Raw genomic sequence first — 57671 nt, forward strand, 5'->3', positions numbered from 1 at the left:
GTGCAGCATCCAGCGGGCGAGAATGCCGCCGCCGCGCGAGACAATGCCGGTGATGCGATCGCGTACCAAGGGCAAGTGCTCAATCAAAATTCCGGCGTGGATGGTTTGGTAATCGACCCCTTGCTGGGCGTGCTTCTCGATGATGTGGAGAAAGTCGTCAGCGGTGAGGTTTTCGATGTTGCCGTGAACGCTCTCTAGCGCCTGATAGACCGGCACTGTGCCGATTGGAATCGTCGAGGCATTAATAATGGCGGTGCGAATGGCGTCGAGATCGCCGCCCCCCGTCGAAAGATCCATCAGGGTGTCGGCCCCGTACTTCACTGCCAAGTGCAGCTTAGCCACTTCTTCATTGATATCCGACGAGTTGGGCGACGCGCCGATGTTGGCATTCACCTTGCACTTCGACGCAATGCCGATCGCCATTGGCTCCAAATTTGGGTGATTGATGTTGGCGGGGATAATCATGCGGCCCCGCGCCACCTCATTGCGGATCAGGTCGGCGGGTAGGTTCTCCCGCTTTGCCACGTAGGCCATCTCTTCGGTGATGATGCCTTGGCGAGCGTAGTGCATTTGGGACACGTTGGTGTGACCTTTGCGCTTGGCGATCCATTCAGTTCTCATGGTTTACCTCTGGTGTGGCGCTAGAGGGCTTGCCTGGTGGATCACGTTGGGTGAGTGAGGATAGGTAAAGCCAAAACGGTTGAGCAATCGTAAGCAAAGCTCAGCAATCTGCTGAATCTTCACCTAATACCCTGGCTTAGCGCCAGAACGTCAGTTTACCCGTCGTTTCGGTTGGTAACCTCAAGCAACGCTTTCCTCCGCTGGTATTAACCAGGTCAGGTTCTGAGGGTATGATCTCAGTCCGATGAGTCGGACACCCCTAGCTTGCTGGCATCGTACCACTGATGTTTAGGGGTAGCGCGAATTAGTTACGGTTCCTCACAGAGCACATCGACGCCCACGTTCAGGGCAATGAGAGCAGACAGAAAACGAAAAAAGCTCTTTATGACAAGATTTTGGCAATTTGAACGGCCTTTGCTATTTGTTTACTGGTTCTAGCTAGTTTTGTAGGTCGTTCAACCCAAATTATCTACGAGAATAGCCGTTAAAGGCGATCATCCCGACGTAAACGAGAATTCAGTTAGGAGCAGATTGCTTTGCCTAGAACTGTTCATTGGCCTTAAGTCTTCCTACAGACAGGTAAAGCGCTAACTAACTTAGTTCTTCAGCAAGAGGAAGGGGCATCCCGTGGTTCCTATGATGCACGTAGTGTTGCAGCAGATTTTTTCTGCAAAAGTAGCGACGCTACTAGCTGAGACCATAAAGCCTCTCTGGAGCATAGAGCACAAAACGATAGGAAAGCTAGCTGTCACAAGCAGAAGCAAATCGAGAGCCGCAGTCTAGGTAGTCAAGAGCAATCGTGACCTAGGAATGTAGCTACCGCTTTTCCTTGCTGGCAGTAGACAGTACTGCTCTTACAAAACTGTTCTCAAAAAACCCTTGTTACACGGAGTATCTTGCCATGAATGAAATTAGTATGAATAGCGAACAAAAATGTGCATTAGCGCTGGGAATTATCTTCACCTTTTTAGGAATTGCTGGTTTTATTCCCGCTCTTGTCAACCTGCCTGGCGCAGGAATGGGAGCTAGTGCACCAGTAGACACAAGCGCAATTCCAGTTAGCGGTGGGCCTACTTACATAGCTGCTTACCTAAGAGGTTTTGGCTATTTGTTTGGGCTCTTCCCGACTAACCTGCTTCACAATATGGTTCACCTAGCCATCGGTGGCTTTGGCCTATTTTCGGCTACGGGTAAAGAAGGGGCGTTTAGATACAATCGATTCTTTGCTATTAGCTATTTGCTGCTTGCCGTTATGGGGTTGATTCCGCTCTCAAATACCCTCTTTGGTATCATGCCCATCTTTGGCAACAACGTTTGGTTCAACGCTGTAACAGGGGCGATCGCGGCTTACTTTGCCTTCGTCTGGCATCCTAGCCATCCCGAATCGACAGCTCCTTCTACGCAATAGTCGTCTAATGACTATGCAATTGGCTGGCGCTACGAATTGACTCGATAAGCGTCAGATCTGCTTTCAAGCGCACGGTAATTTTTGACCGTGCGCTTATTTGATTCTCAGCTGTCGCTTGCCGCAAAGCTTAGATTTGATCCGATTTACGGTTTGTGGGTAATGTCTCGGCATTGAAGATGATTGAGCCGAAATTCGATTTGGTAAACCCCGATTCATAGTCAGGAACCCCGTAGGGCGTAGCATGCTACGCCCCTACAAATTGGGGAGTGTTCATTCGGAATTTGGTATGAGATCTATAGCAGTGGATCATTCGCCCGACGCTGTGTATCGGTCAAACTATCAGCCGGTAGCGAATCGCTCTCCCCGTAGGCGTGGATGTCGCGGCTGAGAATGCCAAAGTCGAAGGTCTCCGTCTTACCACCCTGAGCTTTAATCTGGATCCATACCAGGCAGACTAGCGTCGATACCACAACGGGGGCGGCAAAGCTAACCAGCAGATCGCCTGCAAAGGGTAGACCGTTCCAGGGGCTAAAGTCGGGCCGTGGGAAGAATAGGGCACCAGTCGCGATCGCCACCACCGCACTCCAAAACGCCATCGTCCCCGTCAAGCGCCGTGAATATAGGCCAAACAGCACTGGAAATGCTGCTCCGGCGCAAATCAAGTCGGCTAGCAGAAACAGGTACAGCACGTTGTAGCCCTGAGAGGCAATCAGAATGGCGGGGATGCCGATGAGCACGGTTAGAATGCGCGAAGCCCGCAAAATGCCCGCCGTGGGCGTGGTCGGCATCAGCCGCACCAAATCAAGGGTAAAAACACTCGCAATGCCGTTCAGTAGTGCACTCAGGGTACTCATCACTAGGGCTAGCACCAGCAGCAAAATGCCCATGCCCACCCAGGTGGGCAGCTCTAAGGCCTGAACCAGCGAGAAAAAGGCGCGATCGTCGTTGAAGCCAAAGTGCATCGCCAAAATGCCCAGCATGCCTGCAAGCAACAGCATTGGCCAAATGACCAAAGACGATCTCAAAAAAGACCGCCGCACAACGGTATTAGTTTTGCAGGCATAGACCCGTTGCCAGTTGCCCTGGTTAAACATTTCGGCTGCAATCACAGCGATCACCAGGGTGGCCCCAAATTTAATGCCGGGACCGTTAGCTAGGCTTAACAGTTCTGGCGCAGACTGGGTCACAGGGGCGATCGCATTTCCCCACCCTCCTAGGGCAACTACCGCTACACCAAAGCTGAGCAGCAGCAGCGGCACGATCACCACAAACTGAAGGGCATCGGTAAAGATAGACGCCTCTAGCCCGCCGACAACGGTGTAGATAAAGACACCTGTAATGACGAGCAGGGCAGTCAACCAGAGGGGCACCCCGGCCATCAGTTCGACCGCTTTGGCGATCGCCGTCAGCTCCGCCGCCAGGTAAATGAACATGTAAAACACCCCAATGCCCAGGGTTAGCAAATACATGGCCTGGCCATAGCGGTGAAGCACGTATTCATTCAGCGAGTGACCGTTGGGCATCAAAAACCGCATGCGGGTGCCCAAAAACGCCAGCATTGCCGCTGGGGTAGCCTGCCCAATGCAGTAGCCCACAATGCCCGCAATGCCGCTGGTGGCTCCTACCTCGGGTGGGCTAAATAAGATCCAAGCGCCTATGGCCGAGGCGACGATGGTCGCTAAGGCCATGCCGGTGCCCACCCGGTTACGGCTCACCACGTAATCTTCTAGGGTGATGGTGTGGCGGCTCGCTTGCAGCAAACCCAGCAGGGTAAAGCTAGCCACGGTTACTAAGATGACAGCGATCGCTGTGGCACCAATGGTCATAGAAACGCACCTCACAAACAACGGTGTGGCGCTAGAGGACGTTCCTGGGCGGGTCGTTGGGTAAGTGAGGACGGGTGAAATCGAACGCTACAAAGCTACAGATAGTGGGCATCAGTTTTATGCTGACACCTCACCAATTGTTCTAGAACTCTCTCTAGAACGCCTATAGGCTCGTCGTTTCGGTCTGTGACCTCAAGCAACGCTTTCCTCCGCTGGTATCAACCAGGTCAGGTTCTGAGGGTATGATCTCAGTCCAATTGCTCGGACACCCCTAGCTTGATAGCATCCTACCACTGGTGTTTGCAGCAAACGCAAATGGCTTACAGTTCCGCACCGCACCGCTTGCCCGCAGAAAAGTTCCGTTTTCGTCGCCAGAGACTGTTCAAAAACGGATTCCACTGCCCCTTTTAGGGAGCTACAGAGCGCATCGCTGACCGCAAAGACCGGGAGATTTGACTCAGACCCTAGTCCTATATCTGCTTTAAGTGGTGCAGGCTAAAGAGCTGATTCTCATCCGTCCACACCTGCACTGGCTTGAAACCCGCTTCCATCGCCAAAAGCTGAAACTCATCTACTGTGTATTTATAAGAATGCTCAGTGCGCAGGGTTTCGCCTTGGCGAAAGGAAATTTCGGCATTGCCCAGTCGCACAGTTTGGTCGCAGAGGCTGGCGATCGCCATCTCAATCCGTCCCTGGTCCTCGTTGTAGTGCGCCCGATACTCAAACTGGGTCAGGTCAAAATCGGCTCCTAGTTCTCGGTTGATCCTCTCCAGCACATTTAGGGCGAAGGCTGCCGAAACCCCTTGGGCATCGTCATAGGCGGGTTCGAGGATAGCGGCAGATTTCTTGAGATCTACCCCAACGATCAAATCACCCAGCACCGCTACGGTTTTGAGAAAGCTGATCACCTCGGCAGGCTCCAGATTGCCAATGGAAGAACCGGGAAAAAAGCCGATGGTGGGGCGGTTTTGTAGCTCAGGGATGGCGGCGATGGGTAGAGGTTGAGTGTAGTCAGCACAGACGGCGATCGCATCCAACCCACCAAAGTCCTGCATCAGCGCTGCACAGGCTTCCTGCAAATGCTGCCGCGAAATATCCACCCCCACGTAGGTCGTCACCTGAGGGGCAGCGTCTAGCAAAATGCGAATTTTTTGGCTGCTGCCACTGCCCAGTTCAACCAAGACGCGGTGATCTAGAGCCGCCGCAACATCCTCTGCATAGGTACGCAAAATAGCCATCTCGGTACGCGTCAGGTAATACTCCGGCAGCTGACAGATGGCATCAAACAGCTCCGACCCCCGTTTGTCGTAGAGAAACTTAGGAGAAAGCGTCTTTTGCGGCTGGCTCAGACCCCGTAGCACTGCGCTGCGAAAATCTTCCACTGGCGGATGAAAGTCGTAAAGCTTGACGGGAGAGGGCTTGGTTTGGGAGGTGGGGGGCATGGGGAGTGGGTGAGTAGGGGAGTGGGCGAGTGGATGAGTGGGTGAGTAGGAGGGTGGATGAGTGGGCGAGTGGATGGGTGGATGAGTGGGAGGGTGGATGCGATGCTGGCGTGAAACTTACCCGCCTACCCACCTACTCGCCTACCCGCCTAACCCATCCACCCATCTACCCATCCACTCCCTTCGCCAGCCGCAGGCCGCTAAACTGCCACCGGGCGCTGGGCGGAAAGAAATTGCGATAGCTAGGGCGAATGTGGCCGGGCGGAGTTACGCAGGAGCCGCCGCGTAGCACCATTTGGTTGCACATAAACTTGCCGTTGTATTCTCCCACGGCACCGGGGGCAGGGCGAAAGCCGGGGTAGGGCAGGTAGGCGCTCTGGGTCCATTCCCAAACATCGCCGTAGAGCTGCTGGAGTTTCTGGGATTTCGATGCGGGTTGTGGGTGCAGATGGTCGGCGGCGAGGAGATTGCCTTGGATGGAAACCTCTGAGGCCGCGACTTCCCATTCGGCTTCGGTGGGGAGGCGATCGCCCCGCCATTGGGCAAAGGCATCGGCCTCAAAGTAGCTGAGGTGGCACACGGGTGCCGCTGGGTTCACGGGCTGCATGCCGCCCAGCGTGAACAGCCACCACTCACCGTCGCGCTGCTCCCAGTACAGAGGCGCTTGCCAGCCTTCGCTCTGCACCATGCCCCAGCCCTCGGCTAGCCAGTGGGCAGCGGTCTGGTAGCCTTTGTCAGCAATAAATTCTAGATATTCGCCGTTAGTGACGAGGCGGTTGGCTAGGGCAAAATCTTGGAGATAGACCCGATGGGCCGGGCTTTCGTTGTCAAAGGCAAACCCAGAAGATTGATGGCCGAGGTCATAAAGGCCACCGGGAAAATCCACGAACGTCAGCGGTGTTGGGGATTCAGCCTGTCCCAGGGCGACGTCTGAACGGTAGACGGGACGCAGGGGATTGATCGCCAGATTGTATTTGAGGTCGGTGAGGATGAGTTCTTGGTGTTGCTGCTCGTGGTGCAGGCCGAGGGTGGTCAGTTCTGCTACGGCGGGATGGTCGGCGCAATCGCACAGCAGCCTTTCCATCGCTGCATCTACATGGGCGCGATATTCATAGACCTCTTTTACTGTGGGGCGCGACAGCAGCCCGCGCTGGGGCCGAGGATGGCGATCGCCCACCGCCTCATAGTAGGAGTTAAACAAGTAGCCGTAGCCGGGGTGAAATTCTCGGTAGCCTTCGAGGTGGGGGCGCAGCAGAAAGGTCTCAAAAAACCAGGAGGTGTGGGCCAAATGCCACTTTGGAGGGCTGACATCGGCCATGCTCTGTACGCCATAGTCTTCAATCTCAAGCGGTTCACAAAGGGTCTCGCTAAGGTGGCGCACGGCGCCATATTGAGCTACTAAATCAGCTGTGGCCGAGACCTCTAACGGTGGTGCAAAGGGTGAAGAAAGCGTCATTTTGGGGCTTTTGGGGATATTGCTGGCAATTGTGACAGATAGAACTCACATGATGACTACCTTAAATTGTCTAAAACCTTCCTGAGAGTATCCCGGCTCTATCCTCATCCCAAACCATGCGCTACCGAACAGTTGATCTCAGTAACCTGGGTTAGGATTCTCAGTCAGATGGAATACCCGTGGAAAGTCTTGCTTCAGCTTGAACCCTAGGGTTGACCCAGACATCTATCTATGGAGAAACATCCCGTGGCCGTTTCAGGGCAAAACCTCTCCACGAGTGGTACGGTTCTGCCTACCCAGCAACAAAACCTAGCCTGTTAACTTAGTTACATGGGTTTCAGGAATGACTGAGCGACTCCATGTAGATAGTCAATAGTGACGTAGACAACAAAAAGTTAGGGTTCTAATCCCAATGGGGAACAATAACCCTATCCAGCTCAATTCGATAAACCCAGGCCGCACGCACACTGCTAGCCAAGCGAGGTATCTCCTGTGAGCAATTCTTCCGGTAAAGCCCAAGACCTTTTCAACGGCTTCAAAAACTCCTCTGAGCATCCCAACTCCCTCATGCAGTACGTCCATGGCATGAGCCCTGAGACGATTGCCCAGCTCTCCAATCCTGCTTCTACTGAGGTGCAGCAGATGATGGAACACAACATTATCGGCTTGCTCGGTGGGCTGCCGTCTCAGCACTTTGATGTAGAAATCACCACCAATCGCGAAAACCTGGGCCGTCTGCTGGCCTCTGCTATGATGAGCGGGTATTTTCTGCGGGGTGCCGAACAGCGCATGGCCTTCGAGGACTCGCTGATGTCGGCCGAATCTGCCCCTGAGATTGAGTGAGCCATAGTCAACCACCCGTCCCAGCGGATCAGCTAAGTTTCGATTCCTCCTTTGGCCATCGCCGTTCTACCGCGCGCGATACTGAGGGTTCTTATACAACGAGCAAAAGGAGGGTTCTAAACCCTCTTTCCCCCAATCCGGCCCTGGCGACTCTGCCCTGGCCGGATTTTCCTGCTGGGGTGTTGCGGGCAGAGCTGCTGGCTTGGTATGGCGACTGTGGCCGCACCCTGCCCTGGCGCAATATCGATAACTCCTACGCCATTTGGATCTCGGAGATCATGCTCCAGCAGACCCAGGTGAAGACGGTGCTGCCCTACTACCAGCGCTGGCTAGAGCAGTTCCCCACCGTGGAGGCGCTGGCCGCCGCCGATCAGCAAACGGTGCTCAAAGCTTGGGAGGGGTTGGGTTACTACGCCCGTGCCCGCAACCTGCACCAGGCTGCCCAGCGCATTGTGGCCGAGCACAATGGCGAAATTCCCAAGGATTTTGACACCATCACTACGCTGCCCGGCATTGGCAAAACCACGGCGGGGGGCATTCTCAGCTCAGCCTTTAACCTGCCCCACGCCATTCTCGACGGCAATGTGAAGCGGGTGCTGGCTCGCCTGGTGGCGCTGCCGGTGCCCCCAGCCAGAGCGCTAAAGGATCTTTGGCAACTGTCAGAAATTTTGCTAGATCCGACGAACCCCCGCGACTTTAACCAGGCGTTGATGGATCTGGGCGCAACCCTTTGTACGCGGCGCAATCCCCAATGCGATCGCTGCCCCTGTCAGGCCCATTGCCAAGCCTATAATCGCAATATTCAATCGGAGCTGCCCATGTCAGAAACCAAAGGTCCCCTGCCCCACAAGCAAATCGGCGTCGCTGTGATTTGGAATGAGCAAGACCAAATTCTGATCGATCGCCGCAAGCAAGAAGGGCTTCTGGGCGGGCTGTGGGAGTTCCCTGGCGGCAAAATCGAGCCCGGTGAGACAATCGAGGACTGTATTGCGCGAGAAATTCAGGAAGAACTGGGGATTGAGATTGCGGTGGGCGATCGCCTCTGCACCGTCACCCACGCCTATTCGCACTTCAAGGTCACCCTCAACGTGCACCATTGCACCCATCTAAGCGGCGAGCCTCAGCCGATCGAGTGCGACGAGGTGCGCTGGGTCACCCTAGACACCATTGAGGAATACCCCTTTCCCAAAGCCAACATCCACATCATCAACGCGCTGCGGGCCTACGCGGCGGGGCAAACACCCGTGGATGTGGTTGAAACTGCGCCTTCAACGTAAATAAACCGCCATAGTTTACAGACATCGCTCTTTTCCTCGGTTTTGATAGAAAAGATTGTTTGGAGCGCTGTGGCTATGGGCACTGAAAATCGGGGATTGGGTTGGGACAAGTGGGCGCAATGGTCGAGGATTCTGCCTGTGGGGCGAAGGCTCACCTTGGGTTTGATCGGTTCCACACTGGCCGTTAGCACCATGCCGCCCTTGGCCACCCACGCCGCCGAACCCGAAGCCTGGCAGCACCTGCCCAACAACACTGCCTTAGTGCTGCTGATCGACACGACCACCGACACCTGGGGTCAGCTCAGCCAGTACCAGCTCTTCAAGCTGTTGGACGAAGAACAGGGATTGACCCCAGCCCTACCGGGGTTGCCCTACCTGCCCTACGGAATTGACTTTGCCAGCGAGGTGGCCCCGTGGATCGACGACACGGCTGTGGTGGCTCTGCTGCCGGCGCAGCCTGGAGAGACGACAACAATTACCGATGCCTCGATTATGGTGGCCCCGGTTGCCAACACTGAGGCTTTTGCCGCCTTTCGCGACACCCTTTTTGAGCTGCAAGGTGAGGCCCCTGAGATTACCTCCGCTTTGGGCACCGAGATCTACTTTTGGCCCACCCCTGAATTCGACGACTGGTCTGAGCCGGTCATCCCTGAAGCCTGCGCCCCTACTGAAACTGACCCCTGCGATTGGGAATCTGACGACTGGGAGTCTGAGTCGGATCCAGAAGTCCTAGACGGTCCTAGCCCTGACATGGGGGAGACCGAGGTTGTGCCCCTCAAGTCCTACCCCATATCGGGGCAAATTCTGCGCTTTAACGAAGCCGTGGGGCTACCTCTCACCGTCAAATCTTTCCACGAAGAGGAGGAATTTGAGGTCGAGGTGCCGGTGCCCCTGCCAGAGTTTGGTCCCAGTGGGTTAGCTGTGGCCTTTCTGCCCGATGCCCTGATTACGGCAGAAAACCCCGCCGCCCTTGAGCAGTATCTGCGTCTGCGCCAGAGCGAAGCCCAAAACTCCCTCGCCGATAGCCGTGAATTTCAGCGCACCTTGGCCAATCGACAGCGCACCCAAGCGCTCTTTGCCGTCTACGGCAACGCCCTTGAGTTGCTGAACTACGACCTCTCGACAACCACCCTACCCGCCGCCGAGCTGCCGTTGCCTTTCCCCACGCCCCCCACTAGCCTGGATGACGAGACGCTGCAAACTCTGCGATTGCTCAACTTTGGCGGCACCCTAGAAGCTTTGGTGTATCCCATGGCCACTGGCATGCGGTTTCGGGGCCGCTACTACTATGATGCGGTGCCCTTTACCTTTGGCCTCACCCCCACGGTGGCCAATGCCGACAGCCCCCTAGAACTGCTGCCTGCCTCGACCTTTGTGGTTATGAGCGGTCGCAACATTGCGGGCTTTTGGCGCACTGTGGCCAGCATTTTGGATCAGGCTAGCGACTTTACCCGAGACGGGCTCGCCACGGTGCGCGCTGGGTTCACCCTCTTCACCGGGCTGGATCTCGACGATGACGTATTTGGATGGATGGATAGGGAATATGCGATCGCCGCCTTCCCGGCTGAGGGTGGCCCCTTGCAATACGTGGGGCTGGGGCTGCTGCTGCAAACGAGCGATCGCCCCACCGCCGACCGCACTCTAGCAGCAGTGGATGACCTGCTGCCCAACGTTGGCCTGACCGTTAACCCCAGAACTGTCAACCAACAGCCCGCCACCAGCTGGGAACTATTTTCTAGCTTGAATAGTGACTACGTGCCCGACCTCAGCGTGGGTAGCCATGGCTGGGTCACCGACGATACTTTGGCGATCACCTCTGGCGCGGTGCCGATGGCGAGTGTTTTGGCCCCCTCGCCCCACGACCCCCTCGCTGACTTTTTCCTGTTTGACGAGGCAACAGCGACCTTCCCCACTCCCAACGACGGCTACTTTTATTTGAATGTGGGCGCGACGTTGGCCCTGGCCTACGAGGTATTTGGCTTCCATGACGACCCTAGTTTCAATGTCGCCAAACCCTATCTCGGCAGCCTGCGCAGCCTCAGCGCCACCACCGCCCTCACCCCCAACCACATGGAGTTTCAGGGCCAGCTCGGCCTCGCTCCCCGCAGGGATTAGGAGCAAAGGGGGCCAAACCCCAGGCCTCGCTAGAATAGGTGTCATGCAAGGGTCACTACCATGACGGAGCCAGTGCTTCAGGCCAGGCGCATTCTTAAAACTCGGGTGGATGCCACCAGCTACACCGATGCCTGCGATCGCATTCAAACCTGGGCCACCATCGGGCGATCGTGCTATGTGGTCGCCGCCAACGTCCACGTCGTGATGACCGCCTATTGGGATGCTCAATACCAGCGCATTCTTGAAGATGCGGCCCTAGTAACTTCCGACGGCATGCCCCTGGTAATGGGGCTGCGGCTGCTGGGGATACATGGCCAGAGCCGAGTTTATGGACCAGATTTAATGCTGGCCTGGTGCGATCGCGCTGCCCACTTAGATCTGCCTATCTACCTCTACGGCGGCACTGTCCCCATGCTGGAGAAGATGGCCATTTCCCTCCAGCAGCAATTTCCCGGCCTGCCTATTGCGGGAACCCATGCCCCACCCTTTCGCCCGCTCTCAGCCGAAGAAGCCGCTGCTGATATGACACGCATCAACCAGTCGGGGGCGCGGGTGGTGTTTATCGGCCTAGGCTGCCCCAAGCAAGAGCAGTGGATGCACCGCCATCAAGGCCAGGTCAATGCCGTAATGATTGGCGTCGGGGCCGCCTTTAGCTTCTTTAGCGGCGATGTCTCCCAAGCTCCCCGGTGGATGATGCGCCTGGGCTTGGAGTGGCTTTACCGCTTTGGCCAAGAGCCGCGCCGCCTGTGGCAGCGCTATTTAGTGAACAACCCTATGTTTGTAATCTTGTTTGGGGCGCAGGTGGCCAGGTATCGACTGTGGGGAGCGCGGGACAACGAAAAGGGTTCAGGCTTTAAGGTTTAGGGTTCACGGTTGGTGTACACCCCTAAACCGTGGACCTTGCACCTCAAACCCTTCCCCCGATGATGGATTCTCAGCACAATTGCGGAATACTAGGGCAACCTCATCCCTATGCGTCTGCCCCCTGCTATGGATTGTCATCGTGCCGTACCCGCCGTGATGCAACAGCGGCCCCGCTACCGTCAAGATCTTCGCGCCCCCCGCAGGCTCAGGCTTCAGCTGCGCGACGCCTTTACTGGGCCTGGGCGGCGGGGGCTGGTGCTTCTGGCTACGGATATTTTTTCCCTAGGGCTGTCGTGGCACATTGCGCGATCGCTCAATCAGTTTTTCTCCCCAATTCCGGCCCAGCTCGTATGGTGGACCTGGCTGGGGCTGCCCAGTCCGTTTTGGGTGCTGGTGGCCTGTGCTGTGGGGCTATTTGCCTACGGCGGCCTCTACGACACTAATTCCCAGGGGCAAAAGCACCTGCGGGCAGGTAAGCTGCTCAGCCTGGTGTACCTGAGCGCGCTGGTGTTGATGTACTTCTACGACCCTAAGCTCGATTTGCCGCGATCGCTCTTCTTCTCGGCCTGGCTCAGCGGGGTGGGACTGGTAGTGGGGCTGCGGCTAGTGGCAACGCTGCTGTTGCGCCCGCTCACCCAAGCCAAGGTGCCCTCCTCAGTCTTTTTGATTGCCCCAGCCCCCCGGCTCAAGCGCCTGGCCGACGTGCTCTCTCAGCGGGCCAAGGTGCCGGTCATTGGGGCAGCCCTAGCCACTACCGCCAATTCTGCCACCACTTATCAGGCGATTTTGGCCTCTGGGGCCACCCTGGTGCTGGCCGAGAGCATTCCCTCCGCCGACCTGGCCTCTGAGCTGTACTGGAAGCTGCGGCGGGCGGGTATCGCCATGCAGCTGCTCCCTACCAGCCGCGACATGCTTTACCGCCGGGGCACCCCCGAAACTGTGGCGGGCCTTCCCACCCTACGCCTTGATGCCCCCCTGATGGGTGGCTGGGACTACCGCTTCAAGCGCTGGATGGATTACCTGGGGGCAGGCCTAGGCGTGATCGCCCTAGGGCCGGTGCTGCTGAGTATCGCCCTGGCAATTCGCCTCGACTCAAGTGGGCCAATATTCTTTCGTCAGGAGCGGGTGGGCCTGCACGGCAACATCTTCCAAGTGTGGAAATTTCGCACCATGGTGGTCGATGCGCCTCGGCTCCAGGCAGAGCTAGAGCAGCACAACGAGTCGGCGGATGGGGTGCTGTTTAAGGTCAAGCACGACCCGCGCATTACGCGAGTAGGCCGCTTGCTGCGCCGCACCAGCCTTGATGAACTGCCCCAGTTGTTTAACGTGCTCTGTGGCCAGATGAGCTTGGTGGGGCCGCGCCCGTTGCCAGTGCGCGATGTGGCTAAGTTCGATGGTTGGCACAACATTCGTCACCAAGTGCTGCCGGGGGTGACGGGGCTATGGCAGATTTCGGGTCGTTCTGACATCGACACTTTTGACGACGTGGCCCGCCTCGACCTGCACTACATCGACAACTGGTCGCTAAATTTGGATCTAGAAATTCTCACCGCCACCCTGGGAATTGTGCTTTGGGGCAAGGGGGCCTATTGACCGCCGATTCTTCCCCACCACTAGGGGCAACCGATGCTGGCAACGCAGAGGACTCAGGGATAAGCCATCGTCGAAACTGGGCTAGCCAAAAGCCGGGACTATGGCTGGTTGGAGGGTTGGTGCTACTGACCTTTAGTTGGCTGCCCCTGAGCTACTACCGCATGGTGGGCTGGGCCTGGATTTTGCTGTGGCAGGCGGGCAGCATAGCGTTGCTGGTAGGGCTGTGGCGGCGGCTGCGCTGCCCAGAGCCTTTGAGAACTGATGCAGAGCGAGAATCTAGCTCAGAACGGGAACGGGCATTCTATGCCTTGGGCTACGGGCTAGATTGGGTGGCGCTGGGCATGGGCATTGTCCTGGCCCTGTCAGCCTTGGTGTCACCGTTTCCCCGAGTGGCGCTGTGGAATGTGAGCCTGGTAGTGACCTACGTTGCGGTGCTGTACTTCTACCGCAATGTGGTCGATCGCAGCTGGCTGAGTCGTCTGCGTCTGTGGTGGGGTCTAGTCGTGGTGGCAGCGGGGGCCGCAGTGGTAAGCTTGGCCCTATGGCGGCCCGACAACGCCATGTGGGCGGCAGATAGCTTTCTAACGGCGCTGCGCAACCATCAGCCCCTCGGGCACCACAATTTTGTGGGGGGCTATTTTGTGCTGCTGTTGCCCCTAGCGGTGGCGGCAGCGGTGGCCACAACGGGCTGGCTAAGAGGCATCTGGATAGCTTCCGCCGGACTGATCCTGGTGGCGTCATACGTCAGCGGGTCGCGGGGGGCGGCGCTGGGGTTGGTGGTATGGCTGCTGGTCACCTGGCTGAGCCGCTTTAGTTACCTCAAACCCTCCCAACGCTGGCGCTGGGGCTTGGCCGGGTTGGGGGGAGCCGTGGCCTTAGGGTTGGCCCTGGCCAGCAATCCTCGCATTCGCGTCTGGTTTAGCACGGGCGGCATCACCGACGGCCCCACCCTCGATCGCTGGTTTATGCTGCGATTGGGCGGCAACATTCTGCGCGATCGCCCCCTGTTTGGCGTTGGCCCTGGCGTTATGAGTCGGGTGTCAAACCTCTACCGCCCGATCGAAACTGGGGCGGGCTTAGAGCACATTCAGCAGCTCCACAACACTCCGGTGCAGATCGCGGGAGAGCTGGGGCTAGTTGGGTTGGGGATATTTCTAGCCGGCATTGTACTGATTCTGCGATTGTGGATCCAACTTTGGCGGCAGCCGCTCGAAGCTACAGACCGGGCGCTATTGGGAGGCATTGGCGGCAGCCTGCTGACCTACGGAGTCTCTAGCCTGACCGATTACCAGCTGGAGAATATCCCCATTGCGGGCGCGCTGCTGGGGATCGTCGTGCTGCTGCTGGCGTTAGGCGCTCGCTATCTACCCAAGGCCACACCCTTGGGAGGGGATGCCAGACGGCGATCGCGTCTAGCGGTTTCTTTATGGCTGGGGCTGCTGCTGACGATCTGGCTGCCCTTTACCCTTACCGTGGCCTACAGTGCTTTGGCCGATAGAGCATTCTACAACCAGCGGCTCAACTTAGCCGACACGCGCTGGTACAAAGCATATCGGTTGAGCCCATGGGATCCGACCGCCTCGGCGGTGGCCAGTGAGGCGCTGTGGGGCCTAGACCAAGTGTTGAATAGCTCTGACGCTGAAGATAATGTGCGATCGCTGCTGCTCGACTACGCCCATCAGGCCCAACAAGCTGCCCCCAACGATGCCTGGTTTAACCACAATCTAGCCGTTTTACACCAGACTACTGACCCGGCAACCGCTCTGCCCTACGCCGCCCGTGCCGTGCAGCTCATGCCGCGCCACCGACACTACGGCTACTGGCTATTGGGCGATCTGCTGCTGAAGACGGGGAATGAAGCGGGTGCGATCGCCGCCTTCACCCTAGAAGCCCTGGTCAACCCCGCTGCGCTGACCTATCCCCAGTGGAAAACCGCGCCATATCAGGCAGTTTATGCCTCTGTGGTGCAGGCTACTCTCGCCGAATACGATGCTCTACTTGCCGAAGTTGCTCCTGGCGAGGCTGGCTTTGCCACCCTTTACGAAACCCGCGCCCTACTCGCCTGGTGGACCGAGCAACCCCTCGTGGAGGTCGACCCCAACTTGCTGCGGCCTGTGGTTTCGGGGTTGCTGCTGGCCGACTCTGATCCTGATGCTGCCCTAGATGCGATCGCACCCCAACTGCGCCTAGAGCAGCTAACTCCTGAGCTACAGCTGCTTGCCGCCTGGCTCGACCCCAATACCTATTCCGCCACTCCGGCCCAGCCCCAGAATGCCCCACCAGACCGAGACGCTTTGCTGATCGAAGAAAGCCTTGGCATCCAGCCTCTGCACCTGTGGCTCACCGCCATCGTCACCAACCCAGAAGAGGGCTATCGAGGGTCGCTCACCTTTGCCTACCGCAACTACCAGGCCAAACAAATTACCCTCATGCTGGCGCCGCAAAACCTCCGGCGCTATACCCTAGTAGCCAAGCTCAACCTCTTTCCTTCCTGGCCGAGAGAATTTCCACCCCTCGATCGCCGCATCGAAGCCCTGCGCACCGAAGCCCTGGGGCTGCCCCACCCCACCCACAACCACTTTCGCCTCTCAAATTTAGATTAGGTTGATGAACCGTCCGCCATTCCAGCCCCTTCCTCCCCCGTCCCTTTTTCTCTAAAAAGGCCGAGTGCAAAGCACTGACTTCGTAAACGGGCTTGAAACGCCCTCTGCCCGCCCCCTACCCATCCACCCATCTACCCAAACCATGAGCGAGGATGCCCTACCCCAACCCAAACCCGCTGCCCAAGACCCCAGCGACGGCACCCTACTGGCCCTGCTGATAGGGACGTTCTTTACCATTTTCACCCTGCTACCGGGCAGTAGCACCCTGATAGTGTCGTGGCCCTGGGTATTTTTGTGGCAGGTAGGGCTGACTCTACCGATGCTCTGGCTGCTGTGGCAACTGTGGCACCGGCCCCTTAGTCGGTTGGGGAACGGGTTTGACTGGGTGGCCCTGCTGGCCATAGCCGGGCTGGTAGTCTCGACGCTAGGGGCAGAATTTCCGGCCCAGGCGCGATGGTATGGGTGGGCGGCCGTGGGGGCGATCGCCGCGTTCTACGCCCTTGGCAGCTGGCTCCGCTATCCCCAACGTTTTCACACCCTGCTGCGCTTTCAGGGCTACCTAGCTCTGGCGTTCATTCTGCTCAGTCTGTTGCTGTGGACCACACAGATCTATCAGCCTGAGCTAGCTCGGTTGTCAACGCTTCAAGGCTACGGCGTTAACCAGACGTTTAACTTTGAGCTCACTAGCCTGCGCAACTGGCAGCCCATTGGCCATCAAAACTACGTAGCGGGCTATCTGGTGCTGGTGCTGCCTTTACTAGCAGGGTTGGCTTGGAGCGATCGCGGCTGGCGGCGATGGCTATGGCTGGTGGGTATGGTTCTCGGCTTGCTCAACCTCTACACCACCAGCTCGCGCGGCGGCTGGCTGGCGCTCATGGTGACCGGATTGATTGCGGTGGGTATTTCCCTACTCTACAACCGTCTGCCTCGGCCCCTGGCGTTGGCTATCGGCGGCACCGCCTTGGGGTTAGGAGTCTTAGGCGTCATCGCCAATCCCCGGCTGCGGCAGGTGCTGAGCAGCCTGGCCCAGGGTAACTTTGTTGGAGGGGAACTGTCTTATCGAGTGGTGACTAACGCTACGGGGTGGCGCATGGGCCTGAGCCGTCCCTTTACTGGGGTGGGACCGGGCAGTGTGCCGCTGGTCTACCAAAAGTATCGTCCCCACTGGGCTGGGCGCGATGCTGAGCTACAGTTTCAGCTGCACAGTACCCCGGCGCAGTTGTGGGGCGAACTGGGCCTTTGGGGAATTGCCGTAGCACTGACGCTAGTGCTAGTGCTGGTGCTTCTAACGGTGCGGTGGATGCGGCGTGGCGCTCAGGATACCCCCGCTGGGCTGCCCCCGGTGTTGGTGTGGAGTCCGCTGGCGGGGCTGTTTGCTTTTGGGCTGATGAGCTTGACCGACTATCAGCTGGATATTCCGGCGATCGCAGGCACTCTGGCCCTCTACCTGGCCGTGCTCGCTCGCACCTTTAACCCCGTTTCCACAACCGAGGACAGCGGTGCAACCCCGCGACGCCATCGGCTTATTGCCGGGGTTGGCCTCGGCCTGACGCTGGCCATGACCCTCTGGCTCGTGCCTGCCTACCGTGCCTGGGGCGCTGCCAGCAGTGGCTTCTCGGCCCTCACTGCCGAACCTGTCGATATCGATCGCTTTGCCAACCAGCTAGAGCAGGCCCACAAGCTGGCTCCTTGGGAGCCCTACTATCCCTATCAGCTGGGCTACCACCTAGGCGAGTTTGCCCTGCAATCGGCCGCTAACCCGCCCCTGCGTCAGGTGCTGCTTGACGATGCGATCGCCTGGTTTAAGACCGGCAACCAGGCGGTGCCCTACCAGGAGTTTGGCCAATCGAACCTGGGCTGGCTTCAGGTTGAAAAGGGTCAGTTCGCTGAGGCTGAGTCCTCGTTTAGGGAGGCGATCGCCCTAGTGCCGGCTAAAATGGGCGTGTTCTTTGGCCTGGGGTTCGCTTGCCTGCAAACTGGCAACCGCGACTGCGCCACAGAGGCCTTCGCCTTGGAGGCCATCCGCCATCCTGCCCTGATCACCAGCCCTCTGTGGCGAGTGGAGGGCTTTGCTGATGTCTACCCTGCCATGCTCGGTCAGGTTGAACAACGCTATGACGAACTGATTCAGCAGGCCAAAGAACCCACCTTGAGCAGCTTTTTGCACCAGGCTCGGGGCAGTCTGCACTGGTGGCGCGGCGACTTGGCCGGGGCGACCGAAGACTGGCAAACCAACGGCGGCGACCTCCAGCAGGGCTTTCTAAGTCTGGCGGATGGCCAGGCTGTGGATGTCAACCCCTGGCCCGAAACCCCAGCTAAGTACGCGATTCTCGCCTGGCAAACCCCCGATCAGCGCCAAGCGCTGCTAGAGAGAGCCTGGGTTACCCAGCCTAAAGATATTGATGACCTGGCTCAGGCCTTGCCAGAGCCCCAAATTATTAGCCAGCTCGTGGCCAGCATGGAGACAGCTACAGACTTCACCGACTGGCTTCAGCGCACTGCACCTAGCTGGCAGCCCCGAAGCCAGCGCCTGGGCTTTGGCGTGCTCAGCCGTCACATTGATGGGCCTAATCCCTCGGACTTTTTGCCTCGGGTCGAGAACATCCCTGTGGTGCAGTTCTTCGAGCCGCTGTTTACCTCACCAGTGTTCTTGCCAGCGTTGGATAGGGCTTTGGAACCGTATCAGGTGAGGTTGCAAGGGCAATAGCAGTTTTTGTTGGCTTGGCGCTAAATCTTGAACGGGCAAACGCCGTTTGTCCCTACGTTGGGTTCTGGCTTTACCCCGAATCTTAAGCCCGCAACGCCCATTCAATCTATCCGTAGAGGCGTTGGCGCAGCCAATCCAAAGGCTTCAGGGCGAATGTCCTGAAGCCTTTGGTGGTAGCAAACGGGATTTGGCCCTAGGCATCGGCGTGGGCGTGGCGGTTGTAGAGGAAGTCGAGGGCTTCGTTGCGCAGCTCGTAGAATTTGGGGTCTTCCATCATGCGGGCGCGATACTTCTTCGGAGTGGCTTCGCCAACGCGCGGGCGGGCAAAGGCACCTGCATGATTTCACCGATTACCTCAGTCCTTTGGGCCTCTGAGTTATGCGTCGGCGTGGGCGTGACGCTTGTAGAGGAAGTCGAGGGCTTCATTGCGCAGCTCGTAGAATTTGGGGTCTTCCATCATGCGGGCGCGATCGCGGGGGCGGGCAAAGGGCACCAGCATGATTTCACCAATTTTGGCGGCGGGGCCGTTGGTCATCATCACAACGCGATCGCTCAAGAACAGGGCTTCGTCGATGTCGTGGGTGATCATCAGCACGGTGATCTGGTGGTCTCGCCAGATGGTCAGCAGCTCCTCTTGCAGTTCTTCCCGAGTAATTGGATCCAGCGCACCGAAAGGTTCGTCTAGAATCAACACCTTGGGGCGCAGGGCGAGAGCGCGGGCAATGCAGACCCGCTGCTTCATGCCGCCGGAGAGGGCGCTGGGCTTTTTATTGGCTACATCGGCCAGACCCACCATCTCTAGGTGCTCCATGACGATGTGCTTTTTCGCGGCTTCGGGCTTCTTGGGGAAGACCGAATTCACGCCCAGGTAAATGTTTTCGTAGGCGGTGAGCCAGGGCAGCAGGGAGTAGTTTTGAAACACCACCATGCGATCGGGGCCGGGAGCTTGAATCGGCAGGGTTTGCAGGCGCACTTCGCCGTTGGTGGGCTGGTGAAACCCGGCCACCATATCGAGCAGGGTCGATTTGCCGCAGCCCGAGTGGCCAATGACGCAGACAAACTCGCCTTCGTTGATGGCGAGGTCGATGCCGTCGAGCACGACGAAGTCGCCGGTGGGGGTGGGATAGACCTTGGAGAGGTTATCAAAGATCAGGAACGGTTCCTGAGTCTGGAGGTGGGTGGTGGATTGGGTAGGAGTATTTAGCACTTGCATGGTCGGGGGGTGTGAATGGGTGGGTGGTGGAGGCTGAGCACTGCTCAGCCCCTACGGCGAGTTCGTTACACAGTCAGGGGGGGAGAGGATTAGCGGATAGTCACGGCATCCATTGGCACTTCTTCGATGCGTAGGTCGCGCTTGATGGCGAACTGATCTAGGTATTTCAGCGGTTCGTCGGGGTCAAAGACCGGGCCATCGAACAGGTGAATGGGATGGCGATCGCGCCCCGTATCCACCAGCCCCAGCTCGCGGGCCGCCTGGCCAAAGATGTCGGCCCGCTTCACCCGCTCGGCCACGGCTAGCCAGTTACGGGGAAAGGGAGTAATGCCCCAGCGGGCCATTTGAGTCATCATCCACACCGCCTCAGAGACGTCGGGGTAGTTGGCCTTGCCGGTAAAGAACTGAATGTAGTTGAGCACCTGCTCGGGCTCGCTGCCGTCGCCGCGATCGTAGGGGTCTAGGAAGCCCTGGCGAATGTGGGCCTCGTCGGCCCCGATGTATTCAGGCTTGCAGAGCAGATCGGCAATTTCTTCGCGGTTGCGGCGATCGTCGCAGTATTCGCAGGCTTCGAGCAGCGCTTTGACTAAGGCCACGTGGGTTTTGGGATACTGTTCGGCCCAGGCCTCGGTGACGCCGAGCACTTTCTCGAGGTGGCCGGGCCAGATGTCGTTATCGATCGCCATCACCACGCCCAGCCCTTCGCTAACGGCGCGGGCATTCCAGGGTTCGCCGACGCAGTAGCCGTCGATGGAGCCCGACTTGAGGGTCGAGACCATCTGCGCCGGCGGAATCACCGTGACGCTGACATCGCGATCGGGGTCAATGCCGCCAGCGGCTAGCCAGTAGCGCAGCAGCAGGTTGTGCATCGATGTGGGGTGTACCGCCGCCAGGGTATGGACGCGATCGGGGCGGCGATCAATCGCCGCTTTAAAGTCGCTCAGGCTGCGCACCCCCTCATCAAACAAGCGCTTACTAAAGGTAATGGCGTTGCCATTGCGGCTCAGGGTGAGGGCGCTGACCATGGGCCGGGGACGCTGGTTGCCGTAGCCCAGGGTCATGCCTAGGGGCATGCCGGCCACCATCATGGCGGCATCGAGGCGGCCGGTGGCCACGCCGTCGGCGATTGCATTCCAGCTCGGCTCGCGGTTCAGGGTCACATTGCTCAGGCCGTGGGCCTCAAACAGGCCCTTTTCTTTAGCCACCACCAGGGGTGCGCAGTCGACCAGGGGAATAAAGCCCAGCTCTAGATTCACCTTTTCCAGACCGTTGGCGGCCACGGCCACCACGGGCTTGGCCTTGTGCAGCTTGGCCCGCTTCTGCTGGTTGAGGAAGTAGACAATCTCGTTGCGCAGGCTGTAGTAGTTGGGGTGCTTGACCACCTCCATGCGCTCGCGGGGCCGAGGGAAAGGCACATCGACAATCTGGCCGACGTGGGCCTCGGGGCCGTTGGTCATCAGCACAATGCGATCGCTCAGCAGCAGCGCCTCATCGACATCGTGGGTAACCATGACGCAGGTGACTTCGTTCTCCTGACAAATCTGCATCAGCTGCTCTTGCAGCCCACCCCGTGTCAGGGCATCCAGAGCGCCAAAAGGTTCATCCAGCAGCAGCAGCTTGGGGCGAATGGCCAGGGCGCGGGCGATCGCTACCCGCTGCTTCATGCCGCCCGAGATCTGACCGGGGCGCTTGTGGGCCGCCTTTTGCAGACCCACCATCTCGATGTGGTGGTCGATCATGCGATCGCGCACCGGCTGAGGGTGCTTCTTCATCACCCGGTCTACCGCCAGGGCAATGTTTTCGCGCACCGTCAGCCAAGGCAGCAGCGAGTAGTTTTGAAACACCACCATGCGATCGGGGCCGGGTTCTGTGACCTGCCGCCCTTCGAGCACAACGCCGCCCGCGCTGGGCTGATCGAGGCCCGAGAGAATGTTGAGCAGGGTCGATTTGCCGCAGCCCGAGTGGCCGACTAGCGAGACAAATTCCCCCTTGTGAATTTGCAGATCGATGTTTTTGAGGGCAATGTACTCGCCGCCGTGGGGCAGCTTAAAGACGCGATCGATGTGGTCAACTTCAACAAAGACAGCCATGGTGCGCAGGGAATGAAGGTGCAGCAGAATGCGAGAATTTTGGCTTGGCGATTTTGAATTTTGGAGGGTTCTAGCTCCCCTCTTCCAGGAGGAGAGGGCCGTAGGGTGGGCACCGCCCACCACAAACCCTTGGCAGAATCACAGGTTTGATGCGGCGTTTAATGAGCAGTGAACTATTGCCGCGATAGGAGGAGTTCTGTGTTCCCTCTCCCACGGGGAGCGGGGTTGGGGGAGAGGGGCCTCTACTGCTTTTCCTCTTCGGGCAGCACCAGGCCGCCAATGAACACAATCAGGCGATCGAGCAGCAGACCGACAATGCCCACGTAGAGAATGGCGATGATGATATCGCTGATACGAGAGCTATTCCAGGCATCCCAGATGAAGAAGCCGATGCCCACGCCGCCGATCAGCATCTCTGCCGCTACGATCGCCAGCCAAGAGAGGCCGATGCCAATTCTCAGGCCGGTGAAAATGTAGGGCACCGTAGCCGGAAATAAAATCTTGAAGAAGTACTGAGACTTAGACAGCTGGAGCACCCGCGCCACGTTGTTGTAGTCCTGAGGAATTTGGCGCACACCCTCGGTGGTGTTGATGATGATGGGCCAGATCGCCGTGATAAAAATCACGAAAATAGCGGAAGGATTGGCCTGCTGAAACGCTGCCAGCGAAATCGGCAGCCAAGCCAGGGGCGGCACCGTCCGCAGGATTTGAAAGAGCGGGTCGAGGGCGCTATACATCAACGAGCTAGTGCCCACCAAGATGCCCAGGGCGATGCCCACAACCGCCGCCAGTGTAAAGCCTAGGGCTACCCGTTGGAGACTAGTCCACACCTGCCAAAACAGGCCCTTGTCAGTGCCACCGTAGTTGAAGAAGGGGTTGATGATCAGTTCCCAGGTGTCTTGCACTGTGCGCACCGGGGTGGGCAGGTTGGCGTCAGGCCCCATGGTGAGCACTTGCCAGATCACCAAGAAGATCAGAATCGCCACCACCGGCGGAATCAGTGCCTTGAGCGAGTCTAGAGACGAATTGGCAAGCTTTTGTAGGTTGAAGCGCGATCGCGCCGGACGAATATCGAGGGGTGCCGTCATTGCAATATATCTCCAGACTTATGGCAAAGAACCGAGCGAGCTAGTCAAACAGGTAAAGCAGGTAAAGATAAGGGCCTCTCTGGCCCCCTCTCTCAGTAGGAGAGGGGTTGGGGGAGAGGGGTTGGTGGGGTAGCGCCCTACGGGGAATCTACACCCGCTTGATCTTGAGGCTGTCGAGGTACGCCTGAGGATCTTCGGGGTCGAAGGTAATGCCGTCGAAGAAGGTTTCAACGCCACGAGACGTGCTCTTGGGAATCATGGCCTCTTGGCCCAAGGCGGTGGCCGCTTCGCGCCAGAGGTCTTCGCGGTTGACGGCATCGACCCACGCCTTGGTATCGGTGTCAGCGGGCAGCTTACCCCAGCGGATATTCTCCGTTAAGAACCACAGGTCGTGGCTCTTGAAGGGGTAGGAGGCGTTGTCAGCCCAGTATTTCTGCATCAGGTCGGGCAGCTCTTCGACCCGGTCGGTGCCAAAGTCGAACTTCCCTTGGGAGCGATCGATAATGTCTTCAAAGGGCACGTTAAACCAGGCCCGTTCGGAGAGAATATTGCACATTTCCTCCTTGTTCTCGGGCTGGTCGCACCACATCGCGCCCTCTAGCACACCCATCAGCAGCGCCTTGGCGGCCTTAGGGTTGGCATCGACCCAGTCGGCCCGCATACCCAGAGCTTTCTCAGGGTGGTCTTTCCACATTTCGCCGGTGGTAATGGCGGTGTAGCCAATCTTTTGGTTCACCGTTTGCAGGGGCCAGGGCTCACCCACGCAGAAGGCATCCATGTTGCCCACTTTGATGTTGGCCACCATCTGGGGCGGGGGCACCACAATGGTCGAGATATCTTGGTCGGGGTCAATGCCGCCAGCCGCTAGCCAGTAGCGCATCCACATGTCGTGGGTGCCGCCAGGAAATGTCACCGCTGCCTTGAGTTCTTTGCCTTCGGCTTTGCGCTTGGCAAACGCTTCTTTGAGCGGCGTGCTGTCTTTGGTGACCTTGAGATCGAGGTAATCGTTGGAGAGCGAAATGCCCTGGCCGTTGGTGTTGAGGCGGGCCAGAATGTACATCGGCACCTTTTTGCCGTCGGTGACAATGCCCTCAGAGATCAGGTAGGGCATGGGGGTGAGAATGTGCGCCCCGTCGATGCCGCCGCCGCCAGAGCCCAGCACCAGGTTGTCGCGGGTGGTGCCCCAGGAGGCCTGCTTCTCGACCGATACGTCGGTCATGCCGTACTTGTCAAAGAAGCCTTTGACCTTGGCGATGATCAGCGGGGCAGAGTCAGTTAGCGCAATAAAGCCCAACTTGGCGGTAGTCGTTTCTGGGGCGTCAGCCGGGTTAACGGGCGCTGCGGCTGGGGTATCTGACGAAGCTGAGTCAGATTCGCCCTGACTGCAAGCGTGGAGCAGCACAGTACCGGCTGCTGCGGTGCCGGCGGTCATCAAAAATCTACGGCGATTTAGTCGAGTCATAGTTGCGCTCACTCCAACGTTAGGCAATGCAATGAATTGGAAAAATGATCGGGTAGCGGCGTCTCACCGTTATAGTCGTCCCAAGAAAACCTGAATTTCAACCCAAATTGCTGCTCACAGATACCGGTGTTTAGCTCTCTATAGAATCAGAAATTGCTTAAACAAACTGTGGCAATGTTGGCAGAACAAACAAGAAATAGATGATTGATTAGTAGGCTTTGGGCTAGGATTCGTTCCCAGGGCAGCCAAGCTCCAGGTTGGCTGCTGCAAAAAGAAGAACTTCTCTGTTTGGTTAAACCGTTTCGGCAAAGCAATGTTTAGGATTTACAAAGCCGTAGCTCCGCGATTTTTGACTATTAAAATACCGAGAGAAAAGTCGGTGTTTATGCGGTCTTACACTGCGGTATTTGAGATTAAATTATTCAAACTTTGCAACGTGTTTTGTATTTTTAGTTACGCTTTGTAGCAAGCCATCCTCTTATCGCATGAGCGACATGTAGGATTTGCATAATTCGCCGGGTAGGCCGGTCTCAGCCCAGCGCTTACCATAACGACAGCCCAAGCTATGGGTTGAGGGTTGTGTAGAGGGCTGCTTTAGGAGCGATCGCAACCATGGTGTTGCCAACGAAGTGGCGAATATTGCTGACGGTGCTACCACTGACGGGCCTGTACGGGCTGGCTAAGGTGGCCGTACACCGCTTGAACTGGGAACCGTGGGCCTTTGACCCCCTCACTGGGTCGCTATTTGGGGCGGCAACTTTTGTGATTGCCTTTGTGCTCAACGGCACCCTAAGCGACTTCAAGGCCAGTGCCGATATGCCGGTGCAGGTGGCCAATGCCATTGAGGCCATTCAAGACAGCAATTTATTGGTGGCCAAAGCCAACGGAGAGTATGACCCTATCCCTCTGACTCAAAATCTGGTGGCTATTTTGCAGGCCATCCTCGACTGGCTAGAGCAAGAAAAACCCCAAGCTGCGATCGCCCCTGCCCTCGACCAGCTCAACGTCTCCCTAGCGGGGATGCTGCCCTACACCAGTGGCCCCATCATCAGCCGCACCCAGGCCGAACAGGCCAAGATTCGCCTGCTGCTCGCCTACATCGGCATCAACCGTGATACCGACTTTATTGGCCCGGCCTACGTGTTGCTAGAGCTGTTTTTGGTGGGGGTCTTGTGCGCCCTGCTGCTAATTGGGGCTGCTAGCTTTAGCGAAACCCTGGTGGTGTCGTGCCTGCTGTTTACTGCCTTTACCTATTTGCTGCTGCTAATTCGCGATTTAGATAACCCATTTCAATACGATGGGCGATCGAGCGTTGATGCTGACCTGTCAATCTTGGCAGCCCTGCGCGATCGCCTGCAGCAAACCCTGGCATCGTAACGGCACCTTAAAAAGGACCGGGTATCTGACAGGCCGCCAACGCTGGCACCAGCTCAGATACCCGGTCCCTCAGCCGAGAACCCTCAACTCAGGCGTCTCGCTCTACAAGAATTTATTAGCCATACCGATCAGCCCGGCCATTTGCCCCAGGTCAACCTCGCCGGAGAGAACCTTTTGCAGCAGTCCGCCGCCTTGGCTGTTCGACCCTTTGACCAAAAATTGAGCGATCAGCGGGGTCAAGCTTCTGACCATGGCCGGATCGGCCCCGACTCGCTGGGCGATCGCGCTAATCTGCTCATTGGCCAGCAAGCGATCCACAGCACCGGTCGCGGCGACGGTTTTCAGCGTCCCCATCAGCCCCCCCGGATTGCCTCTGCCTTTATCTTGCAGCACGCCCTGCAGGCTGCTGGCGATGCCGCCAATTTTGTTGTTGTCCACCGGAGCGTTGTTGAGGTTCCCCAGCAGCGTGCCGATCAGGCTACCGTTAGCTTCGGTATCGGAGGAGGCGATCGCCTGGTTGACTATACCCATTAAATCCATTGTTTCACCGTTTGAATTACGTTTTGCACAAGCTAAACCCTTTGCCCAGCAACGGCAAGGCGGTTTTGACCCAGGACTGACCCCTACCGGGCACTACCGGCGGTCAAGCTAAAGCGCTTGGCGCGATCGTTCTTTTCCTCAAAGTCGATCACCGGCCCCAGGGGCACAATCTGGTGAGGGTTCACGCCAGGATGGCTCATGTAGTAATGACGCTTGATGTGGTCGAGATTGCAAGTGTTTTTGAAAGCAGGCTGCTGGTACAGATCGCGCAGGTAACCCCACAGGTTGGGGTAGTCAACAATGCGGCGCAGGTTGCACTTGAAATGCACGTAGTAGACCGCATCGAAGCGATAGAGGGTGGTGAATAGGCAGATATCGGCCTCGGTGAGGCGATCGCCGCACAGGTAGCGCTGGCGATCGAGCACGCCTTCCCAATGATCAAGAGCGTCGAACAGCTCGGTCACCGCTTCTTCGTAGGCCGACTGCTTGGTGGCAAATCCGGCCCGATACACGCCATTGTTGATGGGCTGATAGATGGCGTCGATGGCGCTGTCGATTTTGTCTTGCAGATTAGCGGGGTAGAGGTCAACGTCGTTGGTGGCCACCTCATTCCACTCCGTGTCGAGCATGCGGATGATTTCGCGCGACTCGTTGTTGACGATGGTGTTGGTCTGCTTATCCCATAGAACAGGCACCGTCACGCGGCCAGAAATGTCAGGCTTGGCCTTGACATAAATCTCCTGTAAATACTGCGCCCCGTTCACCGTGTCAGGAATTGCTCCGGGGTAGTCGCTAAAGGCCCAGCCTTCCTCACCCATATAAGGATCCACTACCGATACTGAAATTGCATCGGTCAACCCCTTCAGCTCGCGCATAATCAGTGTGCGGTGGGCCCAGGGGCAGGCCAGCGAAACGTAGAGGTGGTAGCGATCGGCCTCTGGCTTAAACTCGCTCGTACCGTCTGCCCTTGTGAAATGGTGAAAGTCGGTTTCGGGACGCACAAATCGCCCCTGGTCATCTTCTTGGCTGCGCTCTTTCTGCCACTGACCGTTCACAAGTAGGCCCAATCCCATAGGGTCTCCTCTATTTTTCTTCACAATTGGGTTTCAGCATACTGCGGCTCACCAATGCTGTCCTCTGGCTGGGGAAAGAACTCCGCCGCTGGGAAGGAACCCAGTTATCGAGTCAGTAGCCAACTTCCTAACATCGCCCTTCCTAACATCGCCAAGAAGAGACCCGATTTCTAGAATCGCCGGATACCCTTGAACAAAGCTCTCTTTGTCGCCAACGCCTATGTCATCTTCATCGCGTGGTTTTCTCGCTAGCCCAGCGGGGCTGAAGCTGCTACAGGCGGCCAAGGCGGAGCGGGGGTGGACGTTTGCGGCGATCGCCGAGCGGGCGGGGGTAAGTGCCGACACGGTGAGCCGGTCGTTTCACCCAGAGCGGGGCAAGCGGGTGAGTGGGGAGAGTATGAGGGCGATCGCTGGGGTGTTGGGTATGGAGGTGGATGCGATCGGGCTGTGTGAGGAACCGCCTAACTTAACTGATGAGGCAGAATCTCGCATTCAAAAGGCCTTGAGGACTGGCGAAACCACCCTAACACTACCATCTCTGAATCTCACTACCATACCAGTAAGCATCACAAAGCTAATACATCTAACTGTACTTAATCTTTCCTTTAACAAGATAAGGCAAGTGCCAAAAGAATTGTGCTGTCTTAGTAACCTTAAGATTCTTAACCTTGCAGGCAATAAGATTTCGGAGCTTCCAAGAGAACTGGCTCAACTCAAATCCTTAGAAACACTTAATATTTACAGCAACGAGTTAACTTCTTTGCCCGATGAACTAAACTGGCTAATCAATTTAAAGAAGCTAAATGTTTCTCGCAATAAGCTTTTGTCAATCCCAAAAACAGGCTATCCAAGCAACCTAGATACCCTAATAGCTTCTGAAAATCAGTTATCATACTTGCCAAAATCTTTAGAAAAATGTAAAAAAATCTTATACATAGACCTTTCTCAGAATCAATTAACATCCCTTCCAAAAGAAATAGGAGAGCTAGGGAACCTAGTTCAACTAGACCTTTCTCAGAATCAATTAACATCCCTTCCAAAAGAAATAGGAGAGCTAGGGAACCTAGTTCAACTAGACCTTTCTCAGAATCAATTAACATCCCTTCCAAAAGAAATAGGAGAGCTAGGGAACCTAGTTCAACTAGACCTTTCTCAGAATCAATTAACATCCCTTCCAAAAGAAATAGGAGAGCTAGGGAACCTAGTTCAACTAGACCTTTCTCAGAATCAATTAACATCTCTTCCAAAAGAGGTTTTACATGAATTAGTGAAGCTAGGTGGGCTTGATCTTTCCAAAAATAGATTGTCATCCCTTCCGAAAGAGATTGATAGACTGAAATCTCTAAATCGATTCAATCTTTTTCAGAATCGACTATCATTTCTTCCGCAAGAGATAGGAAACCTAAAAAAACTAGAGCATCTTAACCTTGCCGAAAACCAATTATCATCACTTCCAGGAAAGATAGGTGACCTGAAAAACCTTGTATACCTAGATGCTTCTAACAATAAATTAAATTACTTGCCAAGGGAGGTGAGCGGCTTGGAACAGCTAATTCACCTCAACATTTCACAGAACAATATTAATTCCTTGACTCAAAACTTGGGTTGTCTAAAAAACCTACGTCAACTTGACATTGCAGACAACAATCTATCAGAAATACCAGAAAAAATAGGCAAAATAAAAACATTGTTCAAACTTGATCTTTCCCGCAATCAGTTAAAAGCTTTGCCTAATGAGCTAGCCGAAATAAGAGCCTTGAGCGAGCTTTATTTGCATGGCAATGAAAAATTAAACTTGCCTGTAGAGATTCTTGGATCTGCCGAAGGTGAAGAAGGACCGTTATATGAAGAAAGGAATTCCACCCCCCAAAGTATTCTTGATTATTATTTCCGGGCGCTTGCTAATAGTCAACCCTTGAACGAAGCTAAGCTTATCCTCGTAGGATTTGGTGCTGCAGGCAAAACATCCTTGGTCAATCGTCTTATTTATGAGAGTTTTGATCCTAAATCTGCAAAAACTGAGGGTATTCAAATTACCCCATGGGAGATGTGCCTTAACGATTCTGAAGACATCAAACTCCATGTATGGGACTTCGGTGGACAAGAAATCATGCACTCGACCCACCAGTTTTTTCTCACCGAGCGCAGCCTTTACGTGCTGGTGCTCAACGGTCGCCAGGGCCACGAAGATGCTGATGCTGAGTACTGGCTCGAACTGATCCAAAGCTTTGGCGGTGATTCTCCCGTTCTTGTCGTGCTCAACAAAATCAAAGAGCACCCGTTCGATGTTAACCGGGGAGCATTGCAGCAAAAATTCCCCAACATCCGCGAGTTCATTGCTACCGATTGCGAAACCGGCCAGGGTATCGACCTGCTCCGCGCCGCTATCGAGCGCGAAACCGATGCTCTAGAGCACTTGCGTGATCCCTTTCCTGCCAGTTGGGTAGCGATCAAAAATAGGCTCTCCGAAATGGCCGACAACTACATTTCCTTCGAGCAGTATCGGGCCATTTGCCAAACCGATGGCGAAGCCGACTATGGCGCACAAGACTCTCTCGCCGTCCACCTCCACAGCCTCGGCATTGCCCTCAACTACAAAGACGATCCTCGCCTGCGCGATACCCACGTGCTCAATCCCCATTGGGTCACCAACGGCATTTACACCCTGCTCAACGCCTACGAACTCGCCGACACTAAAGGCGAACTCGAAGCCGCCTGCCTAGCCCGCAATTTAGATGTTCACAACTACCCCGCCGAGCGCCACGGCTTTTTGCTAGAGCTGATGCGCAAGTTCGAGCTGTGCTTTCGCTTTCAAGACGACGAACATCGCTACCTCATCCCCGACCTGCTCGACAAGCAGCAGCCCCCCGCCGCCGCTGAGTTTGACCCGGCAGACTGCCTCAACTTTCGCTACGAGTACCCGATTTTGCCCGAGGGTTTGCTGCCCCGCTTCATTGTGCGTACTCATGTGCTGATCGAGCACCAACTGCGCTGGCGCACTGGGGTTATTCTCACCTTTGAGGGCAACCGCGCCCTGGTCAAAGCCGACCCCCAAGACCGCTGCGTTTCCATCAGCGTAGATGGGCTAGGGGCCAGTCGGCGCAGGCTGTTGGCTGTAATTCGCTCCGACTTTGAGCGCATCCACCGCAGCTTTAAGTTCACCCCCAAAGAGCTAGTGCCGGTGCCGGGGCATCCCTCAGTAACGGTGGACTACAAAGAGCTGCTGGTGCGTGAAGAGCACCGGCAAACCAGCTTTGACGTGTTCACCGGGGAGGGGCTAATCAGCCTAAACGTGCGCGATTTGCTGAACGGGGTAGATTTAGAGGGCACCCGCCACCCCACCGTTGCGATGGATCGCCATAGCCAAGCCCTGCGCCTCTTCTACAGCTATTCCCACAAAGACGAAACTCTGCGCGACGAGCTAGAGACCCACCTGAAGTTGCTGCAACGGCAGGGGCTCATTCAGCCCTGGCACGATCGCAGAATCCTCCCCGGCGACGACTGGGCCAATGATATTGACGACAACCTCAACCGCGCCGACATCATCCTGCTGTTGGTAAGTTCTGACTTCATCGCCTCAGACTACTGCTACGACCTAGAGATGACCCGCGCCATGGAGCGCCACGCAGCGGGTGAGGCCAGAGTCATCCCCATCATCCTCAGACCCACGGATTGGAAGAATACGCCCTTTAGTAAGCTTCAGTCTCTGCCCAAAAATGCCGAGGCCGTGACCCAGTGGAGCGATCGCGATGCCGCCTGGCTCAATGTCGAAACCGGCATTAAGCGCGTGGCGGAGTTGCTTAAGGGCGATAAACGGCTGTAGGTATCGATGGCTGATTCGTCACCTATCGCTATTCAGCGCTTCGCCCCAATGTGAGACGCTAGAAACCAGTGTTATCTGGACTCGCTCCCTATGCAGGTTGCCTGGCAAGACGTTAAGCCCTACGAAGATATTGTTTACCAAAAGGCTGATGGCATCGCTAAGATCACCATCAATCGGCCCCACAAGCGCAATGCCTTTCGCCCCAAAACCATTGTCGAGCTGTACGAGGCTTTCTCCAATGCCCGCGAAGACAGCCGCATTGGCGTGGTGCTGCTGACCGGAGCAGGCCCTCACACAGATGGCAAATACGCCTTTTGCTCGGGCGGTGACCAGAGCGTGCGAGGCCACGGTGGCTATGTGGATGAAGGCGGTGTGCCCCGGCTCAACGTGCTCGACTTGCAACGGCTGATTCGCTCGATGCCCAAGGTGGTGATTGCGCTGGTGGCGGGCTATGCGATCGGCGGTGGCCACGTGCTGCACGTGGTGTGCGATCTCACCATTGCTGCTGATAACGCTGTTTTTGGTCAAACTGGCCCTAAAGTAGGCAGTTTTGACGGCGGCTTTGGAGCTAGCTACCTATCTCGCATGGTGGGTCAAAAGAAAGCCCGTGAAATATGGTACCTCTGTCGCCAATACAGCGCTCAAGAGGCGCTAGATATGGGTATGGTCAACTGCGTGGTGCCGGTGGTTCAGCTCGAAGCCGAAGGGGTGCAGTGGGCGCAGGAAATTTTGCAAAAAAGCCCGATCGCCATTCGCTGCCTCAAGGCTGCCTTTAACGCTGACTGCGATGGTCAGGCGGGGCTGCAAGAGCTGGCGGGCAACGCCACCTTGCTCTACTACATGACTGAAGAGGGCTCTGAGGGTAGGCAGGCATTTTTAGAAAAGCGAGAGCCCGATTTTCGTCAATATCCCTGGCTGCCCTAGGGGAGTGAGGGAGTGGATGAGTAGGTGGGTGGATGGGTGAGGTCGAATGATGCTCAGAGCGATCGATCGGGATCTTTGGGTGGCCGAGCAGCCCTTGCGATATTTTGGGCTGGGCATCGGTACTCGCATGACGGTGATTCGGCTGGTGGGCAATCAGCTGGTAGTTGTTTCGCCCATTCAGGTGAGCGAGGAGTTGGTAGACGAGCTGAATAAGCTGGGAACAGTCACGCATATCATTGCTCCTAACCTGTATCACTACCAATTTGTCACAGGGTTCAAAGCGGCGTACCCAGCGGCAACGGTTTGGGCGACGGCGGGGCTGAGCGCCAAAAAGCCAGAGCTAACCATCGACCAGGCGATATCCGGCGGCTCGAACAGTCCATGGGAAGGCATTGAGCGTCTGTTCTTTGATGGGTTCAAAACCCTTAGCCCCAGTGGCCCAGATCCGCTTGAGGAATGGGTGTTTTTCCATGCTGCCAGTCGGACGCTGATCTTGACGGATACGGCTTTTTGTTTTGACGAGAGTTCTCCGTGGCTGACGCAGCTAGTCACTAAACTTGGGGGCGGCTACAAAAGCCTGAGTCCGTCCTTGTTAGAGCGAGTTGCGACTCGGGATAAGGAGAAAGTCAAAGCTTCGGCCGAGCAGGTTTTGCGATGGGATTTTGAGCGGGTAATTGTGGCCCACGGCAGCATTGTTGAGCAGGGTGGCAAGCAGCAATTCCAGCGGGGTTACGAGCAATTTTTGGGGTGTTCGCTCCAGGACAGCTCAACGACTGTCTAAGGGAGTAGGCAAGCCCACTGGGGCAGATGACGATCGCACCCCTCGGTGATAGGCTGCGAAAAGCCCGTCGTCATTGACTTTTATCGCCCATGAACCTTCTGCTTGAGCGCATTCAAACCAGCTTGCTCGATTTGGTGGGGCAGTTTATTCAGCTCTTGCCGGGGCTGGCGATCGCGCTGGTGCTACTGCTGCTGACGGGGTACGCCGCCAAGGTGACCCAAAAGATGGTGGGCAAAATGGTCAAGCGCTTGGTGCCCAGCCGATCGCTGCAACTGCTGGCCGTGCAAGTGACTCGCATTGGCACCTGGGCGGTGGGAATCATTATTGCGGCGGTGATTGCCTTTCCGGATTTGCGATTGGGCGACATTATCGGCCTGCTGGGGTTGGGTTCGGTGGCGATCGGCTTTGCCTTTCAAGACATTTTTAAGAACTTTTTAGCGGGCATTTTGCTGCTGGTGGAAGAGCCCTTTCGCCTGGGCGATCAGGTGGTGATGGGCGACTATGAGGGTACGGTAGAGGCGGTTAAGATTCGCTCGACCCAGCTACGCACCTACAACGGAGAGCTGGTAGAAATTCCCAATGCGATCGTGTTTACTAATCCGGTGCGGGTGCTGACCGCCTTTCGCAGCCGCCGCACCGACCTCGACATTGGGGTTGACTACACCACTCCGCTGCCCCTGGCCAAGCAGACCTTTTTAGATATCATTGCCCGTACCGATGGCGTGCTCAGCGCTCCAGAGCCCGAGGTCGATGTGGTGGGCTTTGGCGAAAGTTCCATTGACTTTAAGCTGCGCTACTGGACGACGCCCCAGATTGCCGAGGTGCGCCGGGTTAAATCGCGGGTGGCGATCGCTCTCAAGGCTGGCTGCGACGAGGCCGGCATTGCCATTCCCTACCCAATTCGCACGGTACACCTGTTTGATCAGGCTCAGTTTAGCGAAAGCAAACCCTTGGAAAAGGGCGACTCCGTAGGACAGTAGCCGAGGACTAGGCTCCTCCAGTGGTTCGGCGCTCCTGCGTCCTCAGACAACGCCTACAAATCTAAGGTAAGGTTCGTCATTTCTTTAATGTGCCAGGACGGGCGACCGTTCTTAGCCCTTGTAGATAAGGGATAGATAAGAGAGCACACGCGGGAAGATGACGCTACAACCAATGCACAGCAAAACGCTGAGGCTGAGACTGAACTCGACTGGAAATAGCTTTGGTTTCATGAAACGGCAGCACTGGGCGGGGAGTTTGGCCGCTGTAGCCTGCATGATAGCCAGCCCGGCTTGGGCTGAGCCAGGGGTACCGCCGGCAGAGGCGCTGGCGGTGCAGCCTTGGGCAGGTATTAGCTTTGAGACCACCGGGGGAAGCCGGGACTTCGGCAGCCTGGAGGGGTTTTTGCCCCTAGGGCAAGTGCCGGGACAGCAGATTTTGTTTTTGCAGGGCCGAGCGCGGCTGGATACGGCTGGCTTTTTGGGCAGCAATCTGATGCTGGGCTACCGCACCCTGGGCGGCGATCGCACCAATCTCACCGGAGGATATGTCGGGCTCGATACCCAGGCCCACGGGGAAGGAACGTTTTATCAGGCGGGGGCTGGCCTAGAACATATCAACAATGGGTGGGAGCTGCGGGGCAATGTCTATTGGCCGCTAGGCGATCGCAGCACCGCCACCAGCTTGCTCAGCACGCCCTTTTTTGAGGGCAATCAGCTACTGCTGCCCACGACTCGGCAAGTTGCTATGGCCGGTGGGGATGTGAGCGTGGGCGGGGCGATCGCCACCTTAGGATCCCTGGGCACGCTCAATGCCTATGGGGGACTCTACTACTACAGCCCTCCTGACCAGCCGGGCTTTTTTGGAGGTCGGGCCTGGCTGGCCGCCAGCCCCACCCCGGGGCTAAATCTGCGGCTGGGTTTGCAGCACGACGACTATTTTGGGACCAATGTGCTGCTGCAAACGGGCTTTAGCTGGGGCGGGTCTGGTCCCCAAACGGCGGCGACAGGCCTGGCGCTAGGACAACCAATTCAGCGCACCATGGGCATTACTCTGGGTGCCGAAGCCCAGGTTGAGGCGGCGATCGATCCCGACACCAACCAGGCCTATCGGTTTTACCATGTGCAGCCGGGCTCTAGTGTCGCTGGTGATGGCACCGCCGCCGCCCCGTATGGCGCGATCGATCCGGCGTTGGGCGTAGCCAGTAGCGGCGATCGCGTTTACGTTCAGCCGGGCAGTTTGGCCAGCGGTTTCACCATTCCCACCGGGGTGCAGGTGTTATCTACCGGCCCCATTCAGCCCCTGCGTACCCAGATCGGCACCTTGGCCCTGCCGGGATCGGGCAGCGGTCTGTTGCCCCACGTGCCCGGCACCGTGGTTATGGGTCACGACAGTCTGCTGTCGGGGTTTGCTGTGGCCCCAGAACCTGGTCAAGACGGGATTCAGGCTCAGGGGGTTAGGTCAGTAACGATTTTAGACAACCAAGTTCTGACGGCTCGCAACGGCATTTTGCTGAATGACGTCAGCGGCAACCTGATCGTTCGCCGCAACCAGATCCAGGATGCTAGCGAAAGCGGGATCTTGCTCAATATCTCAGGCCAGACGGTAGACACCGCTGACCTCAGCAACAACGACATCCACCGGGCGGCGGACGACGGGCTATTGGTGAGAGCCGCCGCCGGCAGCCAGATTAACAGTCTGCAACTCAGCCAAAACCGCATTGGCAGCAGCGGCGAAAACGGCATTGCCGTGCTGTCTGACAACAGCCGCGTGGGAACTGTGGCGATCGCCCAAACCCAGGTCGCCGCTGCCGGAGAAAACGGCGTATTGGTTTTGGCCGGTGCCGGTGGCCAAATTGACAACCTAGCGCTCAGCCAGCTTGACCTCGGCACCACTGGCACCAATGGCTTGCTGCTACTGGCGGAGGACGGTGGCACCATCGCCGCTACCACTGTCGCCGACGTCACCCTAGAGCAAAGCCAAGCCAACGGGGTGCTGCTGCTGGCCGAAAACGGCGCTTATATAGGCCCCGTTGACCTGACCCAACTTCAGCTAGCGGCTACCGCCGAAAACGGAGTGGCCGTGCTGGCTTTTGGGGGTAGTCGCTTAGGCCCATTCACGCTTAGCCAAAGCAACCTCGGCCAGGTGGGTAGCAACGGGGTGCTGGTGCTGGCCGACACCAACAGCGCCCTGGCCGACACTACTCTAGAGACTGTCACGATTCAGTCGGCTGGGGCCAACGGCCTGCTGGTCTTGGGCCAAAATGGCTCTAGCCTAGCGACGGTCACGGTCAATGACCTAGCGGTAGACCAGGCCGACAGCAATGGCCTGGTCGTAATTGCCGACAGTGGTTCCCAGATTGCCGCCGCCACGCTGAGCGCCCCCCAGGTGACCAGCGCTGGCGCAAACGGAGTGCTGGTGCTGGCAAATAATAGTGGCCAGATCGCCACCGTCACCCTCGATGGCGGCGACATTCAGCAGGCTAGTGAAAATGGAGTGTTAGTGCTGGTCAATAGTGGTAGCCAAATCCAATCCCTAGCGGTTACCAACACGGGGGTAGGCAGCGAGGGCTCAGCCGCTGCGATCGTAGACAATGGCATTCTCATCCTGTCTGCTCAGGGCAGCCGCATCGGGACTGCTACCGTAGATGGCAACCGATTAACCGGGGTGGGCGCTGCCGGCATTGAGCTAATTGCCAGCGGTCAAAGCCAGGTGGGTACAGCTCGCATTAGCGGTAACCAGCTCAATGCGATCGACGGCGACGGCATTTTTGTGCTGACCGAAGGCCAAAGCCAAATCAGCCAGACCACTATTACCGGCAACCAGCTCCAAACTATTGACCAAGCCGGTATTCAGGTTTTGGCGCTGAACCAGGGGCAGATCTCGGCTACGCAAATTAGCGACAACACCCTCGAAACCATAGGCACAGACGGCATCGTCGCCTTTGCTGCAACCGGGGGGCAGCTCGCCACCGTCACCGCTGATAGCAACCGAGTCAGCCAGGTTGCCCAAGACGGCCTGAGCCTCTTTGCCACGGATGGTGGCACCATCGACCGAGCTGCTCTCGTCAACAACCAAACCCAAACAGTTGGCAACAACGGCATCTTTGGCTTCGCCGATGGCACCAGTCGTTTTTCCACGCTCACCGTAGTGGGCAACCAAATTCAGGAGTCGGGCAATCACGCCGTAGAACTCGGTAGCGAATCAGCTCAACCCCTCTGTGCCCAAATCACCAACAATCAGAGCATTGCTACTACCAATCTCGACGCCAACCTGTTCGTCGGGGCAGGCAGTGCACTGCAAGTGGTCGATTTGGCCCAGCTCAATCAGCTGAACAACGGCACCTTTACCCAAATCAACAACGCTGGGGCCACCACCGGTAGCCAGGGCAATCCTCCCTGCCCCTAGGGGTCGCAGCGTTGTTGATAGGTGTTGCTTAACGCATCCCCCAAGCCTCCATTCTGGGGAAACAGCTCAAAGTCCCCCACTTCTGGGGAACTTTAGAGAGCAGCGAGAGGATGCTGCATTCATAGATTCACTGCTCGCTGCAGCAATGCCGGGCTTATGCCCCTTGGGTTGCACTGCGAATGCAGCGGCCGATGTTGGTGTCGATTTTGAGAATGTGGCTGGTCAGCCAACCGGCTAGCTGCTGATAAATTTCGATAGCGACCGCCTCGTTGGCGTCGCTGGCTTTGTAGCGATCGTGCAGTTGGCCAAAGTTCTCGATGAAGGTGGCGTGGGCCTGCTGGTTGACTTCGGCAATGGGGCACTTGTGCTTGGCGGCGCAGGCTTCTTCATGCTCAAAGTGCCACTCAGCGTAGAACTTAAGAAAGGCGAAGAGCTTTTTAATGGCGGTGCTGCCTTTGTGGTGGGCGATCGCCAGCCCTAGATCGTTGACGGCGGCAATCAGCTCTTTGTGGTGGGCGTCAATCATCGGTACGCCGGTGCTGAGGGAGTCGTTCCAAGTGAAGGGCTGGAGGGCGATGTTTTCCATGGTGGGTCAGGGGGTTAAGTAAGGTGAGGTAATTGGGGGGTGACGGAGCATTACTCGTTTACTTCCTGGCGGCTCAGTTCTAAAAGAGGAAGCAGGGCGAGGAGCCAGAGGGCAAGGGCACTGTCGTAGGACAGGGTGTGATAGAGCCAAAGCCAGAGCGTGACGGCTAGGCCCGGGGGACTGGTCAGCAGGTCGGCTAGCTTGAGCAGGCCGAGAAAGCCTTGGAGGAGTCGCAGGGCATCGTGGGTCATGGCTACACCTTGCCTTTGAGAAATCCGACGAGGTTTTGCAAAAAAGACTGGCTGACCGGGGCGGCACCAGCAGTATCGGCAGTGACGCTGGTGGCGAACCCGTGCTCTAGCGGGGCCGAGGCAGCGAGTTCGAAGGCGGCGGGGGGCGGGGCAGCCACCATTGGCATCTCTTCAGCTAGGCCAGTGACGATGAGGCGAAAGGCAATCTGCTGGGCCTTGGCCACGGGCAAGTTAAGCTGCTGAGCAATATCCTTGATGGCCATGGTGCCGTTGGTATACTCCCACACCTGCCATTCGTTGGGGTTGAGGCGCAGGCTGGGCTTGCTCTCGACCACGCTGATCAAAGCTGAGGAGGGGTCGGGCAGTTTTTCGTCGAGGGCGTCCCAGTCTTTGAGCGCGCGCAGCCCAGACAGGGTGACATCGGTGGCAGTAGCGATCAGCCCGGTCATTTCGGAGACGGGCAGCGGGGCTTTGGGGTCAAACTGGAACCAGCCGTCGGGGAGGGCAAACAGGGCGCACACCTGACGCATTACCTGAGTGTAAAACAGCAGTTTGAGCTGTTCGGCAGTGAGCACGCCCTGGTTTTTGAGGCACAGGCCCAGAGGAGTGTGGATTTGGCAGGTTTGGGCCAGCCGGGAGACGGCGCGATCGCCCATCCAGCCCCGCTGGGCAATTAGTCGCATCAGGCCCTGCTGGTCAAGGCTGTTGCCAGCGGCAACAATTTGCCCCTGGCTCAGCCAGATGTGGTGGTTGTGGCGAGCAACGGTGGTGGGGTCGCTTAGAGTGCAGATTGTTAACAGGCCGGTTTTATTGCCCTGTTCTACTAGCTGAAACAGTTCGGGCAAAGAGAAATCGGCGAGGTATCCAGTGACAGTCATGGGTGTTATCCCTTTCTGCGGGCGAGTGAGTGGGTTAGACGTAGGAAGTGGGGAAGTAAAAGGGTGGGGATGGGGTTGGGCCTGGGGAGTTGACGGTTTGTACCGCTAGCTTCAACACCGCATCCGTAAATCCCGCATGTTTAACTGAATTTCAATGGCGTTGCATTGGCAGGCTCTAGGTCGTAGGGGCTAAGCTGCCCGCCCAGGTAAACTGCACCAGGGAAATCACTGCCTGGGCCACCGATGCAGTTTCGTTGGCGTTGACGGCAACTATAGGCGGACGGCGAGCGGGGTCGGGGTAGCCAAGGGCCAGGGCAATGTTGGCGGCATCCCAGGCACCGGAACAGTCGGTGTGGGTAAGACCGATGATCATGGGTGCGGGCGATCGCTGTTTCATGAAGGTCATGATGCGGCGAGCCTCTCGAAACTCATGGGGTCGATGGGCCGCTACTAGCAAAATGTAGGCGTGGGCCTTTTGAATCAGAATGTCCCACATGAAGTCGAAGCGCGACTGGCCAGGGGTGCCGTAGAGATGTAGGGCCATGTCGGGGCCAAACTGGAGGCGACCAAAGTCGAAGGCAACGGTGGTGCGCTTTTTAATCAGCAGGGTGTCGTCGGTGGCGCGGCGATCGGTGTCTACCACCTCAATTTCGCTGACGGATCGAATGAAGGTGGACTTGCCGGCCCCCACAGGGCCGGTGACCACTAAACGCATGATTTCCATGGGTGGGCGGAGGCAATGAAGAATAAGGTGAAACGTCGTGGGGGCACACCACAAATACGAGCGTTCAGAGCAAATCTGGGGACTAGTAATGGTGAAAGATCCCCCCTAAACCCCCTTTTTGAAGGGGGTGTGCTCTCCGCCATGGGGCGCTACATCAAAACGGCTTTCAGATCGGCTAGGGTGCGCTTGATTTCGAGCATCAGCAGGCCTTGCTTGGCCGCTTTGTCGGCCAGCACCAGGAACACGGCGTCTTCGCCGCAGCTGGTGAGAATGCCGTAGCCTTTGTCGCCCTCGACAAAAATGCGATCGATGCCGCCGCGGGCTAGCTCGCTGCCAATGCGATCGCCCAGGGACAGCATGGCAGCCGACATAGCTGAAACCCGTTCTTCATCCATGCCGCCAGGTAGGCTGGCCGCCAAAGGCAGACCGTCGGGGGTGACCACTGCTGCCCCTTGAATGTCGGTGGTAGAGGTGACAAAGCTTTGCAAAATGTTGGTGAGTTTTTCGGTGCTAATCGCCATGGTTAGTTCTCTCTTTGGTTAAGGAAAATGAGGGTAATAAAGCTGAAGTAAAATCAACAGAAAAGGCGTGCGGGGCGCTACATTGCCGTGGCACCGGTTTTGACCAGCCGTCTGAAGAGACCCTCAGACCAGCCTGTTTCTTGCAGCACCGCTGCCGAAGAAACTTCGATATAGGCTTGCTCAATAAAGGCCAGATCGACCATGCAAATTTTGGCTAGGGCATCGCGCAGCTGGTCGTTTTTGCCGTCGGTCTGGGCGCGCTTGCCAGCCTCATGTACAACCACAGCCATGGCAGGCACCACGTGCTGGGGGCCGATGCCGATACGCACGTGAATTAGACCAATGCGCCAGCGCCGCTCAGCGTAGGCATCACCCCAGTTATCCATACCGGTGAACATCTCATGGAACCAGTCCACAAAGGTTTCGCGCAGCCGGTGAATTCGGCCCTCAGACTCGTTGAGAATGGCGCTCATCTCGGCGTCGCGACCTAGATATTCATAGAAGTAGTCGGCCATTTCTGGGGCGATTTCTAAACCCCAATCAGCTGTGGATTGAAGTACTTTACGGTCGTCGGCAGTGAGACCAATGCGCGACACCATCTTAGACATAAACTCATTGGGCTCAAGGCTCATTCAGCGAATCCTTAAAGTAGGGCTTTGTTTCAACATCCTTGTTTTATCGCTTTAGCCTTAGGAGTCAACATGGCGTGAATACCTAAGATTTTGAAACTTAGAGCTTTTGTAGAGAGTTCAAAACATAACCGTTTGTTTGAACTTTAATCACAACTTTGGTGGGTATTTTTTGAGATGGGGAACACCCTTATTGCTTAAAAGCGGTGTCAGCAATCCACCCACATAAATAAAGTGTTGTAACTGACTTAAACAACACTGGGACTGTTAATATCAGTAAAGCAATGCTAAAGCTAATGTTTAAGCGATCGCACTTTAGGAACCCCTAAATTGTTTATTTCAGGATCGTGCAACTGGATTTTGTACTTATAGATGTATTTATAGATAAAGATTGCTTTTTCTCAGAAAACTCTGATTTGAACTACGCGCTCTTCCTTGGTTAGCGATCTCTAAACCGGGACCATTTGTCAACAGCATTAAGCTATGTAAAGAAAAGGCTTGGTCTGCTCAACCTCAAACTGCGTAAGATTGCGGAAATTGGTGATACATTTCTTCAAATAGCATGGCGTAGGCGGGCGGTTGAGTCCTGAGCTGCTGTCAGAAGGCTATATAGTGAGATGCGATCGCAGCACCCTAGCTCAGATGGGCGACCAGTTGCCCCTTGCTATCGGCCGCAGCAATCGCTAGCCCAACCAATTTTTGGCACCTAGAGGCAGTTAGACCCATGGCCCGACGACCAACGGCAGATGACGGGGTAGATCTAGCCCCCTATATCGACCACTCTTTGCTTAGCCCTACGGCTACGGCTGAGCAGGTGGCCCAATGGTGTGCTGAGGGCGATCGCTATGGGTTTGCCTCGGTTTGCATTGCCCCCTGCCATGTGCCTCAGGCCGTGGAGCTTCTGCACAATACTAAGGTGAAGGTCTGTACGGTAATTGGCTTTCCCACCGGGGCAACGACCTCAGGCACTAAGCTTTACGAGGCTCAGGAAGCGGCTGAGCGGGGAGCCGACGAGCTTGATGTTGTAATTAACTTAGGGTGGCTCAAAACGGGCAATACCGATGCCATTCACCGAGAAATTGCCACTATTTGTGAAGAGACCGGTCTGCTGGTCAAAGCCATTCTCGAAACCGCCGTGCTCACCCCGCCAGAAATCGCTCTGGCCGCCGAAGTTTGCATGGATGCTGGGGTTTCATTCTTAAAGACCAGCACCGGCTGGCAGGGGGGTGCTACCGTTGAAGTTGTGCGCCAGCTGTGGGCATTGACCCAGGGCCAAGTGGGTATTAAAGCCTCTGGCGGCATTGGCACGGCCGCCCAAGCGGTGGCCCTGGTGCAGGTAGGGGCAACCCGCCTGGGCACCTCGCGCGGGGTCGATCTAATGCGGCAGCAGAAGGAAGAGCCCGCTGGTGAGGGTGAGGGCGCTGATCGCCCTTAGGCTATTACTTGACAAAGCTGATTGGGGCAAGAGCCACTTAGGGTTCAGGGTTTTATACCGAATCCTATTTGGTTACACCCAGTTTGTAGGGGCATTACACTGCAATGCCCCTACAAGATCTCCGTTTTGAACCGGGGTTTCTCAAGGCGGATTTCGTATAAGGTATACGGCTCACGGTTTGCCTTGCACCTTAAACCCTGAACCCCCCTTAACTGGAGATCTCTGGACTGGCAGTCTACTAGCCCAAGTTGAGCTTGAGGGCAATCAAGCCAATTAACGTGATCAATCCGAGGGACTGGCGGAAGTAGTTGACCCCGGTGAACAGCTCTAGCCAGGCCCAAGTGAACCAAGTGCCAAAGGCCACCAGCTCAACAGTGGTTTGCAGCGGCCCCTCGGGAAGAACGGCCTGGAGCACAGTCGCAGTCCCCGCCACTAGAATTGGCAGGTTTGGTGGTTGAGCAATAACGAGGTTGCCTTCGCGATCGTGAAAGATGCGATCGCGCCCTGCTGGTTGCGGTCCGTTGAGATATTCTGAGTTGCGATCGGTGGAAGAGGACATAGTCATAATTTAGATACGGCTGCAAGTGATGCTAAAGCCGATCTACAAGCCAGTGCCTATATCAAACGTGGGATTAACCGCTATACCCGCAGGCGCGTAGTCAGACGGGGCAGTGAGTTGAGTGGGTAGCCGCTAACCTGAGGTGAAACCAGTGGGTTAAGCCCCAAAGGGGTTAGTGGGCAGGCCGGGCACAGGGGCTTCGATCGCAAACAAATCCCCCGAATAAAACCCCTGCTGAATCTCCTTTTGGCTCAGCCCCACTGATGCGGTAGTGACATAGAGGGTCTGTCGGTTAGGGCCGCCAAATGTGGGGCAAGTGGGGCGCTGCACGGGCAGTTTCACTCGGCCCAAGGATTCTCCAGAGGGGCTAAAGCAGGCCACGCAGCCGCCATTCCACAGCGCCGTCCAGATATTGCCATCGCTGTCGATCGCTAGGCCATCAGGCTCGATAGATTCATCTTCTTTGCCCAGGTCAATGGCAACGGTGCGATCGCTAATTTCTCCCGTTGCCCCATCAAACCGGTAGGCAAAAATTTTGCGCTGAGGTGAGTCAGTCAAATAAAAGGTATGGCCGTCAGGGCTCCAACCCAGCCCGTTAGAAATTGTCAGCTCGGTTTCCATGGTGCGCACTGAGCCATCGGGGTCGTAGCGGTAGAGGGCCGCATGGCCAGGGTGGTCCGGGCTCATAGAGCCAATCCAAAAGCGACCTTGGGGGTCGCACTTGCCGTCGTTAAATCGGGTGCCGGGGGCATCAAACTCAAAGGTGTGGAGGGTTTCGACCTTGCCCGAGGTGAGATCGAGATGGGTGATGCGATCGCCCATGGCCACCAGCAGCCTCTCGCCTGCCATCAGGGCTATAGCACTGCCCATATCGCTCACATCCCAGTGGCAGTCGTCGCCGCTGCTGGGCTCAAACACGTGGACGCGGTGGTTGAGAATATCGACCCAGTAGAGCACCTGCTTGTCGCCGTCCCACAGGGGTCCTTCCCCCAGGCGAGCGCGGGCGTGGAGTACGTTTTGGGCCGATAGCTTAGGCAGAGTCGCAGCGGTCATGGGGGCACCGGGATTACTTACAGAAGCGTCGCACAGCGTGGCTGAGCACATCCCTATCTAAAGGCAGAGGGTGTAGGGTTCAAGGTACAGGGCATCCCTTAAACCCTACACCTTATACCCTGAAACCCCTACAGCCCCGCCGCCTGACGAATTTCCTCGGTTGCTTTAATCTGCTCCTGGCTAAATCCGGCCTGCTCTAAGTGGTCTAAATAGTCGCGGCTTGTGTAGCGACTGTCGAGCGCTAACGCCTGACGGTAGTTGGCGATCGCCTCGGCATTGTTCTTGGCTGACCAGTGGGCCAGCGCCAGCGCTACCCAGGGGTGGGGGTTGCTCGGCTCTAGCTCGGTGGCGGTTTGGGCTTCAGCTACGGCCTGCTCGACCTGTCCTAACCGCTGGTAGGCCAGGCTGAGGTTATAGTGGGCAATTTCGTTGCGGGGCTCAAGTTCGGCGGCGCGGGTGTGGGTCTCTACCGCCGCCTCTAGCTGCCCATCCACCAGATAGACAATGCCTAGGGCGTTGAGGGCGGGCACGTGCTCTGGGCTATAGCTCAGGGCGGTTTGTAGTGCCAAAACGGCGGGGGCCGCAAACCCGGCGAGGTGCTGAGTCCAGCCCAGCAAGACTTGGCCTTCGGGGTTGCGGGGGTCGAGGGCGGCGGCAATCTTGAGGGTGGCGATCGCCCGCTCCATATCGCCCTGCTGCCGAAAGGCTAGCCCCTCCTGGCGGTAGCGAGCCGCTGTCGCCACATCCACTAGGAAGGTTGGCAACGCCAGATTGTCCAGCGCCTCGGTCGAAAGCGTAGCGGACTGCCACGGCACCGCCGTCTCCCGCTGGCAGCCCGCCAGAACTAAAGCCGTGCAGAGTATCCAACCAGAGACTTTTCCCATAGACCGTGTTTGCTGGATTTGTTGAGGGGCTTGGGTTAATACTCTATAGGCTCCTGCCCCAAACCGTTCTACTCCCCATCTGCTCACCACTACTCTGGTTCCTATTCGATGTATTCCATGCAGCACGCCAGCCCCGCATCCCTGCTGTAGCGTAGCCTTGGGTTGCCCATAATCCATCAGGGTGAAAGTCCAACAGCGGCTTCCTGGGGCTGGCTCTAGCGGTTAGCCTTTTCCACAGAGAGTTCTCCCTGAACTTTTTGGGGTTACCGTTTCATGGCATACCAGTGCCGGCTCTGCGATCGCCTATAAATAACTCCCCCAAGCAGCCCCAGATGGTGGATGCAGCCCAGCCAGCCGTTAGCGCTTACCTTTTGCTCTAGAATTTGGTCACGGCGGTTACCCTCCCGACAGCTCGGCTCTTAGTTCATTTCCCTCAACGGCACCTTATGGCTACTGGATATCTCGCACTCGTACTCCATGCCCACCTGCCCTATGTGCGTCACCCCGAGAGTGACTACGTACTGGAGGAAGAGTGGCTCTACGAGGCAATTATCGAGACCTACGTGCCTCTGCTCACCATGTTTGAGGGGCTAAAGCGCGACGGTATCGACTTCAAGCTCACCATGAGCATGACGCCGCCCTTGATTTCCATGCTGCGCGATCCGCTGCTGCAAGAGCGCTTCGACGCCCACCTGGCCATGCTCGAAGAACTCACCGAGCTAGAGGTTGAGCGCCACGTCCACAACGGCCACCTGCAATATTTAGCTGAAACCTACGCCAAAGAGTTCAACCACGTCCGCAACGTGTGGGAGAGCTACAGCGGCGACCTGGTCACCGCCTTTAAGCAATACCAAGACAGCAACAACCTCGACATCATCACCTGCGGGGCCACCCACGGCTACCTGCCGCTGATGAAGATGTATCCCGAAGCGGTGTGGGCGCAAATTCAGGTTGCCGCTGAGCACTACGAAGACACCTTTGGTCAGCCTCCAAAGGGCATTTGGCTACCCGAGTGTGCCTACTACGAGGGTCTCGAGCGCATGGTGGCCGACGCGGGTCTGCGCTACTTCCTCACCGATGGCCACGGCATTCTCTACGCTCGGCCCCGGCCTCGGTTTGGCAGCTACTCCCCCATCTTCACCGAGAGCGGCGTCGCCGCCTTTGGCCGCGACCACGAGTCGTCGCAGCAGGTGTGGTCGTCCCAGGTAGGCTACCCCGGCGCGCCCGAGTACCGCGAGTTTTACCGCGACCTGGGCTGGGATGCCGAATATGAATACATCAAGCCCTACATCATGCCCAACGGCCAGCGCAAGAATGTGGGCATCAAATATCACAAGATCACCGGCAAGGGCTTGGGCCTCTCCGACAAGCAGCTCTATGACCCTTACTGGGCTAAAGAAAAAGCCGCCGAGCACGCCGCCAACTTCATGTACAACCGAGAGAAGCAGATTGGCCACCTCCACGGCCTGATGCAGCGCCCGCCAATCATTGTGTCGCCCTACGATGCCGAGCTGTTTGGTCACTGGTGGTATGAAGGCCCCTGGTTCCTCGACTACCTGTTCCGCAAGAGCTGGTTTGATCAAAGCACCTACGAGATGACCCACTTGAGCGACTACCTCCAGGGCCATCCCACCCAACAGGTCTGCCGTCCCTCCCAGTCGAGCTGGGGCTACAAGGGTTTCCACGAATACTGGCTGAACGAAACCAACTCCTGGATTTACCCCCATCTGCACAAAGCTGCCGAGCGCATGATCGACCTAGCCAAGCGCGAACCCGCTGACGAGCTAGAGTGGCGCGCCCTCAACCAGGCGGCGCGGGAACTGCTGCTGGCGCAGTCGTCTGACTGGGCTTTCATTATGCGTACGGGGACGATGGTGCCCTATGCGGTGCGGCGGACCAGGTCGCACCTCATGCGTTTTCAAAAGCTGTGGGATGACATTCTGCGCGAAAAAATTGACTCTGGTTGGCTAGAAAAGATCGAGATAGTAGACAACATCTTCCCCAATATCAACTACCGCGTCTACCGCCCATTGTAGGGATTCGGCTCCAGGGTTTTGGGAAAAAACTGGAGCCTGTAACTTGTTAGAGCTGTAGCTTACGAAAGAATTGCCCTAAGTATTTCACCAGGTTTGACGGTGCAGTTTGAGTATGACCCCAATAAAAGCCAAAGCAATTTAGCAAAACATGGCATTGATTTCGAGACAGCTCAACTGCTTTGGCAGGATCAGTATCGAATAGAACTCCAAGCCACATCGGCAGTAGAACCGCGCTTCCTAGTAATTGGTAAGATTAGGAGCAAGTACTGGTCTGCAATCATTACCTACCGAGATACAAACGTTCGTATTATTTCTGTACGTCGCTCTCGCGACAATGAGGTATCACTATATGAACGCTGAAGACCTAGATTGTAAATTCGATGATGGGGAAGATGTTCTAGAGTACTTTGACCTCTCTACCCTCAAGCGGCCTGGGCTAGAACCTCAGTCGATCGAAATTACATTTCCGCAGTGGATGGTAGCGGCTCTGGATAAGGAAGCTCAGCGGTTAGGGATTCAACGCGAGGCCATTATCAAACTCTGGCTAGCAGAACGGTTGGATGCCAACCCTGTTTTGGGTGCTTAACGGTCTGCCAGTACCTTCGCTAAGAATCAGTTCTATGCCAGCCTGGGGGTGCCAGAGTTTTGGCGCTTTAACGGCAGGGTTTGGCGAGTGTATGTGCTGCAAAACGGCGTTTACAGTGAGGTGGAGCTAAGCCCAACATTTCCTCAGGTGTCTAAGGACGGCTCTACGAGTTTTTAAGCACTGCTAAGGATGATGAAATTGCCGCTGTGCAGGACTTGCGGGCTTGGTGGCAAGTGAATAATTAGCCCAAAGAGCAATGGTATTTGCCGCTCAGCCTGCGATCGCAACTGGGTACTCTAGACACGACAAAATTCTGTCGCTAGAGCATACCTATGGTGTCTTGCATGGTCGTCAACCCTGGGAAAACGGTGCGGATTTCTATTGGGGTCATGTTGCTGGGCCTAGTCGAAGTCTGTGGGGCAAGCGTTAACCCAGTTCGGGCTCAAGCAGGGGCGATCGCACCACCACCAGCCTATTGGGATGCCGTTGAAGACGCCAAAACGCCGGAACCCAACGAGGTCTTTGGAAACCTGACGGCCATTACGCACCAAAACAGCGCTCTGACTTGGAATGAGCAGGGCCAAGTTTTAGTCGCGACCTGGGCCGATTGGGTGGGCTATACCCAAAATGTGGGGCATCGACTGATTGTCACTCGTGATGTCTGGGTGACGGCCATCCCCGACCTGCAAAGCTTCTGCAAAGCCTACACTCCAACCGCTGAGGTTCCCTTAGCGGCCCGCCTTGGCCAGGTGCTCGGCTTACCACCTGAACCGGCTGCCCAGGCAGCTAATCGCCGGATGGTTGAGATCTGGGTTGATCCACAGTTTCTCTTTCGCCCTAGCCCCGACCCAGAAATTACTGACCATGAGGCTGAACTGCGCTTTCGCACCGCCAATGAATTTATCTCGGTGCCGATTAGCTATCAACACTGGTTTTATGCTCAGTACGATCAGCGCTATCAGTATCAGGGGCAGCCGATCGCAATTAATGGCGCAGAACCTCCTAGCGCCCTGCCCTATCCGTGGACTCAGCTGGGCTATACGTATGATTGGGGCGATCGCGCCGACTGGACTACGCTTGACCCAACCCGCCCAGACGATGTGGGCTTGAGCGAGTTCGTGATTCGTCAGTGGTCGCCGATCACAGTCCAAGCCGCGCAGCCGACTAACGACTACTGCCGCTAGGGATGCAAACTTAGACATAAAGTAGGACGATTCGAGGATTTAAGAGGTTACCACCTCTCTCTTCTCCAGCAGAATCATTCCTCGCAACAATATTTTTCTAGAAGCGTGCTGAGAGTATAACGGTAAATGGTTAAAGTCCTGGAAGAGTACAATTTTGCTGTTAGTCAGTAAGGTGTGTCACTACTTTATGGATACATAGAAGGCAACTCCTGAGAACAAAGCAATGGCTCTCAACGGTACATCAGGCCCAAAAGGCCAACGGTCAGTTTCAAAACAACAACTGGCATGGCATATTAGCCTGCGAAGCACTGTAATAGGGCTGATGTCAGGGGCCATATTGGGGTCCCTTTTTGGCTTTTTCCCACTTTCACTTCTCTTGATCTTGATAGGAATAATCGGTGCTAGCTTGGGCGTGGGATTGGGGTTGATTAATGGGCTACTGTTGAGTGCTATAACGTGCCTGTTTTTTTATCCACTACGATCAGTTGGGCTCTATCACCTCATAGCCAAAGTGATAGGTGCTTTGATAGCTGGGGGCGGAGCTGCTGTCTTTGGACCTTGGTATTTTTCATCGCAAGCAATCACGCCTAATTCAGCTGTAACAATTGGCTTTGGCTCTGTAATAGCATCTATTATTGCGGGCTGGGCTGGTGGGCTGGCGGGGCAAAACATTGCCCAGTGGTATGAACAAAAAAATGTAGCTGCTCAGCATAAATCAATAGCTAGGCAAACTTCGTCTGGTGCAAACTCTTTGCAGAAGCTGAAGCGATATTTGGGCGATATTTTATCGTCACAAAAGGCCGGCTGGATTAGTATTGCCATTTTCTCGTTGTTTAGCTTTTTTCTAAGAAATAGGGTTCTGCGGTTTCTAGTCTGCGGCGATCTGGTTACAGATGTGTATTTTTGTCTTCCATCTCCTCGCCTTTATACTTCAGTTATAGAAGGCTTCAAAGTCGCTCTTCCTATTACCTTTCTAATCACGTTGATAGTGGTACTACTGCAACGACTATATACCAGGCGTATATAGTCGAATAACACTGGAAGGGCTAACGAGAAATGCAAACCAGGATGAGACTCGGCTTGGTTGAGTTCCGCTAGCGCTTTGCCCAACTTACGGTGTTGCTGTACTGCGATCGCACCGTCTTTGCCCCAAACCGCTCGGACGTTAAGCGAGTTTGTGATTTGCTAGCGGTACCGATCGCGCCCAAGGCAGCACAGCCTGTTGACAATTGCTGTCGCTAATAAGCCAGGGCTCAAGCCGCCAGGAAACTGACAACTCTAGCCATTAAGAACTATTCTCAAGAAGATGGTTTCTTCTCGGGCATGGCTAAACAACCCTTCGCAAAATTTCCGACGGCCTGGTCGCGGCGTCAGTTTCTGGGCTGGGGGGCTGGGGGTGTTGGGGCCGTCGCGGCGGCAGTGGTGGGGTCAACCTGGGTGGGGCGATCTCAGGCCGCGCGCATTCCCCCATTGCCAGAGGGTTATGGGCCGCCGACTGACAATAGCTTTGACCCCATCGCCCTGCTGCGAGACTTTGACTACGGCACCCTCAAGTCAGAAAACGGTCGCCCTGTACGGGAGTTTGAGGTGACGGCCAACAGTTCACCCCTCCAGCTCAACAGCGCCATTACCTTCATGAGCTGGAACCTCAACGGCAGAGTTCCAGGCCCCACCATGCGGGCCAAAGCCGGGGAGCGGGTGCGGATTATTTTCCACAACCAAGATGGGCATTCCCACAGCATGCACTTTCACGGCATTCACCCCGCTGAGATGGATGGTGTTCAGCCGATTCGCCATGGTCAGACGATGGTGTACGAGTTTGAGGCGGGGCCGTTTGGCGTGCATCCCTACCATTGCCACGTCGCTCCGGTGACTCGCCACATCAGCAAGGGGCTCTACGGCCTATTTATTGTGGATCCACCCGAGGGCCGTCCACCTGCGGATGAAATGGTGCTGGTGATGGGTGGCTTTGACATTAATAACGACGAGCACAATGAACTGTATGCCTTTAACGGCGTTCCTAACTACTATCGCGATCATCCGATTCCTATCTACCAAAACCAGCGGGTGCGGCTATATCTGCTCAACATGATTGAGTTTGACGTAGCGGTGACCTTCCACATTCATGCCAACCTATTTCAAATTTTTCCGACGGGGCGCACCCTCACCCCGACCGGCGACTCTGACGTGATCACCATGGGCACCGCCGAGCGCCACATTCTAGAATTTGCCTACCCTTATCCCGGTCAATATATGTTTCATCCCCATCAGGATGCGATCGCAGAGCACGGCTGCATGGGGCTGTTTGATGTCTTGCCGGCCTAGGTTTCAAGCCTGACTCATCGCCACCGCCTCGGATCTTATTGACATGCGATCTCATATAGCCCTAGGCTCATGGAGATAAGATTTAACGCAATTTATTCTCAATTGACACTGATATGGCAAAGCAACTCAAGCCTGTAGAGCTGTTCCTGGCGGTTGGTTTAGCGGCGACGTTAGGAGCCTGTGGCGGGCCAACACCCGAAGGTGGTGAAGCCGGTACCGAACCCTCTCCCACCGCAGATGCGGCCCATGGCGGCGGCGAGGGCGGCGAAGGTGGCGAGGGCGGTGAAGGTGGCGAGGGCGGCGAAGCTGGAGCCACCAGCAATCCTGATGCCGACTATATGACCACCCTGGCGCTGATGAAAGGCCACCTGATGGTGGCAGAAGAACTGATCGCCGCCGGTGACTATGAGGAAGCTGAACCTCACATTGGCCACCCAGTTGAAGAACTCTACGGCGGGGTCGAGTCTCAGCTCGCTGAGCGCAATGTGACGCCGTTCAAAGACCAGCTCAATGAGCTGCTTGACCTGACCAAGTCTGCCCCCGAAAGCCCTCAGGTTAAAACCGAATTTGACGAATCGATGGCGGCGATTGATGGTGCGATCGAGGCCTTGCCCGCTGACCAGCGCCAGTCACCTGACTTTGTGCTAGAAGTCATCACCCAGGTTCTCAAAACCGCTGCTGAAGAATATGAGGCCGCCGTGGTGGATGGCAAAATTGTGGAAGCGGTTGAATATCAAGACTCGCGGGGGTTCGTGGTCTATGCCGATCAGCTGTACCAAACCATTGCCCAAGAGATGGAACAGACCCGCGCCGAAGACCATACTGCGATCGCCGAAAGCTTGGCAGAGCTAAAGACCGTTTGGCCTACGGTAACGCCTCCAGAAACACCGGTCAAAGAGCCTGCCGATGTCCATATTCTGGTCTTGCAGGTTGAACAGCGCAGTCAGTAAGCGGCACCGCCGAGCCATTCACTGCAAGGCACCCCGGATTTGGCTATGACAACCAAATCCGGGGTGCCAAATCCAGGGTGATAGGTCGGGGTTAGCAACAAAGAACTCAGCTACGGTTAGCGAAACGTGGCAAAATGCCTGCGATCGCCTTGTCTTTGTTGCACCCCGGCCCCATGGAAATTGACCCCGAGCTGCTAGACCCCTCAACTCGCTACAAGCTGCTGATTGGCAGCGTCGTGCCTCGGCCGATCGCCTTTGTCTCTAGCCTGTCGCCTGAGGGCGTGGCCAATTTGGCCCCCTTCTCCTACTTCAACGCTGCGGGCCACAAACCCCTGGCGCTGATGTTTAGCATTAGCCTCAAGCCCGACGGCAGCGAAAAAGACACCCTGCGCAACGTGCGCCCTGCCAGCGAAGGCGGCACTGGCGAATACGTAATTAACCTGGCCGTTGAGTCCTACGCCCACCAGGTGGCAGAAAGCTCAGAGCCGCTGCCCTACGGCGAGTCGGAGTTTGACTACGTAAATCTCTCGCCCGCCCCTAGCCGAGTGATCAAACCGCCCCGCGTGGCCGAGTCGCCGGTGGCCTTTGAGTGCCGCACCCTGCAAATTGTGCCGGTGGGCGAGTTTCACATTGTGATTGGCCAAGTGGTGCACCTATTTGTGCGCGACGACGTGCTGGGTGAGAATAACCGCATCAATGTCGATAAAGTAGGGGCGATCGGGCGGATGGCCGGCTACGAATATTGCCGCACGGGCGATCGCTTTGAGATTCCCAACGGCTTTCCTAAGCAGCCCTCAGTCTAGTGGCATGATTGGGTGAGCGATGAAGCGGAGAGCGACCGATGAGCGATGTGAATGAGCAAGATTTAGGCCATGTACGGCGGGCGATTGCCCTTTCCCACAGCGCCCGTGAGGCTGGCAACCGTCCCTTTGGTGCCGTGTTGGCCGATGCCTCGGGCCAGGTGCTAGCCGAAGCCGAAAACAACCAGATCACCGAGCGCGACTGCACCGGCCACGCCGAAACCGTGCTGCTGCGACAAATGGATAAAAGCCTCAGCCCAGACACCCTCAAAGACTGCACCCTCTATGCCAGCACCGAACCCTGCCCGATGTGCGCCGGGGCGATCTTTTGGAGTGGGGTGGGACGGCTGGTGTATGCGCTGGGCAGCGATCGCCTCTACAGTTTTCAGGGCGAATCTCCCTTTCAGCTGGCCTTGGGCAGCCGCGAGGTGCTCAAGCACGGCAAACGCCCGGTCGAAGTGGTTGGTCCCGTGCTCGAAGACGAGGCCCTGGAAGCCTTTGAGGGTTTTTTCTAAAACTGATCTGCCGTTGATTTAGCCATCCTGGGGTTATGGATCTATTCAAGTTTGCGCTGGGGCCCTACGAGTTTTTCGCCGCCATCCTTGGGGGTGTGCCCCTTGTACTGGCGATCTTCTTGCTCTATAACCCGGCAACTAGCGTGCAGGATTTTGCTGGTTTAATTCCAACCAGTATCTCCCTTCAGGTGTTAATTGCGCTGGCGTTCGCTAGCTATCTCTTGGGGGGCCTAGCGCAAGGCGTAACCTGGAAGTTTTTTTTGGCCCTATGTAACCTATCGAAGCGGGAATTTCACTATTTCCCAGCTGAAATTCTTCTCAACAGAGGCGAGTGGCTGCAAGGGTTGGCCAAAGATACTGATCCCAAAACCCTCGATTTTGAGAACCGCTTAGTGCTGCTGCTGCACGATAGAGTTGGCATGCCAAAAACGATGAATCATCTCTATTCGAGGGTCTGCTCGTATTTAAAAGAAAATAACAGACCATCCCTGGTTACCGCGGATTTGTACCAGGCCACTCATATCATGTACCGCAACCTGTCGTTCGGGTTGCTGATCCTAGGCGGAGTGTTTTGGGTCAACATTTTTCGTGTCGGAGCAGCATCTTTCGAGCAGGTGGCGTTGTTCCTTGGGGCTTTAGTGTTGTCCTACATTGCATTTGTGCGCTCAGTCTCCTTTAAGCGGTGGCACGCTAGAGAAGTTTTGCTGGGGTTTTACTTTGCCGCCTGCGATAAGCGATCGCCCTAGGGCAGGTCATCAATTCTCGCTGCAATCCTGATCTCATCAGCGTTGCCACGTCCGACCCAAAAAACAGGCTAGGGGCTGTAACCCTAATTCTTGGGTCGTCAGCGGTTACAGGCCTTAGCGCAGCGGATGATGTTCGGCCAACAGTTTCTCAACCTTAGCTTCGTCGATGCGGGCGGTGACCTGCCTGGCCTCATGCAGGTCGCGCACTGTTTTAGAGAGGCTGGCGGTAGACCCTAGGGCAAACAAGGTGCCCATGCCCATGTAGCCCTTCACCCAGGCATCTACCGGCAGACAAAAGATGCCCAGCGATAGGCTGCCCACCGACAGCAAAAAGGCGAGCCAGGTTTGCACAACCCAGGCTTGACTGTGACTAGATGGTGGCTGCACAGAATTCATCAGCTGACTCCTAACGGTGTGAATAACTACGTCAACCCTAGGCGAGCCTTCCGCTGCGTCATCCACAGTGGAGACACTTTCTCAAATGCTCTAGGGTGCAGTGTTACGGAGAACCGTTTGTAACTATTGCAACAGCTGATTTAGTTAGGACACTTCGACAAGCGGAATCCTCTGGTAGGGGCATTGCACTGCAATGCCCCTACGTTGAACCTATCTTCACCTCAATGGATATTTGTAATAGTTCTTCCCTTGACGGCCCCAAGAGGTGTATCTACAATGTAATTACTTCGCGTCTGGGCATACACCGTCTATGGGCACCGCCATTAGAACTCGCATTGTCAAGATTGGCAATTCCCAGGGCATTCGCATTCCCAAACTGTTGCTAGAGCAGAGCGGGCTGAATGCAGACGTAGAAGTAGAGGTAGAGGGCGATCACCTGGTAATTCGCACCGCCCCTCGCCAGCGAGCCGGATGGGATGCCGCCTTTGCCGCTATGGCAGACAGCCACGACGACACACTGCTCGACGACCTCAACCCCACCGACTGGGACGACGCTGAATGGGAATGGTAGTTAACCGCTTTGACGTTTTTCTCGTCAACCTCGACCCCACCGTTGGCAACGAAATTAGAAAAACACGACCCTGCGTGGTGATCTCGCCCGACGAGATGAATCGCTACATTACCACTGCGATCGTGGCTCCAATGACAACCAAGGGCAGGCTCTATCCCACCCGCATTACCTGCCGTTTTGAGGGCAAAAACGGCCAAATTGTCTTAGACCAAATCCGCACCGTTGATAAGTCCCGGTTGGTCAAACGCCTAGGTCAAATCAGCGTTGGGGAACAGAGAATGCTGCTTGAAACCTTGGCTGAAATGTTTGCTGAATAACTCAAGGTCAAGCCCAAACGCTCTGTTGAGGCAATAGCATCAGGTGTAAGGGCAACGTTTGCCCGGCACTAAATGAGGAATGAGGAATGCGCTCCATCACCATTGCCAGTGCTACCGGCAGTATTGAGGTGCTGGTGGCTGACGCCGCTACCAAAACTTCAGCGCTGCCAGCGGTATTTGTTCACGGCATGGCCTGCGCCGCCGATCTGTGGCAAGCGCAACTCGAGCAGACAGCCCAGCAGAGAACAGCGATCGCGATTTCTCTACCAGGTCATGGTGCGTCTGCCCCTCCATCTAACAACGACTATTCCCCTGCCGCTTGTGCAAATGCCCTGTTTGCAGTGATGGATGCGTTGCAGCTAGAAAGCATCATCTTGGTTGGCCACAGCTACGGTAGCTGCGTTGCCCTTGCCGCTGCCGCCGCTCAACCTCACCGCATCGCCAAGCTCATCTTGGTGGATCCGCCGATTGACTGCACCCAGTGTTCGCCAGAGGTCTACGAGGCACAGATGGCCCCGATGCAGCAAGCCATGGTCGGGGAGGACTGGCGAGCGGTGCTTGAACAATCCTTTCGCACCGCTCTGACCGGTGGTACCTCTGAAACCCAAGCCAACATCTTGGCGCGCCTGAATCGCACTGCAAAGGCAGCCCTAATTGGCACCGGCCGTGAGCTATTCACCTTTCAGTCCACCGCTGCCCTCGACAAGTATCTGGCTTCGCCCGGTGCTCAGGCCCATGCCATTCTGGCTCCATCCAACGCGATGCCCCTTAGCCTGCACGTGTTGCGGCCAGCGCTGCCGACGACAGCCATACCCAACACCAGCCACTGGCTCATGCTCGATGCCCCAGAGGCCTTTGCCCAAGCCCTAGAAGCGGTTTTGTAGATGGAACTTCAGATCATTTATACCGAGACCGAGATGCTGCTGTCTAAAAAGCAGTATGGGTCTTGGCAAGAGATTCAAGCAGAGTTCTCAGACTACAAAACTTCGCTGGGGCCTTGGCCAGCCGATGCGGTGATTGACTATCTGCAAACGGATTATCCGGGCTTAGATCCTAGCCCTGCTATGCAAGTGGCTGAACTACTGAAAGCGACAGTCTGTTGCCAAGAACTTACCTTTCGCAAGGGCAGAACGTTGAGCGATCGCTAGCCTGGGGTTAATCGTTGGAGGGCTATAGTCTGTCGAGCTTTTCTTTGGCGGCAGGTAAAGAATTCTCTCAGAGTTCCCCGGCTCACCCCTATGTTGGCGACAATCAAGACCGTTGGGTCTACCAGGGCTGCGCGGCTCAGGGTGTTTCGGCAAACTCACGCTGACCACCGCCACCAAGGAGACTCACCCGATGAAACTGGCCTACTGGATGTATGCCGGCCCGGCGCATATTGGCACCCTGCGCATTGCGAGCTCGTTTAAGAACGTGCACGCAATCATGCACGCGCCGCTGGGGGATGACTATTTTAATGTGATGCGATCGATGCTAGAGCGGGAGCGTGACTTCACCCCCGTCACCGCCAGCATCGTCGATCGCAACGTCCTCGCGCGCGGCTCCCAAGAAAAGGTGGTCGATAACATCGTCCGCAAAGACAAAGAAGAGCAGCCCGATTTAATCGTGCTCACCCCCACCTGCACCTCCAGCATTTTGCAAGAGGATCTGGCCAACTTTGTGCAGCGCGCCAGCCTAGATTCCCAAGGCGATGTGCTGTTGGCGGATGTCAATCACTACCGCGTCAACGAGCTGCAAGCCGCCGATCGCACCCTTCAGCAGATCGTGCAGTTTTACCTAGCCAAAGCCCGCAAGCAGGGCACCCTTCCCGAGGGCAAAACCGAAAAGCCTTCGGTGAATATCATTGGCATGACCACCCTGGGCTTCCACAACAACCACGACTGCCGTGAGCTGCGCACCCTGATGGCCCAGCTCGGCATTGAGGTGAACCTGGTGATGCCCGAGGGCGCGCTGGTAACCCAAATTAAAGACATGGGCCGGGCCTGGTTTAACTTGGTGCCCTACCGTGAAGTGGGGCCGCTGACGGCCGAATATCTCAAAGACGAGCTGGGCATGCCCTACGTCGACATCACCCCCATGGGCATTGTCGAAACCGCCCGCTGCATTCGCGCCATTCAAACGGTGCTGAACGAGCAGGGGGCTGATGTTAACTACGATGCTTTCATCGACGAGCAGACCCGGTTTGTGTCGCAGGCGGCTTGGTTCTCGCGATC

Annotated in this window: 50 protein-coding genes, 1 pseudogene and 2 riboswitches (2 of these 53 running past the window's edge); of the genes and pseudogenes, 31 read left to right on the forward strand and 20 right to left on the reverse strand. The window is 56.4% G+C overall.

The features are described from left to right. Positions 1–621: the 5' end (the start) of a phosphomethylpyrimidine synthase gene (gene thiC / locus H6F59_RS04195; RefSeq protein WP_190695537.1), read on the reverse strand. It extends 750 nt beyond the left edge of the window; the window shows 621 of its 1371 coding nt (coding positions 1–621); it begins with the start codon at positions 619–621; its stop codon lies beyond the left edge, outside the window. 175 nt (positions 622–796) lie between these two features. Next, positions 797–892, reverse strand: a riboswitch (TPP riboswitch). 630 nt (positions 893–1522) lie between these two features. Between thiC and H6F59_RS04200 the strand changes: the two genes are divergently transcribed. Then, positions 1523–2029, forward strand: coding sequence for a DUF4383 domain-containing protein (locus tag H6F59_RS04200; RefSeq protein WP_242021262.1), 507 nt, complete (start codon positions 1523–1525; stop codon positions 2027–2029). 293 nt (positions 2030–2322) lie between these two features. On the opposite strand, the gene H6F59_RS04205 is transcribed toward H6F59_RS04200, so the two are convergent. The 3 genes from H6F59_RS04205 to egtB form a co-directional block, all read right to left on the reverse strand. Beyond that, the gene (locus tag H6F59_RS04205) at positions 2323–3855 is read right to left on the reverse strand and encodes a sodium:solute symporter family transporter (RefSeq protein WP_190695542.1); all 1533 of its coding nucleotides are present in this window, start codon (positions 3853–3855) and stop codon (positions 2323–2325) included. Between the two features lie 187 nt (positions 3856–4042). Next, positions 4043–4138: riboswitch (TPP riboswitch) on the reverse strand. Positions 4139–4325: 187 nt separating this feature from the next. Beyond that, positions 4326–5297: an L-histidine N(alpha)-methyltransferase gene (egtD, locus tag H6F59_RS04210; protein ID WP_190695545.1), complete on the reverse strand. Its 972-nt coding sequence runs from the start codon at positions 5295–5297 to the stop codon at positions 4326–4328. Positions 5298–5463: 166 nt separating this feature from the next. Continuing rightward, the gene (gene egtB, locus H6F59_RS04215; protein ID WP_190695548.1) at positions 5464–6753 is read right to left on the reverse strand and encodes an ergothioneine biosynthesis protein EgtB; all 1290 of its coding nucleotides are present in this window, start codon (positions 6751–6753) and stop codon (positions 5464–5466) included. Between the two features lie 492 nt (positions 6754–7245). On the opposite strand from egtB, the gene H6F59_RS04220 reads away from it, so the two are divergent. The 7 genes from H6F59_RS04220 to H6F59_RS04250 all read left to right on the forward strand — a co-directional run bounded on the left by H6F59_RS04220 (position 7246) and on the right by H6F59_RS04250 (position 18755). Then, entirely contained in the window at positions 7246–7596 is a 351-nt protein-coding gene (locus H6F59_RS04220) for a DUF760 domain-containing protein (RefSeq protein WP_275332036.1), read from the forward strand. A 182-nt stretch (positions 7597–7778) separates the two neighbouring features. Next, positions 7779–8873, forward strand: coding sequence for an A/G-specific adenine glycosylase (gene mutY / locus H6F59_RS04225; RefSeq protein WP_190697150.1), 1095 nt, complete (start codon positions 7779–7781; stop codon positions 8871–8873). A gap of 75 nt (positions 8874–8948) precedes the next feature. After that, a complete protein-coding gene (locus H6F59_RS04230; RefSeq protein WP_190695551.1) occupies positions 8949–10988 on the forward strand; it encodes a DUF3352 domain-containing protein in 2040 nt (679 codons plus the stop codon). Between the two features lie 60 nt (positions 10989–11048). After that, positions 11049–11852, forward strand: a complete 804-nt coding sequence (locus H6F59_RS04235) for a WecB/TagA/CpsF family glycosyltransferase (protein WP_190695555.1) — start codon at positions 11049–11051, stop codon at positions 11850–11852. 126 nt (positions 11853–11978) lie between these two features. Then, positions 11979–13445, forward strand: coding sequence for a sugar transferase (locus H6F59_RS04240; protein ID WP_190695558.1), 1467 nt, complete (start codon positions 11979–11981; stop codon positions 13443–13445). Continuing rightward, positions 13442–16048, forward strand: a complete 2607-nt coding sequence (locus tag H6F59_RS04245) for an O-antigen ligase family protein (RefSeq protein ID WP_190695560.1) — start codon at positions 13442–13444, stop codon at positions 16046–16048. The genes H6F59_RS04240 and H6F59_RS04245 overlap by 4 nt, the downstream gene beginning before the upstream one ends. A 64-nt stretch (positions 16049–16112) precedes the next feature. After that, positions 16113–18755 (forward strand): O-antigen ligase family protein, encoded by a 2643-nt coding sequence (locus tag H6F59_RS04250; RefSeq protein ID WP_190695563.1) that lies wholly within the window; start codon positions 16113–16115, stop codon positions 18753–18755. Between the two features lie 376 nt (positions 18756–19131). Here the strand turns inward: H6F59_RS04250 and H6F59_RS04255 are convergent, their stop codons facing one another. The 4 genes from H6F59_RS04255 to H6F59_RS04270 form a co-directional block, all read right to left on the reverse strand. Next, positions 19132–19968, reverse strand: a complete 837-nt coding sequence (locus H6F59_RS04255; protein WP_190695567.1) for an ABC transporter ATP-binding protein — start codon at positions 19966–19968, stop codon at positions 19132–19134. An 89-nt stretch (positions 19969–20057) separates the two neighbouring features. Next, positions 20058–22058, reverse strand: coding sequence for a nitrate ABC transporter ATP-binding protein (locus tag H6F59_RS04260; RefSeq protein WP_190695570.1), 2001 nt, complete (start codon positions 22056–22058; stop codon positions 20058–20060). A gap of 242 nt (positions 22059–22300) precedes the next feature. Beyond that, positions 22301–23146 carry a nitrate ABC transporter permease gene (gene ntrB / locus H6F59_RS04265; protein ID WP_190521828.1) on the reverse strand — a complete coding sequence of 282 codons (846 nt, stop codon included), beginning with the start codon at positions 23144–23146 and terminating at the stop codon, positions 22301–22303. Positions 23147–23294: 148 nt separating this feature from the next. After that, the gene (locus H6F59_RS04270) at positions 23295–24608 is read right to left on the reverse strand and encodes a CmpA/NrtA family ABC transporter substrate-binding protein (RefSeq protein ID WP_190695573.1); all 1314 of its coding nucleotides are present in this window, start codon (positions 24606–24608) and stop codon (positions 23295–23297) included. A 612-nt stretch (positions 24609–25220) separates the two neighbouring features. On the opposite strand from H6F59_RS04270, the gene H6F59_RS04275 reads away from it, so the two are divergent. After that, entirely contained in the window at positions 25221–25985 is a 765-nt protein-coding gene (locus H6F59_RS04275) for a hypothetical protein (RefSeq protein WP_190695576.1), read from the forward strand. A 102-nt stretch (positions 25986–26087) separates the two neighbouring features. Here H6F59_RS04275 and H6F59_RS04280 read toward each other — a convergent pair whose 3' ends face one another. Both H6F59_RS04280 and H6F59_RS04285 read right to left on the reverse strand, forming a co-directional pair. Next, positions 26088–26516 (reverse strand): hypothetical protein, encoded by a 429-nt coding sequence (locus tag H6F59_RS04280; RefSeq protein ID WP_242021263.1) that lies wholly within the window; start codon positions 26514–26516, stop codon positions 26088–26090. Positions 26517–26608: 92 nt separating this feature from the next. Beyond that, positions 26609–27598 carry a glutathione S-transferase family protein gene (locus H6F59_RS04285; RefSeq protein WP_190695579.1) on the reverse strand — a complete coding sequence of 330 codons (990 nt, stop codon included), beginning with the start codon at positions 27596–27598 and terminating at the stop codon, positions 26609–26611. 424 nt (positions 27599–28022) lie between these two features. Here H6F59_RS04285 and H6F59_RS26245 point away from each other — a divergent pair, with 424 nt between their 5' ends. From H6F59_RS26245 to H6F59_RS04310, 5 genes are all read left to right on the forward strand, one after another. Further along, positions 28023–31421, forward strand: coding sequence for a COR domain-containing protein (locus H6F59_RS26245; protein WP_397193101.1), 3399 nt, complete (start codon positions 28023–28025; stop codon positions 31419–31421). 90 nt (positions 31422–31511) lie between these two features. After that, positions 31512–32345, forward strand: a complete 834-nt coding sequence (menB, locus tag H6F59_RS04295; protein ID WP_190695585.1) for a 1,4-dihydroxy-2-naphthoyl-CoA synthase — start codon at positions 31512–31514, stop codon at positions 32343–32345. Positions 32346–32391: 46 nt separating this feature from the next. Beyond that, the gene (locus tag H6F59_RS04300) at positions 32392–33126 is read left to right on the forward strand and encodes a DUF4336 domain-containing protein (protein ID WP_242021266.1); all 735 of its coding nucleotides are present in this window, start codon (positions 32392–32394) and stop codon (positions 33124–33126) included. Positions 33127–33215: 89 nt separating this feature from the next. Continuing rightward, on the forward strand, positions 33216–34106 hold the full coding sequence (locus H6F59_RS04305; RefSeq protein WP_190695587.1) for a mechanosensitive ion channel family protein: 891 nt from the start codon (positions 33216–33218) through the stop codon (positions 34104–34106). 229 nt (positions 34107–34335) lie between these two features. Beyond that, positions 34336–37512 (forward strand): right-handed parallel beta-helix repeat-containing protein, encoded by a 3177-nt coding sequence (locus tag H6F59_RS04310; RefSeq protein ID WP_190695589.1) that lies wholly within the window; start codon positions 34336–34338, stop codon positions 37510–37512. Between the two features lie 154 nt (positions 37513–37666). Here the strand turns inward: H6F59_RS04310 and H6F59_RS04315 are convergent, their stop codons facing one another. The 6 genes from H6F59_RS04315 to H6F59_RS04340 all read right to left on the reverse strand — a co-directional run bounded on the left by H6F59_RS04315 (position 37667) and on the right by H6F59_RS04340 (position 41104). After that, positions 37667–38098 (reverse strand): bacteriohemerythrin, encoded by a 432-nt coding sequence (locus H6F59_RS04315; RefSeq protein WP_190695592.1) that lies wholly within the window; start codon positions 38096–38098, stop codon positions 37667–37669. Between the two features lie 50 nt (positions 38099–38148). Then, positions 38149–38349: a hypothetical protein gene (locus H6F59_RS04320; protein WP_190695596.1), complete on the reverse strand. Its 201-nt coding sequence runs from the start codon at positions 38347–38349 to the stop codon at positions 38149–38151. A gap of 2 nt (positions 38350–38351) precedes the next feature. Then, positions 38352–39227, reverse strand: a complete 876-nt coding sequence (locus tag H6F59_RS04325; protein WP_190695598.1) for a DUF4388 domain-containing protein — start codon at positions 39225–39227, stop codon at positions 38352–38354. A 175-nt stretch (positions 39228–39402) separates the two neighbouring features. Further along, positions 39403–39951 (reverse strand): ATP/GTP-binding protein, encoded by a 549-nt coding sequence (locus tag H6F59_RS04330; protein WP_190521848.1) that lies wholly within the window; start codon positions 39949–39951, stop codon positions 39403–39405. Positions 39952–40100: 149 nt separating this feature from the next. Continuing rightward, positions 40101–40472, reverse strand: coding sequence for a roadblock/LC7 domain-containing protein (locus tag H6F59_RS04335; RefSeq protein ID WP_073608058.1), 372 nt, complete (start codon positions 40470–40472; stop codon positions 40101–40103). Between the two features lie 77 nt (positions 40473–40549). Beyond that, on the reverse strand, positions 40550–41104 hold the full coding sequence (locus H6F59_RS04340; protein WP_190695602.1) for a protoglobin domain-containing protein: 555 nt from the start codon (positions 41102–41104) through the stop codon (positions 40550–40552). A 721-nt stretch (positions 41105–41825) separates the two neighbouring features. Here H6F59_RS04340 and deoC point away from each other — a divergent pair. Then, positions 41826–42536, forward strand: a complete 711-nt coding sequence (deoC, locus tag H6F59_RS04345) for a deoxyribose-phosphate aldolase (RefSeq protein ID WP_190695605.1) — start codon at positions 41826–41828, stop codon at positions 42534–42536. Between the two features lie 238 nt (positions 42537–42774). Here the strand turns inward: deoC and H6F59_RS04350 are convergent, their stop codons facing one another. From H6F59_RS04350 to H6F59_RS04360, 3 genes are all read right to left on the reverse strand, one after another. Beyond that, positions 42775–43095 carry a hypothetical protein gene (locus H6F59_RS04350; protein WP_190697155.1) on the reverse strand — a complete coding sequence of 107 codons (321 nt, stop codon included), beginning with the start codon at positions 43093–43095 and terminating at the stop codon, positions 42775–42777. Positions 43096–43251: 156 nt separating this feature from the next. After that, a complete protein-coding gene (locus H6F59_RS04355) occupies positions 43252–44148 on the reverse strand; it encodes an SMP-30/gluconolactonase/LRE family protein (protein WP_190695608.1) in 897 nt (298 codons plus the stop codon). A 128-nt stretch (positions 44149–44276) separates the two neighbouring features. Beyond that, entirely contained in the window at positions 44277–45032 is a 756-nt protein-coding gene (locus H6F59_RS04360) for a tetratricopeptide repeat protein (RefSeq protein ID WP_190695610.1), read from the reverse strand. 446 nt (positions 45033–45478) lie between these two features. Between H6F59_RS04360 and H6F59_RS04365 the strand changes: the two genes are divergently transcribed. The 11 genes and pseudogenes from H6F59_RS04365 (at position 45479) to H6F59_RS04410 (ending at position 54174) form a co-directional block, all read left to right on the forward strand. Beyond that, complete coding sequence (locus H6F59_RS04365; protein ID WP_190695613.1) at positions 45479–47068, forward strand: glycoside hydrolase family 57 protein; 1590 nt, start codon at positions 45479–45481, stop codon at positions 47066–47068. Between the two features lie 99 nt (positions 47069–47167). Continuing rightward, positions 47168–47428: a BrnT family toxin gene (locus H6F59_RS27545; RefSeq protein WP_190697157.1), complete on the forward strand. Its 261-nt coding sequence runs from the start codon at positions 47168–47170 to the stop codon at positions 47426–47428. After that, entirely contained in the window at positions 47418–47654 is a 237-nt protein-coding gene (gene brnA / locus H6F59_RS04375; RefSeq protein ID WP_190695616.1) for a type II toxin-antitoxin system BrnA family antitoxin, read from the forward strand. Before H6F59_RS27545 ends, brnA begins: the two co-directional genes overlap by 11 nt. A 21-nt stretch (positions 47655–47675) precedes the next feature. Then, positions 47676–47899, forward strand: a pseudogene (locus tag H6F59_RS27550) (Uma2 family endonuclease); the annotation flags it as partial. A 99-nt stretch (positions 47900–47998) separates the two neighbouring features. Beyond that, positions 47999–48838: a hypothetical protein gene (locus H6F59_RS04380; RefSeq protein ID WP_190695619.1), complete on the forward strand. Its 840-nt coding sequence runs from the start codon at positions 47999–48001 to the stop codon at positions 48836–48838. 223 nt (positions 48839–49061) lie between these two features. Next, positions 49062–49865: a hypothetical protein gene (locus tag H6F59_RS04385; RefSeq protein ID WP_190695622.1), complete on the forward strand. Its 804-nt coding sequence runs from the start codon at positions 49062–49064 to the stop codon at positions 49863–49865. Positions 49866–50161: 296 nt separating this feature from the next. Continuing rightward, positions 50162–51163 carry a multicopper oxidase domain-containing protein gene (locus tag H6F59_RS04390; RefSeq protein WP_190695625.1) on the forward strand — a complete coding sequence of 334 codons (1002 nt, stop codon included), beginning with the start codon at positions 50162–50164 and terminating at the stop codon, positions 51161–51163. A gap of 113 nt (positions 51164–51276) precedes the next feature. Then, on the forward strand, positions 51277–52113 hold the full coding sequence (locus H6F59_RS04395) for a hypothetical protein (RefSeq protein WP_190695628.1): 837 nt from the start codon (positions 51277–51279) through the stop codon (positions 52111–52113). Between the two features lie 134 nt (positions 52114–52247). Then, positions 52248–52916: a flavin reductase family protein gene (locus H6F59_RS04400; protein ID WP_242021268.1), complete on the forward strand. Its 669-nt coding sequence runs from the start codon at positions 52248–52250 to the stop codon at positions 52914–52916. A 38-nt stretch (positions 52917–52954) separates the two neighbouring features. Beyond that, complete coding sequence (locus tag H6F59_RS04405) at positions 52955–53428, forward strand: nucleoside deaminase (RefSeq protein ID WP_190695630.1); 474 nt, start codon at positions 52955–52957, stop codon at positions 53426–53428. 35 nt (positions 53429–53463) lie between these two features. Continuing rightward, positions 53464–54174, forward strand: a complete 711-nt coding sequence (locus tag H6F59_RS04410) for a hypothetical protein (protein ID WP_190695634.1) — start codon at positions 53464–53466, stop codon at positions 54172–54174. 114 nt (positions 54175–54288) lie between these two features. On the opposite strand, the gene H6F59_RS04415 is transcribed toward H6F59_RS04410, so the two are convergent. Beyond that, positions 54289–54570, reverse strand: coding sequence for a YiaA/YiaB family inner membrane protein (locus tag H6F59_RS04415; RefSeq protein ID WP_073608042.1), 282 nt, complete (start codon positions 54568–54570; stop codon positions 54289–54291). 310 nt (positions 54571–54880) lie between these two features. On the opposite strand from H6F59_RS04415, the gene H6F59_RS04420 reads away from it, so the two are divergent. The 5 genes from H6F59_RS04420 to bchB form a co-directional block, all read left to right on the forward strand. Then, positions 54881–55141, forward strand: coding sequence for an AbrB/MazE/SpoVT family DNA-binding domain-containing protein (locus H6F59_RS04420; RefSeq protein WP_190695640.1), 261 nt, complete (start codon positions 54881–54883; stop codon positions 55139–55141). Continuing rightward, positions 55129–55458, forward strand: coding sequence for a type II toxin-antitoxin system PemK/MazF family toxin (locus H6F59_RS04425; protein ID WP_190695644.1), 330 nt, complete (start codon positions 55129–55131; stop codon positions 55456–55458). The genes H6F59_RS04420 and H6F59_RS04425 overlap by 13 nt, the downstream gene beginning before the upstream one ends. An 86-nt stretch (positions 55459–55544) precedes the next feature. Next, positions 55545–56342 (forward strand): alpha/beta fold hydrolase, encoded by a 798-nt coding sequence (locus H6F59_RS04430; RefSeq protein WP_190695647.1) that lies wholly within the window; start codon positions 55545–55547, stop codon positions 56340–56342. Beyond that, complete coding sequence (locus H6F59_RS04435; RefSeq protein ID WP_199325605.1) at positions 56343–56606, forward strand: hypothetical protein; 264 nt, start codon at positions 56343–56345, stop codon at positions 56604–56606. It abuts the gene before it with no gap. Positions 56607–56796: 190 nt separating this feature from the next. Beyond that, positions 56797–57671 carry the 5' portion of a ferredoxin:protochlorophyllide reductase (ATP-dependent) subunit B gene (bchB, locus tag H6F59_RS04440; RefSeq protein ID WP_190695649.1) on the forward strand. 664 nt of this gene lie beyond the right edge of the window, so 875 of the gene's 1539 nt are visible here — the first part of the coding sequence; its start codon is at positions 56797–56799; its stop codon lies beyond the right edge, outside the window.

Source organism: Nodosilinea sp. FACHB-141 (assembly GCF_014696135.1).
GTDB lineage: Bacteria > Cyanobacteriota > Cyanobacteriia > Phormidesmidales > Phormidesmidaceae > Nodosilinea.

Bases quoted from the DNA above. Each gene is read 5' to 3' on its own strand.
- H6F59_RS04200 (WP_242021262.1), top strand. From the start codon at position 1,523: ATGAATGAAATTAGTATGAATAGCGAACAAAAATGTGCATTAGCGCTG.
- H6F59_RS04205 (WP_190695542.1), bottom strand. From the start codon at position 3,855: ATGACCATTGGTGCCACAGCGATCGCTGTCATCTTAGTAACCGTGGCT.
- egtD (WP_190695545.1), bottom strand. From the start codon at position 5,297: ATGCCCCCCACCTCCCAAACCAAGCCCTCTCCCGTCAAGCTTTACGAC.
- egtB (WP_190695548.1), bottom strand. From the start codon at position 6,753: ATGACGCTTTCTTCACCCTTTGCACCACCGTTAGAGGTCTCGGCCACA.
- H6F59_RS04230 (WP_190695551.1), top strand. From the start codon at position 8,949: ATGGGCACTGAAAATCGGGGATTGGGTTGGGACAAGTGGGCGCAATGG.
- H6F59_RS04235 (WP_190695555.1), top strand. From the start codon at position 11,049: ATGACGGAGCCAGTGCTTCAGGCCAGGCGCATTCTTAAAACTCGGGTG.
- H6F59_RS04240 (WP_190695558.1), top strand. From the start codon at position 11,979: ATGGATTGTCATCGTGCCGTACCCGCCGTGATGCAACAGCGGCCCCGC.
- H6F59_RS04255 (WP_190695567.1), bottom strand. From the start codon at position 19,968: ATGCAAGTGCTAAATACTCCTACCCAATCCACCACCCACCTCCAGACT.
- H6F59_RS04260 (WP_190695570.1), bottom strand. From the start codon at position 22,058: ATGGCTGTCTTTGTTGAAGTTGACCACATCGATCGCGTCTTTAAGCTG.
- ntrB (WP_190521828.1), bottom strand. From the start codon at position 23,146: ATGACGGCACCCCTCGATATTCGTCCGGCGCGATCGCGCTTCAACCTA.
- H6F59_RS04270 (WP_190695573.1), bottom strand. From the start codon at position 24,608: ATGACTCGACTAAATCGCCGTAGATTTTTGATGACCGCCGGCACCGCA.
- H6F59_RS04275 (WP_190695576.1), top strand. From the start codon at position 25,221: ATGGTGTTGCCAACGAAGTGGCGAATATTGCTGACGGTGCTACCACTG.
- H6F59_RS04280 (WP_242021263.1), bottom strand. From the start codon at position 26,516: ATGGGTATAGTCAACCAGGCGATCGCCTCCTCCGATACCGAAGCTAAC.
- H6F59_RS04285 (WP_190695579.1), bottom strand. From the start codon at position 27,598: ATGGGATTGGGCCTACTTGTGAACGGTCAGTGGCAGAAAGAGCGCAGC.
- H6F59_RS26245 (WP_397193101.1), top strand. From the start codon at position 28,023: ATGGAGGTGGATGCGATCGGGCTGTGTGAGGAACCGCCTAACTTAACT.
- menB (WP_190695585.1), top strand. From the start codon at position 31,512: ATGCAGGTTGCCTGGCAAGACGTTAAGCCCTACGAAGATATTGTTTAC.
- H6F59_RS04300 (WP_242021266.1), top strand. From the start codon at position 32,392: ATGATGCTCAGAGCGATCGATCGGGATCTTTGGGTGGCCGAGCAGCCC.
- H6F59_RS04305 (WP_190695587.1), top strand. From the start codon at position 33,216: ATGAACCTTCTGCTTGAGCGCATTCAAACCAGCTTGCTCGATTTGGTG.
- H6F59_RS04310 (WP_190695589.1), top strand. From the start codon at position 34,336: ATGAAACGGCAGCACTGGGCGGGGAGTTTGGCCGCTGTAGCCTGCATG.
- H6F59_RS04315 (WP_190695592.1), bottom strand. From the start codon at position 38,098: ATGGAAAACATCGCCCTCCAGCCCTTCACTTGGAACGACTCCCTCAGC.
- H6F59_RS04320 (WP_190695596.1), bottom strand. From the start codon at position 38,349: ATGACCCACGATGCCCTGCGACTCCTCCAAGGCTTTCTCGGCCTGCTC.
- H6F59_RS04325 (WP_190695598.1), bottom strand. From the start codon at position 39,227: ATGACTGTCACTGGATACCTCGCCGATTTCTCTTTGCCCGAACTGTTT.
- H6F59_RS04330 (WP_190521848.1), bottom strand. From the start codon at position 39,951: ATGGAAATCATGCGTTTAGTGGTCACCGGCCCTGTGGGGGCCGGCAAG.
- H6F59_RS04335 (WP_073608058.1), bottom strand. From the start codon at position 40,472: ATGGCGATTAGCACCGAAAAACTCACCAACATTTTGCAAAGCTTTGTC.
- H6F59_RS04340 (WP_190695602.1), bottom strand. From the start codon at position 41,104: ATGAGCCTTGAGCCCAATGAGTTTATGTCTAAGATGGTGTCGCGCATT.
- deoC (WP_190695605.1), top strand. From the start codon at position 41,826: ATGGCCCGACGACCAACGGCAGATGACGGGGTAGATCTAGCCCCCTAT.
- H6F59_RS04350 (WP_190697155.1), bottom strand. From the start codon at position 43,095: ATGTCCTCTTCCACCGATCGCAACTCAGAATATCTCAACGGACCGCAA.
- H6F59_RS04355 (WP_190695608.1), bottom strand. From the start codon at position 44,148: ATGACCGCTGCGACTCTGCCTAAGCTATCGGCCCAAAACGTACTCCAC.
- H6F59_RS04360 (WP_190695610.1), bottom strand. From the start codon at position 45,032: ATGGGAAAAGTCTCTGGTTGGATACTCTGCACGGCTTTAGTTCTGGCG.
- H6F59_RS04365 (WP_190695613.1), top strand. From the start codon at position 45,479: ATGGCTACTGGATATCTCGCACTCGTACTCCATGCCCACCTGCCCTAT.
- brnA (WP_190695616.1), top strand. From the start codon at position 47,418: ATGAACGCTGAAGACCTAGATTGTAAATTCGATGATGGGGAAGATGTT.
- H6F59_RS04380 (WP_190695619.1), top strand. From the start codon at position 47,999: ATGGTCGTCAACCCTGGGAAAACGGTGCGGATTTCTATTGGGGTCATG.
- H6F59_RS04385 (WP_190695622.1), top strand. From the start codon at position 49,062: ATGGCTCTCAACGGTACATCAGGCCCAAAAGGCCAACGGTCAGTTTCA.
- H6F59_RS04390 (WP_190695625.1), top strand. From the start codon at position 50,162: ATGGCTAAACAACCCTTCGCAAAATTTCCGACGGCCTGGTCGCGGCGT.
- H6F59_RS04395 (WP_190695628.1), top strand. From the start codon at position 51,277: ATGGCAAAGCAACTCAAGCCTGTAGAGCTGTTCCTGGCGGTTGGTTTA.
- H6F59_RS04400 (WP_242021268.1), top strand. From the start codon at position 52,248: ATGCCTGCGATCGCCTTGTCTTTGTTGCACCCCGGCCCCATGGAAATT.
- H6F59_RS04405 (WP_190695630.1), top strand. From the start codon at position 52,955: ATGAGCGATGTGAATGAGCAAGATTTAGGCCATGTACGGCGGGCGATT.
- H6F59_RS04410 (WP_190695634.1), top strand. From the start codon at position 53,464: ATGGATCTATTCAAGTTTGCGCTGGGGCCCTACGAGTTTTTCGCCGCC.
- H6F59_RS04415 (WP_073608042.1), bottom strand. From the start codon at position 54,570: ATGAATTCTGTGCAGCCACCATCTAGTCACAGTCAAGCCTGGGTTGTG.
- H6F59_RS04420 (WP_190695640.1), top strand. From the start codon at position 54,881: ATGGGCACCGCCATTAGAACTCGCATTGTCAAGATTGGCAATTCCCAG.
- H6F59_RS04425 (WP_190695644.1), top strand. From the start codon at position 55,129: ATGGGAATGGTAGTTAACCGCTTTGACGTTTTTCTCGTCAACCTCGAC.
- H6F59_RS04430 (WP_190695647.1), top strand. From the start codon at position 55,545: ATGCGCTCCATCACCATTGCCAGTGCTACCGGCAGTATTGAGGTGCTG.
- H6F59_RS04435 (WP_199325605.1), top strand. From the start codon at position 56,343: ATGGAACTTCAGATCATTTATACCGAGACCGAGATGCTGCTGTCTAAA.